At 42.6% G+C, this 42,216-nt stretch carries 41 protein-coding genes, 1 pseudogene and 1 riboswitch; of the genes and pseudogenes, 29 read left to right on the top strand and 13 right to left on the bottom strand.

Annotated features, from left to right (window positions below; genetic code table 11):
• The first annotated feature begins 168 nt into the window (after positions 1 to 168).
• From AB4482_RS01585 to AB4482_RS01485, 21 genes are all read left to right on the top strand, one after another.
• Complete coding sequence (locus AB4482_RS01585; protein ID WP_372180439.1) at positions 169 to 480, top strand: hypothetical protein; 312 nt, start codon at positions 169 to 171, stop codon at positions 478 to 480.
• A complete protein-coding gene (locus AB4482_RS01580) occupies positions 481 to 696 on the top strand; it encodes a hypothetical protein (protein WP_372180437.1) in 216 nt (71 codons plus the stop codon).
• A complete protein-coding gene (locus tag AB4482_RS01575; protein WP_372180435.1) occupies positions 693 to 920 on the top strand; it encodes a hypothetical protein in 228 nt (75 codons plus the stop codon). Before AB4482_RS01580 ends, AB4482_RS01575 begins: the two co-directional genes overlap by 4 nt.
• Before the next feature lie 52 nt (positions 921 to 972).
• Positions 973 to 1,482 carry a hypothetical protein gene (locus tag AB4482_RS01570; RefSeq protein ID WP_372180433.1) on the top strand — a complete coding sequence of 170 codons (510 nt, stop codon included), beginning with the start codon at positions 973 to 975 and terminating at the stop codon, positions 1,480 to 1,482.
• Between the two features lie 171 nt (positions 1,483 to 1,653).
• Positions 1,654 to 2,004, top strand: coding sequence for a hypothetical protein (locus AB4482_RS01565; protein ID WP_372180431.1), 351 nt, complete (start codon positions 1,654 to 1,656; stop codon positions 2,002 to 2,004).
• Positions 2,005 to 2,060: 56 nt separating this feature from the next.
• The gene (locus AB4482_RS01560; protein WP_372180430.1) at positions 2,061 to 2,456 is read left to right on the top strand and encodes a hypothetical protein; all 396 of its coding nucleotides are present in this window, start codon (positions 2,061 to 2,063) and stop codon (positions 2,454 to 2,456) included.
• Between the two features lie 21 nt (positions 2,457 to 2,477).
• Complete coding sequence (locus tag AB4482_RS01555) at positions 2,478 to 2,936, top strand: hypothetical protein (protein ID WP_372180428.1); 459 nt, start codon at positions 2,478 to 2,480, stop codon at positions 2,934 to 2,936.
• 40 nt (positions 2,937 to 2,976) lie between these two features.
• Entirely contained in the window at positions 2,977 to 4,533 is a 1,557-nt protein-coding gene (locus AB4482_RS01550) for a terminase large subunit domain-containing protein (RefSeq protein WP_372180426.1), read from the top strand.
• Positions 4,534 to 4,560: 27 nt separating this feature from the next.
• Positions 4,561 to 6,930 (top strand): hypothetical protein, encoded by a 2,370-nt coding sequence (locus tag AB4482_RS01545; RefSeq protein WP_372180425.1) that lies wholly within the window; start codon positions 4,561 to 4,563, stop codon positions 6,928 to 6,930.
• A 14-nt stretch (positions 6,931 to 6,944) separates the two neighbouring features.
• Positions 6,945 to 7,415: an HNH endonuclease gene (locus AB4482_RS01540; RefSeq protein ID WP_372180424.1), complete on the top strand. Its 471-nt coding sequence runs from the start codon at positions 6,945 to 6,947 to the stop codon at positions 7,413 to 7,415.
• A gap of 2 nt (positions 7,416 to 7,417) precedes the next feature.
• On the top strand, positions 7,418 to 7,630 hold the full coding sequence (locus tag AB4482_RS01535) for a hypothetical protein (protein ID WP_372180422.1): 213 nt from the start codon (positions 7,418 to 7,420) through the stop codon (positions 7,628 to 7,630).
• Positions 7,620 to 8,657, top strand: coding sequence for a hypothetical protein (locus tag AB4482_RS01530; protein WP_372180420.1), 1,038 nt, complete (start codon positions 7,620 to 7,622; stop codon positions 8,655 to 8,657). Before AB4482_RS01535 ends, AB4482_RS01530 begins: the two co-directional genes overlap by 11 nt.
• A gap of 115 nt (positions 8,658 to 8,772) precedes the next feature.
• Positions 8,773 to 9,771 (top strand): tail fiber domain-containing protein, encoded by a 999-nt coding sequence (locus AB4482_RS01525; protein WP_372180418.1) that lies wholly within the window; start codon positions 8,773 to 8,775, stop codon positions 9,769 to 9,771.
• A complete protein-coding gene (locus tag AB4482_RS01520) occupies positions 9,771 to 9,962 on the top strand; it encodes a hypothetical protein (protein ID WP_372180417.1) in 192 nt (63 codons plus the stop codon). The genes AB4482_RS01525 and AB4482_RS01520 overlap by 1 nt, the downstream gene beginning before the upstream one ends.
• An 8-nt stretch (positions 9,963 to 9,970) precedes the next feature.
• Positions 9,971 to 10,300, top strand: a complete 330-nt coding sequence (locus AB4482_RS01515) for a hypothetical protein (protein WP_372180416.1) — start codon at positions 9,971 to 9,973, stop codon at positions 10,298 to 10,300.
• A gap of 11 nt (positions 10,301 to 10,311) precedes the next feature.
• Entirely contained in the window at positions 10,312 to 10,758 is a 447-nt protein-coding gene (locus tag AB4482_RS01510; RefSeq protein ID WP_372180415.1) for a hypothetical protein, read from the top strand.
• A complete protein-coding gene (locus tag AB4482_RS01505) occupies positions 10,758 to 12,314 on the top strand; it encodes a hypothetical protein (protein WP_372180414.1) in 1,557 nt (518 codons plus the stop codon). Before AB4482_RS01510 ends, AB4482_RS01505 begins: the two co-directional genes overlap by 1 nt.
• A 13-nt stretch (positions 12,315 to 12,327) precedes the next feature.
• Complete coding sequence (locus AB4482_RS01500; protein ID WP_372180412.1) at positions 12,328 to 14,316, top strand: hypothetical protein; 1,989 nt, start codon at positions 12,328 to 12,330, stop codon at positions 14,314 to 14,316.
• Positions 14,317 to 14,488: 172 nt separating this feature from the next.
• Positions 14,489 to 15,529: a hypothetical protein gene (locus AB4482_RS01495; RefSeq protein WP_372180411.1), complete on the top strand. Its 1,041-nt coding sequence runs from the start codon at positions 14,489 to 14,491 to the stop codon at positions 15,527 to 15,529.
• Between the two features lies 1 nt (position 15,530).
• Positions 15,531 to 15,944 (top strand): hypothetical protein, encoded by a 414-nt coding sequence (locus tag AB4482_RS01490; protein ID WP_102290564.1) that lies wholly within the window; start codon positions 15,531 to 15,533, stop codon positions 15,942 to 15,944.
• On the top strand, positions 15,889 to 16,785 hold the full coding sequence (locus AB4482_RS01485) for a hypothetical protein (protein ID WP_372180409.1): 897 nt from the start codon (positions 15,889 to 15,891) through the stop codon (positions 16,783 to 16,785). The genes AB4482_RS01490 and AB4482_RS01485 overlap by 56 nt, the downstream gene beginning before the upstream one ends.
• 55 nt (positions 16,786 to 16,840) lie before the next feature.
• Here the strand turns inward: AB4482_RS01485 and AB4482_RS01480 are convergent, their stop codons facing one another.
• The gene (locus AB4482_RS01480) at positions 16,841 to 18,130 is read right to left on the bottom strand and encodes a DUF6538 domain-containing protein (protein ID WP_372180408.1); all 1,290 of its coding nucleotides are present in this window, start codon (positions 18,128 to 18,130) and stop codon (positions 16,841 to 16,843) included.
• Positions 18,131 to 18,217: 87 nt separating this feature from the next.
• Positions 18,218 to 18,345: riboswitch (glycine riboswitch) on the bottom strand.
• 486 nt (positions 18,346 to 18,831) lie between these two features.
• Here AB4482_RS01480 and AB4482_RS01475 point away from each other — a divergent pair.
• Both AB4482_RS01475 and AB4482_RS01470 read left to right on the top strand, forming a co-directional pair.
• A complete protein-coding gene (locus AB4482_RS01475; RefSeq protein WP_017059725.1) occupies positions 18,832 to 19,566 on the top strand; it encodes a chromosome segregation ATPase in 735 nt (244 codons plus the stop codon).
• Between the two features lie 322 nt (positions 19,567 to 19,888).
• The gene (locus AB4482_RS01470; RefSeq protein ID WP_065584878.1) at positions 19,889 to 20,116 is read left to right on the top strand and encodes a hypothetical protein; all 228 of its coding nucleotides are present in this window, start codon (positions 19,889 to 19,891) and stop codon (positions 20,114 to 20,116) included.
• 148 nt (positions 20,117 to 20,264) lie between these two features.
• Here the strand turns inward: AB4482_RS01470 and AB4482_RS01465 are convergent, their stop codons facing one another.
• The 6 genes from AB4482_RS01465 to AB4482_RS01440 form a co-directional block, all read right to left on the bottom strand.
• On the bottom strand, positions 20,265 to 21,806 hold the full coding sequence (locus AB4482_RS01465) for a sodium:alanine symporter family protein (protein ID WP_017059723.1): 1,542 nt from the start codon (positions 21,804 to 21,806) through the stop codon (positions 20,265 to 20,267).
• Between the two features lie 560 nt (positions 21,807 to 22,366).
• Positions 22,367 to 23,539 carry an ABC transporter permease gene (locus AB4482_RS01460; protein ID WP_372180406.1) on the bottom strand — a complete coding sequence of 391 codons (1,173 nt, stop codon included), beginning with the start codon at positions 23,537 to 23,539 and terminating at the stop codon, positions 22,367 to 22,369.
• Entirely contained in the window at positions 23,536 to 24,837 is a 1,302-nt protein-coding gene (locus AB4482_RS01455) for an ABC transporter permease (RefSeq protein WP_017066268.1), read from the bottom strand. Before AB4482_RS01455 ends, AB4482_RS01460 begins: the two co-directional genes overlap by 4 nt.
• Before the next feature lie 7 nt (positions 24,838 to 24,844).
• Entirely contained in the window at positions 24,845 to 25,819 is a 975-nt protein-coding gene (locus AB4482_RS01450) for an HlyD family secretion protein (RefSeq protein WP_372180404.1), read from the bottom strand.
• Between the two features lie 3 nt (positions 25,820 to 25,822).
• The gene (locus tag AB4482_RS01445) at positions 25,823 to 27,259 is read right to left on the bottom strand and encodes a TolC family protein (RefSeq protein ID WP_017059718.1); all 1,437 of its coding nucleotides are present in this window, start codon (positions 27,257 to 27,259) and stop codon (positions 25,823 to 25,825) included.
• A 215-nt stretch (positions 27,260 to 27,474) separates the two neighbouring features.
• Positions 27,475 to 27,702: a hypothetical protein gene (locus AB4482_RS01440; RefSeq protein WP_009846577.1), complete on the bottom strand. Its 228-nt coding sequence runs from the start codon at positions 27,700 to 27,702 to the stop codon at positions 27,475 to 27,477.
• Positions 27,703 to 28,319: 617 nt separating this feature from the next.
• On the opposite strand from AB4482_RS01440, the gene AB4482_RS01435 reads away from it, so the two are divergent.
• From AB4482_RS01435 to gnd, 5 genes are all read left to right on the top strand, one after another.
• On the top strand, positions 28,320 to 29,972 hold the full coding sequence (locus AB4482_RS01435) for an ATP-binding protein (protein WP_372180402.1): 1,653 nt from the start codon (positions 28,320 to 28,322) through the stop codon (positions 29,970 to 29,972).
• A gap of 69 nt (positions 29,973 to 30,041) precedes the next feature.
• Positions 30,042 to 30,737: a response regulator gene (locus AB4482_RS01430; RefSeq protein WP_017063807.1), complete on the top strand. Its 696-nt coding sequence runs from the start codon at positions 30,042 to 30,044 to the stop codon at positions 30,735 to 30,737.
• Positions 30,738 to 31,147: 410 nt separating this feature from the next.
• Complete coding sequence (gene zwf / locus AB4482_RS01425) at positions 31,148 to 32,650, top strand: glucose-6-phosphate dehydrogenase (protein WP_372180442.1); 1,503 nt, start codon at positions 31,148 to 31,150, stop codon at positions 32,648 to 32,650.
• Positions 32,647 to 33,381 (top strand): 6-phosphogluconolactonase, encoded by a 735-nt coding sequence (gene pgl, locus AB4482_RS01420; protein ID WP_372180440.1) that lies wholly within the window; start codon positions 32,647 to 32,649, stop codon positions 33,379 to 33,381. The genes zwf and pgl overlap by 4 nt, the downstream gene beginning before the upstream one ends.
• Positions 33,382 to 33,409: 28 nt before the next feature.
• Positions 33,410 to 34,858 carry a decarboxylating NADP(+)-dependent phosphogluconate dehydrogenase gene (gene gnd / locus AB4482_RS01415; protein WP_017059712.1) on the top strand — a complete coding sequence of 483 codons (1,449 nt, stop codon included), beginning with the start codon at positions 33,410 to 33,412 and terminating at the stop codon, positions 34,856 to 34,858.
• Between the two features lie 132 nt (positions 34,859 to 34,990).
• On the opposite strand, the pseudogene AB4482_RS01410 reads toward gnd, so the two are convergent.
• Positions 34,991 to 36,151, bottom strand: a pseudogene (locus AB4482_RS01410) (HD-GYP domain-containing protein).
• Positions 36,152 to 36,579: 428 nt separating this feature from the next.
• Between AB4482_RS01410 and AB4482_RS01405 the strand changes: the two are divergent.
• Positions 36,580 to 36,993 (top strand): VF530 family DNA-binding protein, encoded by a 414-nt coding sequence (locus AB4482_RS01405; RefSeq protein WP_010438513.1) that lies wholly within the window; start codon positions 36,580 to 36,582, stop codon positions 36,991 to 36,993.
• Between the two features lie 133 nt (positions 36,994 to 37,126).
• Here AB4482_RS01405 and AB4482_RS01400 read toward each other — a convergent pair whose 3' ends face one another.
• The 5 genes from AB4482_RS01400 to AB4482_RS01380 form a co-directional block, all read right to left on the bottom strand.
• Positions 37,127 to 37,318 carry a hypothetical protein gene (locus AB4482_RS01400; RefSeq protein WP_123283324.1) on the bottom strand — a complete coding sequence of 64 codons (192 nt, stop codon included), beginning with the start codon at positions 37,316 to 37,318 and terminating at the stop codon, positions 37,127 to 37,129.
• 225 nt (positions 37,319 to 37,543) lie between these two features.
• Positions 37,544 to 38,302: a sulfite exporter TauE/SafE family protein gene (locus AB4482_RS01395; protein ID WP_372106582.1), complete on the bottom strand. Its 759-nt coding sequence runs from the start codon at positions 38,300 to 38,302 to the stop codon at positions 37,544 to 37,546.
• Between the two features lie 195 nt (positions 38,303 to 38,497).
• The gene (locus AB4482_RS01390; protein ID WP_012603793.1) at positions 38,498 to 40,018 is read right to left on the bottom strand and encodes a tripartite tricarboxylate transporter permease; all 1,521 of its coding nucleotides are present in this window, start codon (positions 40,016 to 40,018) and stop codon (positions 38,498 to 38,500) included.
• Between the two features lie 10 nt (positions 40,019 to 40,028).
• Entirely contained in the window at positions 40,029 to 40,529 is a 501-nt protein-coding gene (locus AB4482_RS01385; protein WP_004733594.1) for a tripartite tricarboxylate transporter TctB family protein, read from the bottom strand.
• Between the two features lie 242 nt (positions 40,530 to 40,771).
• The gene (locus AB4482_RS01380; RefSeq protein ID WP_136974310.1) at positions 40,772 to 41,743 is read right to left on the bottom strand and encodes a tripartite tricarboxylate transporter substrate binding protein; all 972 of its coding nucleotides are present in this window, start codon (positions 41,741 to 41,743) and stop codon (positions 40,772 to 40,774) included.
• Positions 41,744 to 42,216: the final 473 nt, after the last annotated feature.

Genomic DNA, 42,216 nt, shown 5'->3' with positions numbered 1-42,216 from the left:
AATTCAGCGTACCACTACAGATGGTGATCGTTTTCCTATCGGGACTATTCTAGCGGCACAAGATGAGAACGGTGAGATGCTTGATACCCAATTTAAGAAAGTTCACCCTGATTGGTTCGTAGCTTTAGAAGAGTATGTACATGTACCTAATCAAGAAGGAGCTTTGTAATGTCTATCGAAATTATCAACAGTACAGACCTTCAATCACTTGAGCCGCTGTTTACTCGTTACAACAATTTCCATCAATACATGGATGATTTAGAGATTATCTCGGAAGCTTGGGACGTGATGTATGACCTATCAATGGAGATAACGTCAGAGCTAGATGGAGATCGCATACTTGAAATTGAAGATGAGTTCTATGTGGCTAAATCTGATTGGGAATGCCACTGCCACGTCTTACAAAACGAAGACGAAGCCATTCAACAAGCTGTTATAAATCGTCTAGAGCAGGCTATAGAAGCCTTGCTAGGAGAGTAAGTGATTATAATGAGAGAGGTTTTAGAGTACTTGAAAGCTCAAGAAGAGGTTTGGCGTAACTATGCTCGTGGAGAGGTCGAAGGTTATGCGAAGAGTGAAGGTTGGACTATACCCTCAGTTCATTTACAAAAAGCTAGTAATTGGTTGGCTATGGCTGAGGCTTCTAAGTTGCATATAAAATTTATTGAAGACAATTTTATTAAGGGTGATGAATGATAGATTATGAGATTTGCCTTACCAACTCTCTAGATTTCATAGAGTTTGAATATACCTTACAAGATGGTACGACAGAAGACGCCGTTGTAGCTATATGGGATGAATTTCAAGTTGTCTTGAAGTTCACAGACGCTACCCCCAATGGAGCTATAGGGCAGGCTCTTGAATTATGGCTTGAGTTAAATCCCAGACCTTACATTGTAGATGAACTAGCGATTCAATAAGGTTTTATTAAACAAGGTGCAAGGACGCACCTTACCTTACAAGGAGGTATCTATGAAGACTAGTAAACCTATCGTCAGTCATGACGAACTAAAAGAACTATTAACCTATGACCCAGAAACAGGTGAAATTAGAAACAAGGTAAAAAGAGGTGGCAGGGCTATGCGTGATGCCTTAGCTGGCTGTATTAAGAAACAAGGTAATAGCCTTAGGCGAATCATTAAACTCAATGGTGTTGATTACAGCGCCTCTCAGATAGCTATTTATTACATGACAGGTGAATTACCTGATAAATCAGAGTATGTAATTTGGAACAAGAACCGAGACACATTAGATAATAGATACAATAATTTATCTGTAATCCCATTCAGTATTAGATCTCGCAGAAATAACTCTAGAACAGGTATATCTAATCATCGTGGTGTCTACTGGTCATCTCGTGACAATAAATGGATAGCACGTATAAAAGTAGATGGTAAATCTAAGCAGTTAGGTTTATTTTCTGACATAGAAAAGGCTAAGAAGGTCAGATTAGAGGGTGAGCTTCAGCATTGGTACAAATAAATATTAAAACGGTGTCACACTTTTACTGTTTCTTGGGTATATATAATAAAGAACAAGACAAAACAGCATTTCAAGGTTATTAACGTTCCCTTTTCTACTTGTTTATCCTGTTCTTTAATTTAACTTTATCCCCACGTTTGTGGAACAATTTTAATAAACGAGGGTTTGTACATGGAAGAATACCCAATAAAAGGAACAAGGCTAGTCGTAGATGGTTATGGAAATCTATATGACTTAAGCTCTAGGAGCATAATTACAAGTGAATATGTCTCCATTAATAACAAGACCCATAGAACAACTCCACTTATCGTTAATACATATCTTGAATATGGAAGGCATGATCTAATCAAGCAGATAGATAAACCTGTTTACTTAATTACTAGCCCTACAGGTGCTCAAGAGTACAGCGTTAATCTCAGTGAATTTAGTCGTGAACATGGATTAAGTGTAGAGAATCTTTATAAATCAGCCCAGAAGGGCTACACCACAAGAGATAACTGGAAGGTTAAGGTCTTGAACTAATTAACAGAATCCAATAAGCAAAGCTGGTCTTTGCACTAACGCCCAAAGGAGGGCTTATGAAAGAACTAGACAAAGACAAAGTAGCCCGTCTTAAAGAGGCTGCATTTTATGGCATGAACAAGACCGCTATGGCTCGTTATGCTGGTATCTGTAGAACTACATTAAACAACTGGCTCAAAGAGAATGAAGAGTTTAAAGATTTAATCTTAGAGAGTCGTGGTGATGGTGATTTGCAAGTAGCTAAGGCTATACATGAAGAGGCTACAACAGGTCGTAATTCCTCACTTCTTGTCCATCTCAGTACTAAACGACTGAAGAACAGTGAGTTTAATAATGATTGGGATGATGCTCTCAACGCTACAGAAGAGAATGGCAAGGTAACAATTTTGAAGTCAGAACCTGACTCTGAGCTACTAGCCAAGTTTGCGGCACTGACTTCAAAGCAAGGGTAGCAACTTTCCACGGAGGACAATATGAAGAACAATAATTGCCCTCTGTTTGGGCGTGACGTTTTCTACTCAAAACCTAAGCCTAAGAGAAAGGAACGAAAACCTAAGCCAGTTAAGACGAAGTATGTCTATCTTCCAATGAAGCAAGGACAGGTAAAGGTGGCTCTGGTTGGTGTGGAACTTTTAGAAGGAGAAGAGTGGGCTATTATCCCTCAAGCTCCTGATTACATCGTATCTAACTATGGTCGTGTTTATAACATGAAAGTTATGAGACTTATTAAGCATTACATTAGAGCTGGTAGGTCTACACATTACGTTAGACTTCGATCTACTGAGGGTAAACGTCTTACTTTATCTATCCATAAACTTACTTATGAATTGTTTGGCTCTAGTTACATAGCCCATCTAGATGATGATGAGAGATCTATTGATGTAAACATTGGCTATGGAGCTCCCTATATCTCAGACGAAGCACCTTATTAATGCCTGATTACTTACTGTCGTGAGACAGAGAGGAGACAACATGGAAACAAGCACAGCGAAGACTACGTCTTCTGTAACAAAACTAACCTTCTCTGAACGAGAGGAGCTAATTAAGCTAATACAACAGCTTGAGTACAATCAAAAATACAACAAGTTAGCTGGATTCATCCCTTACGACTGGCAGTCTGATTTCATGGCTGCATCTAAACTCTTTAAACAACGTTACCTAAGAGCTGGTAATCGATGTGGTAAGTCACTTACTGAAGCTTATGAGTTTGCTCAACACATTACTGGTCAGTATCAAGATTGGTATGAAGGGGAACGTATCCCTAAGAGTGGTGAGACCTTCTGGTGTATTGGTGTAGATCTAGATTCAACATCTGATGTAATGCAGAAAGAATTATTTGGTACTAAAGATATTCGATTTTTAGATGAGATAGGCACAGGTTCTATTCCTCGTGATTCTATTGATTTTGACTCAATGACTAAAGATGGAAGACGATTAGTACAGTGCCGTATTAAGCACAAAGATGGTGGTTATAACCTCATTCGCTTCTATGGTGCAGCTCAAGGGCAAGACAAGCTCATGGGGCAATCAGTCAAGTATGTATGGATTGATGAAGAAAGCCCTCATAACTCCCAAGAGATTTACTCTCAATGTGTTACCCGTACTTTAGAAACGAAAGGCTTTGTAGTGTTGACTGCAACGCCAGAGCAAGGGCGCACACCTCTCAATATTCAATTTGAAGAGAATAAAAGTAATAACCTCTATTTACAGCAAGTCTCATGGGATGATTGTCCTCATATTGATGATGATATGCGTAAAGAGATGCTTGCTGGTATCCCAGAGTCACAACATCAAATGCGTATGTTAGGTCTACCAGTAATTGGTAAAGGTGCTGTCTTTGACTTCACCGATTCAGCTATTTCTAGTGATAAGCCGATGATCGATAACTGGGATGATGTCCTATTTAGTCTTGATATTGGTGATGTTAATGACCCTACAGTCCTATCTCTGATTGTTGATAAGTCTGCATCCATTAATGATGAAGATGATTTACCTCAATATTACATCTATGACCAGTGGGTATTAGGTGATGAAGATGGTGTTAATAAGAGAAGTCCTGAGTTTGTAGCTGAGATAATCAAATCTCATACCTACTGCAATGCTCCTGTCATTGTCCCTCACGATGCAAAGGGTAAGAGTGAAAAAGCTTATCAAAAGCTATTACGCAACTATGGTGTTAAATCACCAACTAAAGAAGCTCATAACCCTTCAATTACTAATGGTGGCGGGTGGTCTAAAGACGGAATTAAAGTGCATGAGAAGTCTATAGAGGCTGGTCTCTGGTTTATGGAAGATCACTTTAAGAGAGGCAAGCTCAAGGTCGTTAAAACCTGTACAGAATGGTTCAAAGAAAAGAATGGTTACTTTAGAACAGGTAAGAAACCACCTAATGCTTTCTCTGGTGAAGATCATGCTATTGACTCATCTCGTTATGGATTTATCTCTGCTCTAGGTGGCAGAGGACAACGTGCAGGAGACTGTCAGAAACAAGGTGATACCTACGAAGAGGTGGAGTATTACGATTACTAACTCAAAGCCGTGAGGTGAGGAGAAAACATGAATAATTACAATGAGAACATGGTTAAGAAGTTCTCAAAAGAGGGGTTAGAACAACTCTCATTACAAGCTCGTTATTACTACGATGAAGCAGATGATGGTAAGCAAGAGAAGGGTAAGGTTTACCGAGATGCTTATTACTCGTACAAAGCTCTAATTCCTAATAAACGTGACAAAGAAGGTAAGCTTCTTGATGGTCAAGAGCTGTTACCAGTAGAAGGTGTTATCCGTAAAGCTACTAACCAAGTACTAGCTACAGTGAAGAACACGTTACTAAGTGATCAAGTACATAGCTTTATCTATCGCAGTAAGAAATTACATATCCGTGAAGAAGTAGCTAAAGCTATTACCGCTCGTGTTAATGACGTTCTTTTACGTGAGAATGATGGTGACAAGATTTTCACTCAAGCATTCAAAGAGGCAATCATCACTGGTGATAGCTTTGTTAAGTACTTCATTGAAGAAGACGAGACGGTACGAAAAGGTACGATTGCTGAGCCTCTACCCGTGGCACTAGCAGAGTTAATTACTGAAGATGGTAAGACTTACTCACTAGAGCAAGCACTGTCTAAGTTTCCAGATACATTAGAGCATGGTGAAATTAACCTAGAGTTCTCTACTCGTAAGGTTGATTTAGATACAGAGATTGTTATCCCTATTGAGGCTCGTGATGTTGTTGAAGCTATGGCTGAACAGCGTGACATCTCTGTCGAGTTCAATGATGAAAGTACTACTATCTCCCTTGATGTTGTATTTGTTTCTGGTGAGATTGAGCTAGTTAAGATTGAAGAGAATGTAGTGATTGAGTTCATTCCATTCCAAGACATCTATGTAGATCGTTATCTACAAGATACAGACATCACTAAAGCTGATTATGTGTGCCATCGTATCCCTATGGCTCGTCATGAAGCTCATGAGTGTTATGAAGGTGCTGAAGAAGAAGCCCTAGAGTTACTACAGAATATTGATACTAACGTTGATTACCCATACTCAAACTTCAAGATGAACACTCAGAACGCTATGACTGATGGGTATGAACAGACTCGTAGTGCTGCTGATGACATGCTTAACAATGTCTTTGTGTATGAGCATTACTTTAAGTTCAAGTGTCCAGAGACAGGTAAGTATGAGCTATTCCAAGTATGTACAGCTACACATGATGGTAGAGGTGTACTGAGTGTAAATAAGATTAAGTGCATTCCATTTGTCCATTACTCAGCATTTCCTATGAACACTTCATTCTGGTCTGAGTCTATCCATGACTATCTATACGATGAGCAAAAACGACAGACTTACTTACAGCGTGCAATTGTTACTAACGCCGAACGTGCTTCAAAGAATGGTTATATTGCTAGCAAGTCACTTGATTCAAAAGCGAAACGAGCATTACAAGTATCAGCCGAGAAAGCTGGTGTAATCGTTCAAACAGACAATCCGTCTGACATCGTACCTATGCAGTATCATCCATTACCTCAAGCTATCACTGTAGCTCTTGATAATTCTAAGCAATCAGTTCAAGAAGAGTGGTCAAGCTCAGTAGGTCAAGACCTTATTGATCGTGGTTCAAATATGTCTGCGACTGGTGCTGCACTAGCTGTCGGTCAGTATGAAATGAAAGATAAAGCAATCTGTAAGAACCTCTCAGTAGGTCATGTACAACTTGCTATGGGTATCCTCTCTCTACTTGCTGAAGACCAACAAACTATTGAAGTTAAGATGAATTGGTCTGAGTCAGATAAAGCTATTGCTCAACAGAATGGAGAAGAGCTACCAGAGATAATTAATTTCTCTTTAGAAGATTTTGATATCAAGGGTGATTTCATCCCTGATGTGAATACACCAAATGACCTAGCTCAACAAGCACAGACCTTAGTACAAGGTATTCAATTCACAGCTCAATACGCTCCTAATCTATTAACCCCTCATGGTGTTTATAACGCTGTAGACAAGCTCAATGAGGCTGCATGTATCTATAATACTGATGCTTATATCACTGAACCAGAGACTGCTCCTTTAGCTACTAATGAAGAAATTCAAGAGATGATGAATCAGCTAGACGAGCGAGCAACAGCAATGACTCAAGCTACTCATGATTTAACTGTTGCTGATACCCATAAGAAGGGTGCTGAAGCTTCCAAGTTAATCCTAGAGAACCGTCAATATCAGATTGATAAGAAGAATGAAGAAGAGTGGGAGAAAGCTCGTCTAGCTATGGAATCTAAAGAGTTACGAGCTGATTTGATTACCCAAGGTATTGAGACTGCTTTAGAAGTTATCACGACCAAATTTAATATGGACAGAGCTGTAGTAGAAGCTGAATTAACAGCAGAACTGGGGCAGAACGTCAAGCTTGGGAGTTACGCCCAATGATAGAGTTTACTAAGTTGGGAGATTATGAGGGCTATTCAATTAGCCCTTGTGGAAAACTCCGAAATGACAAGACAGGGCAAATCCGTAAAAACAGCTTAAATAGCAGTGGTTACATTCAGCACATGGAAGTAGAAGGCAAGCACCCTCTGTTACATCGACTATTAGCCCAGACTTTCATTCCAAACCCAGAAGACAAGCCTTACATCAACCACCGAAACGGAATCAAAGATGATAACCGTCTGGAGAATTTAGAGTGGTGTACCCCTTCAGAGAATACTCTGCACGCATTAGAAATTGGACTTCAGAAACCAAATCAAGGTGGAGAACATGGATGCGCCAAGTTAACAGATGAAGATGTATTAGCTATCCATTCAGACCCTCGAAAGAGTGGTGTGATTTGCAAGGAGTACGGTATTACTAGAACAACGCTTTACCACATACGACATAAGAAGACGTGGAAGCACTTATGGAACCAAGGAGTGTAATCATGGACAACATTAAACATAAGATGATTCAAATCTCTGATGACTTCTCGTTAGTAGCTGAACATCTAAAAGAACAACTATCTAAGAGTGCTCTGCAAGGAGATGTAGAGCATTTCAACAAGAATAAAATTAAATATGACTACCTAACTGAGCTATCAAACATCATGGCTAATTTGAAGGTAGAAGCTCAAGAAGGATACGAACATGACCAATAACGGTGGCGTAGCAAACGCTGTAGAAACAGAACCAACAATGGATTTCTCACAATTTGATTTCACTAATGAAGTGGATGTACAAGATGAGCCTGAAGTTCAAGAAGATGGTTTGACACTAGATGAAGGTTTCTCTTTTGACGAGATTGATGATGAGAGCATGGGTGATGAAGCCACTGATCCTTCTTTCAACCACAACAAAGAAGAGATTGACCAAGAAGAACTCTTTGATGAAGAAGAAGTTAATGAATTTGAAGCTGAACAAGAGGCAGGGATTCTAGACACAGTAGCTAAGGTTGCTGATAACTGGAACCACATCCCAGAAGATACAATCGTATTTGATGGTATGACAAAGGCAGAAGTCCAAGAAGCAATGTCATCTAAACAAGATAACTCACTTTATAATCAAGAGTTTAATAACTTTAAAGCTCATGTTGATGAGGGTTACAACCGTATCAATGAGATTCTATTTGAAAGCATGAGTGAAGCTGAATCTAAGATGCAGGAGATTAAAACAGCTAAATCTAACCTATCTCCTCATGACCCTGCATATCATCAAAAGCTAGGTCTATTACAAGAATCTGAAGCTAAGGTTAAGCAGTTACAACAACGTAACCGAGGTAATGCAGCTAAGGCAGCTCAAGAGCTAACAGCCCTAAAGGAACACTCTAAGAAACAAGAAATGATTAACTTCGCTCAATCGGCTAAGCGTGAATACGGTGCTCAGTGGGTACAAGAAGTAGATAAGATTTCTGAAGGTTTACCTCAATCTGTCCTTACTACATTGAAAGATAATCCATCGGTAGAGATGTTTAATCTAATTCGTGATGCTAAAGCTCATCGAGCTAAGAAAGTAGCAAATCAGGAAGCAGTTAAGAGTGCTGGTAAGAAGATGAAAACTAGCGCTAAGAGCGTTCGTTCTAATAAGAAAGGCACAGCTCCAACATCAGTTAACAAAGCAAAATTAGAAAAGAAACTACAGAATGGTGGGGTATCAAGTGCTGATGTCTTCGCTGCTCTGGAAGACTAATTTCTCTAGTTTGGACGACTAGTAAAAGGTTTAAAGGAATAGAGGTTTAAAGGAATAAACCAAAAGGGCTAGTAGGACGCTATTAGCCCTTTCTTCTTATATAAGGAAAATAATAATGAATATGACTAAGTGGCAACAGGTTGGTATGGAAGCCAACAAGCCTCAACTTAAATTTGGTATTGGTGGTGGTTCATCATCATCTAGTGGTAGTTCCTCTGGTTCTGGCTCTAGCTCTGGTCAATCTTGGATTTTAGATATCTTAGGTGAAGATCTCGCTGGTGCGATGGGTGGTATGTGGGATGGTCTTCAAGACTTACCTGAGTTCAACACCCCTGATTATGATAGAGCTATGGGTGGCGTAGAGACTATTGGTGCTCACTATTTGGATATGCTCACTGCTGATAGTTCTGAACAAATGGCTAATGTCTTAGCAGCACAAGGACAACAAGCACAAGCTAACCTAGATGCATCACTAGCTGGTGTTAGTGAGAGTGCTAACATGGCTGGTAGTGCTGGTGGCTCTAGACAAGGTATTGCTGAAGGTACTGCTGTTGCACAAGCTAACCAAGACCTCAACGCTCTACAATCACAAACAGCAGCAGCATTCACCCAAGCTGATCGACAAGCCAAGATGCAAGGTGCTCAAGGTTTAGGTTCGACTATCCAAGCTGGTCTCAATCTTCAAAGTGCTCAAGGTCAATCTGACTTCCTTACACAATTACCTCCTGAGGTATTCCAATTGCTCATCGCTCAAGGTGTTGCTGGTGGTATGACTGGTTGGGGTGGTTCTTCTGAATCTGATTGGGTTTCGTCTGGTTCTAGTGATACTTCTGGTCGTGGTTGGTCTCTGTCTGATGAACGAGCTAAAGAGGACATTGTAAAAGTAGATACTCTATCTAACGGTCTATCCCTCTACACCTTTAAATACACTGAAGAAGCTCAAGAAAAGTTATCTGTACCTTCTACTTACCAAGTTGGTGTAATGGCTCAAGAAGTTCTAGAAGTACTCCCTGAAGCTGTCACAGAGCATGAGAGTGGGTTCTATGTTGTTGATTACAAGTTGATTGCTAAAGATGTGTTACGAGCTGCTTTTGAAGCTAAGGCTGGTATCTAATGTGGGGTGCTATCGCTGCTGCTGGTAAACAGATTATCGGCAAAGAAAAAGAAGAGTGGGCTCAACAAGCAGCTCAAGCTGGAAGTATGGCTCAAGGAATGATGGGTAAATCAGAGGGCATGATGCAACAGCAAATGTCTATGGATTACTCACAAATCCCTAGTTACAAAGATTTCACTAACTTCAAATAGGAGGACTTATGGCTACTGATTTTATTAATAACTCAAACCTAGGCATGGGTTTAACTACTGATGAAGAACAAACAGCAGTTAATAAAGCTGCTCGTGACTCTTTCACTGAAAACTCTGTTCAAGGTGGTGCTACAGGTACACCTTCTACGAGTACTTCTGTTGATACATCTTCTACCTTTTGGGGAGATGTACTAGAGATGGGTACAGGGATGATGGGTGGTTCTGGTGCTAGTGTACCTAGTGCTGGTAGTGCTCCATCTGGCAGTGCTCCTCAAGCTTTCCGAGCTTCTAATGGAAACATTGCTCAGATTCTTAAAATGTTCTCACCGTATAAATAAGGAGGGTGAAGATGAACGAAAACAATCAATTAGCCTTTAACCCTTCACAGGTTGATGAGCTAATCCAACAACAAATCCAATACTATGATGATTACGTCAAAGTAAAGGATAGTGATGAGATAGGTGAAGTACCTAATCATCTATTCACGAAATCACCAGAAGAACTATTAGCACTAGCACAAGCTAGTGATGATCCAGTTTCTTTCCTTGAAGAGATTCAAATCCCTCAGACTTTACAAGCTTCTTCAGTTGATAACTTAGAAGACCAAGCAACACTTGATGGAATCTTATCTCAGCTATCTCAGAACCCTGATTTTGATGGGAATCTGACTGCTGTTCATGGAATGGTTGGTGAACTAATTGGACAGGTACAAGCAGGTCTTATTGACCCTGATAATGCTCAAGAGCAACTTGTCTTTAATATCCTTGAGCTGTTTGATACTGAGGAGGGCATGTAATGGATGAAGAAAACAATGTAGGTCTTATTGATTCTAATGTCCGTCCTTTCTGGGATATGGAAGGAGTTTCTGTAGAAACAATCAATCCTACCAACAATAACTATGATTCTCGTTCAGCGATTATGAATGACAATCTACAGGCACGAGATGAGCGTGAATCACAAGCTAAAGCTGATTACTACGCTGCTAAGAAAGCTACAGAAGTACAAAACACTATGTTTGGTGGTACTCAGTTAGCTAATACACCTAATCACAATACTGATAGTGGTGTACGTACATCTACTGCAAAATCACTAGCTACCTTTGGTGTAAGCCTTCTTACTGCTGGTTTAGCCGGTGTCCCTGTTGGTGTAGCCGCTGCTGCTGGTCTTAACCAAGCTGCTAAACAATATGGTCGTGATATGAACCGTTCTTACCGTCTTAATCAGGCATTGAACGGAGATTTAGACCAATACACTGACATCTCTAAAGAGGGCTACATTCTCAACGGCAATCTTGATTCTCTAATCTTCCAAGAAGAAGAGAACTCTCAGATTCGTAAGTTTGGTGAACGCCCAGCTAAAGAGCAGTTTATTGGTAGTGCTGAAGTCTTTGAACAAGTTACAGGGTTACAAGCTACAGAGGCTAATGGCTTCCAAGGTGCTGGTATGTACGACCAAGATTGGAATGGTTTTAGTAATCGTTACGATGCTTGGAAAGCTAAATCTGATCCACGTATTGCAGAGACAGCATTAACTAATGCCCGTAATCGTAATAGTGGTTCTAATGCTAAAGCCTTTGCTGGTGGTGCTACTCAGTTTGAAGATAACAATGGATTACGTACAACTTTGTATCGTATGGATGATGGTACTTTCCGTAATGCTTCTAACCAACCTGTAGACCCTGTACAGATGGGACTAAAGGAAGTAGACCAAGACAGTCTTGATATTGCTAAGAAGATTATGGGTGATACTACAGCTACTCCTAAGCAACGTGATTGGGCTGCTGGTGTACTTCAGCAAGAAGACCTCAAAGCTAATGAACGTGGTCTAATGACCCCTGCTGCTTATGATACTTACGTTGAAGATGTATATCAGACTCAAGTTGATATTGGTGGTCTTGATGCTTCCTTGGAAGTTCTTAAAACACTTTCAGAAAGTGATGCTTCTCGTATTGGACAAGGAACTATTAATACTCTTAATCGCTATCTAGAACCTGTCGGTTTGTCATTAGGCGAGAAAGAACTACGACAGTTCTATCAAGCTTCTGAAGCTGACCGTCTTGAACTTGTAGCTGGTTTAGTACGTGCTTTTGCTCCTGTATCAGATACAGCAATGGACTTAGTACAAGATAGCTTACGTGGTAAGACATTTGAGCAGACATATCAATCAGTTGAAGCTACTCGTCGTCGTCTTGCTCGTCAGTACAATGGTCTTATTGAACGAGGTAATGCAATGAATGTTGGTGGTAATGTTTCAGAACTACAGCCAATTAATACAGTACCTACTTTCGATGAATCAGAAGTAGAAGACACTGTAGGTACTGATACTGTCATCCGTTGGGATACTTTAAACTAGGGAGGAACACAATATGAATGTACAACTCCCTAATGGAGTCATCATTGAAGGAGTCCCTGAAGGGGCTTCTCGTGATGAGATTAAAGATAAAGCGATTCGTAATGGTTTAGCTACTGCTCAAGACTTCCCTGACTATCAAGCTCCTGCTACTGGTCGATGGGCTAATTTAGCTAGTGACCCTGTTGGTAATAATCAAGATTGGGGTGGAGCTCCTGAAGTTGGTTCTATGGAAGCCGCTGTAGGTGAAGGTGTAGCCCAAGGTCTTACATTTGGATTTGCTGATGAAGCCTTGGCTGGTGTGCGTAGTGCGTTTGGTGATGAAACTTATGTAGAAGCTCGTGATGATTTGCGTAATAACATGGCTATTACCCGTGAAGAGAGCCCTTGGGCTTTTGCTAGTGGTGAGTTTTTAGGTGGTGCGTCTGCTGCTGCAAGGTTGCCTTATGCAGTCTGGAAAGGTGGAGCTTCTACGATGTCCAATCTAGCTAAACTAGCTGGTGAAGGTGCTACTTATGGTGGGCTCTATGGAGTCGGAACATCTGAAGGTGAGACCCTTGATGATATTGCTAGTGACGCAACTAAAAGTGCTGCTATCGGTGGTGTTGTTAGTCCAATGTTTGGTAGTGCAATGAAGGGATTAAGTAATGTCTTCACTCCTGATACTAGGACTGTTAATGCGAATAGAGCATTTGGCATAGAATCTACACTATCAGAACGTTATCCATCAGTGGGTAAAGTCCAAGACTTCTTAGATACCACCTCTGGTGGTGCTATGGCTGCTAAACGCCGTTCAGACCAATATGTAGAAGATGCTACTCAGGCTCTAAAGAACTTAGATGATGGATTTGGTGATGCTCATTCAATCGGAACTATTCTTACTTCTGCTAAGAATGACTGGCAGGAAGCTAACCAAATTATATTTAATCAATCTTTCAGTGAGATTCGTAACAGTGTAGATATGAATGGCAAAGTTACTCCTGCTAATACGCTGGGGTTCTTGTCTTCTGAGCGTGCTGCTTATGGAGGTGCTGATGATATTGCTAATATTGTTGAGATTCCATCTATTAAGCGTCTTCGTAAGGCTCTAGAAGGTGGTGAGGATGTATCACTAGATACGTTATGGAAACTACGTCAAGAGTTAGGTGATTCAATCACTACAGGTAAGTTTGGTGTTGATGACATTTCACAAGCTAAGGCTAAGCAACTTTACGCTAAGGTTAGTGAAGATCTCTACAGTGGTGTATTCCGTCATTCTGATGATTTGACTGCTGCTAGGTTTGTTGAACTGAATGAAGAGTACAAGGATTTCCAAAATACCCTTGATGCGATTCGTCCTATCTTCGCTAAATCGAATCGTGAACAACACAGCCCTGAAAAGGTAACTGCTGAACTAGTTAAGCGTTTCCGAGATGAGCCAAGTACGCTTGAGCCATTACGACAGATTACTAGTGAGTTTGGTGGTTCTGAGATGGATGGTGCTGCTGGTGGTATCCTTTATCAGACATCATTGAATCGTGGAGAAGTAGACCCTGCTAAAGCTCTAGAGCGTTACAATATATCTCGTAGTAAAGGTAGGAATACTGATACTGATGAAATCTATGATGATGCTTTTACTATTGGTGGAGCACTACGTAATGAGAGCCCTTCAAGAGTTCTTTCTGATGTGAACATCAATGATTACGAGACAGCAATTCAACTGGCACGTAGAGCTGAGGAGGCAGTTAAAAGGGGTAGGTCAACAGACCCAGCTCAGTTAGTTACTTCTGGTGCGATTCCTGCTTTAGCTGGCTTTGCTGGTGGAGGTGCTGTTGGTGCTGCTGCTACAACAGGTCTATATAATTTAGCGACTTATTACACTCGTAGAGGTCTTTCTAGTGAGCGTGTAGCAGCTAGATTAGAACCATTAATTACAGGATTGAAGGACGGTACTGTTAGTCCTGAAGCCTTACGTATCTTTAATGCAATGATGGCTTCTGATAGTGGTTTATTGAGTGAAATGTAATTAATGAGCTAGCCCTTGAGTCGATCACTGTTTGTATGGTTTATGAGCTATTGGTCTGATTTTAAGGGCTTTTTATATACTTAAATCAAAGGAATTGTGATTAATATTATAGATGGATGATATTGGTTATGCGATAATTTGCACAATTGATAAAACTCTATCGGAATAGTTTATGCCAGCAGCAACAGCGACAGCTCCTAGTGCACCAAGTCGACAAGAAACCCTATTGCTAGGGTTAGAAAATAGCGGAGAGCAATCTTATGCTCGTATCGTAGGAGCTAACTATGGCTTCCGTATTTCTAACCGTTGGGAGAGAACTGTTCGCAATGTTGCGGATGATATTGCTTCAACGAACGCTAAGTATCAGAATTGCACAGTAGATAATTTAGAACGGTTAGTAGATCGAGTAATCATATCAGCGAATCATCATTACTCTGTTTATGAGGTTTCTTCTGCTGATGCTGTAAATATTAGGCAAGCTCTATCGACGCTGGTTAATCAGCAACAGTCTAATATCTACGCTCAGACTTATCCTGCACTAGTAGACTTTGAGTCATACACTGGCTCCCAAGCTGGTCACTATTTGTGTAAAGTTGTAGATATGGGAGATGGCTTTGCTTGTATTTTTGCTTCTGTAGTTAAAGAGGCTGTATCAGGGTATAGAGCATTAGCTAATATGATGATTACGACCCAATTCTTACATACGGTATTTGTTCCAAATGACGAGGATAGAGTTGAAGTACGTATCTCTGACAATGCCCCAGCAAGGCACCATGAAAACCATACAACAGCAATCAAACTTGCGTTTAAAGACTTGCTTGTACAGCAAAATGTTACTTGTAACTACACGCAAGTTAACTTTTTTGATTGCATTAGTTCATACTTTGGTGATGCTACAGTTGGAAGAATCGCACATGCAGTTTTGACTACTGGTCAAGACAGTAAAGATGCCGAGCTAAAGAGCTTACGCGATAAAGATTATTGTGCGAGAACCCAACAGGTTACAGACACACAAAATAACTTTACCTACGTTTGTAGAGCTATCTTGATTAGAAAGCCTTACAGTTCAGGTATTACTAACGAAGTTGATATTAGTTTTTTCCCTCATAAGAACACTTGGGAAGCTGACTCTTGTTGGTCTGTTCAAATCAAGAAACCTCAAACAAGTATGGATTTAAACTCACTGATTACTGACGCAATAGCGAGAAGCTAAGATGAGTATTGAAGGTAGGATTGAAGAATATTCTGCTAGATTGGACTGTATAGCGGAACGGTTAAGAGAGGAGGATTCCTCTAATGTCGAGCTATACAGAACCTTTTTAAGTTTTGTTTCTGAAAATCCAGAGCATACGTACTACCCAATAACTAAGTTGTTTACAGCTGCAAAGTGTAAGACTGTTAATGAAGCTCTAGACGTAGCAAATTACTTTTCATTAGGTCTTAAACCACTTTTGGTAGTTACATTCTGCTACTTCGATTTTGATGGTACTGATATTACTATTGATAGAGAGTGTTTCATCGAAAGCTTAGCTGCTGGAACTATACCGGTATCAGATGATACAGGACGTCCAATTGAGCATTTTGACCCATCAAGACTTGGGTTCTATTGCAACTTGGTTAGTGAGTGATAAAGTGGATATGACTCCCCAACAATTGTTCGCGTTACTGCAAAGTACTGAAGAAGGTCGAGCACAACTTCAACAGTTTGGGCGCTCTTTAGATACCGATGACTACGATGAATTTTTAGGCGTTCTCTATAAAAAGCTTGATGATATTTTCGCTAAGCTAGAATGTTCAAGAGACAAACACTTTTCTCATGACGAAGACGCAATTACAGGCGTAATAGCAGGAAGGCTTGAAGAAGCTGGTTATCGTGCTTCTGAACAAACTAAACAGAACGGTGCTGTAGATTTAACAGTACAACTTGGCGACCATAAATGGATTGCTGAAGCTAAAATAGCTTACTCAAATAGTAAGATTTTAGAGGGACTGATACAGCTGTTAACGCGATACGCCACCAGAGATACGAACGGCGGTCTGTTGGTTTACATGAAAAAACCAAACAGTAAAAAGGTTGTTGTTGATTGGGATAAGTTTCTTAATAGTAAAAAGAAGTTAGCTTCTTATATTTCTAAAAAGAACCCCGAAGTTAGAGATGACCTAGGAAAAGCTCTTGGTGACATTACCACTAATCGACTGAGTAACACCTCATTGGATTCAATGCATACTCTTGTTAGTGGTACACCGATAACTGTTAGGCATTTCTGTGCAGATCTTTACTTCAATCCTGGTGATACTAGCGGTAACTCAGGTAAGAAGCAGAGATTAGATAACGCTATGAATAATCTTACTAACTTGTACTTCGAGCACTTAGAATCTGATGACGAGTTTGATAGTGAGAAATGTTTAGAATATCTAGAACGATTGTTTAGAGATGTTGACCCAGATGATTCTGAACCTGAAGAATAAGTAACGTATATTAGCCCCAGTAAGTTAAATCCTACTGGGGCTTTTTCTTTTGTAGCTACAACTCATCTAGTGATAAATTTAAGCTATCAATTATCGGCTTCAATGTGCTGACACTGTAATCCTTCCCGTACCTGCCGTAAGTCATTGTCTCGTTCGAATGCCCGAGTATGTAAGACGCTGGTGAATACTCAATCCCCATCTGTTTAAATTCATTAGCTACAGTGTGCCTAAATGAATGGAATGTTTTCTTATTCCTTTCTTCCTTATTCAGTGCCTTGTCTCTTTGGATACTGAACCATTTAGACGGATACTTACCATAACCATCTGATGGAAGATACTTGAGGGTAGGGAAGACTAAACCATTGGATAGCCCTTGAACGTACTCAATGAATCCAAGCTCAATTAATTTGTGATGTAAAGGGATCACTCTCCATGAAGACTTACTCTTGAGCTTCTGGTCTGGTTTATCTGCATTAATATCTAGACACCAGATACCATCAACTTTCTTCACATTGTCAGTGTATAGCTGACATAGTTCATTGATACGAGCACCAGTGTACAAACCTAGATAAGGCAGCCAGTAATGCCAAGCGTCCTTACTAGACCTATTGATTGCTTCCACCCTGAAGATTTTAGCTAGGTCATTACGGGTGAATGCTTTACGTTCTTCACTGGCTTTTACGTCTTTCTTAACGTTGAGCTTTGTAAATGAATTCTTCTTAGCTTTCTCATTAAGCACCAACCAATCGAAGAAACCAGATATAACTTTGAATGTATCATTTACGGTGTGTACACCTATGGGAGTGTCACCCATAGCAATGATCTGTTTAATCGATTTATCTTTGTATTTGGGATTGTTATTTATATTAGGTGGGAGTTGTACCAAGGTGCTTTTGAATGATAAGGCATCATCTCTAGTGTAAGAGTTAATATCTTTATCTTTCAGTATGTTAAGAAGAAGCTTGAGTCTTGCTGTATAGCGACCTAGTGTCTTCTCAGCCACGTTATCAAGCTTTTTGGTAGATAGGTATAGGTCAATACAATCAGACAGCTTAGAAGTCCCTGAAGGGACTGTAGGAGCTTTATCTTCTTGTTTTATAAGAGGTTTAGTAAAGGGGAGTAATGATACAGATTCTAATTCTTTATTAATAAGATTTAGGTCTAATTGGTAAAACTCTTTGTCATAACTAGCAGAGTGCTGTCTAGCAAGAACTGTTGCGTGTCTGAGGCTTCGGGTTTTAAGGGAGAATTTAATAGATTGCAGACCACCATAGTGATTGATTAGGTGGGTAGGGATGCGTCTTTGGTAGTAATAAACGTCATTGCGCTTGGTAAGATGTCTCATAGAAATGTAGCTCACTATTGTAGTGCATTTCAATAAAGTGATTAATAATCAATGGGTTATGTGGAGTGTCACATGGCTCCAGAGGTTCCTCCAACGACAGTCCTCACTTTTCTGGATTTCTCCAGCATAAAGCACCTGAAAGATTTACTTCTTCGGCGGGTCAATCTAACTAAATGTTAATGTTTAGTTAAAAACCACTCTCCTGCAGTCTTCATCGGAACAATTACCTAAATAATTAGGTAATCTGTAGGCGTATCCTAGATCATATAAAATGTGATGTCAGCTACAAAATATCTGTTTGCACAAATGTTGTTCAACTAAATGATCAAACAACGACTCTCTGACGTAACTTGCTTATTTAAATGGTATAAAATAGAGAAACAAGGAGGAGTTATGACTCGACTAATAGCGATTGTTTTTTTATTGGCTTTGGCATTTGTACTATTTCGTTACCGGACAAACGAAAAACTGCAAAAATGGGTAGTGATAGTTATCGTTAGCAGTTTCCTCTTGTATACTGCCAGCTTGATGATTTCGGAGTTAACTCGTTAAGCCTGCCTGTAAACAGGTGGGATGAATGTGTTAGTAAAGCTTAAGTGCTTCTGGCTTGAGCGATAGGTTTAACTGAGCCTTCACAATCAGTATTGGCATTCGTGTCAGTGACCGCGTAACGTTAAATAAATTTTTGGGAGTACCCGCTAGTGAACCAGCAATCTGGACAAAGCGAACAAGATGAAGTGGTTGTTATAGAAGAACGCGATAAGCGCAGTCAGCTCTATATCGGCATTGCTGCGGTTATAGGTTTAGCACTGGGTGGCTTAATTGGTTCTACAGTTACGGCTTCTAAGTGGGAGTCCACTTACCAGGTACTCGAAACTCGTTATCAAGAACTGCATGACAGCAGAGCACAGTTGATGACATCCGTTGAAACTAAAGTGGCAAAAGTTGATACCGAAATCGATGCGAAAGTAGAAGCCGCTCTAGTGAAACAAACGGAAGAGCATCAAAAAGAGCTCCAGGAATTAGCGAAGCAGTCTTCGGTTTTAGAGAAGGCGAACTACTCGTTAGAGCAACAGCTAAATGAACAGAAGCAAACGTTAGAGCAAACTCAGCAAGACAACCAGAAACTTAATCGTCAGGCTGACATGCAATCGACTTTGTTTGAGCGTGCGCGTGAAGTTTTCCGAAAAGAATTACAGATTTCTCAAGAACTTGAAAAACTTGAGAAAGAAAGAGATCAACTCGAGCAGAATCTTGGTTCTCTTAAGAAAGCGTGTGATGTTTACTTAGATGGCACATCATGGGATGCGAAATCTGACGCGTGTGAGAAGCAAGATAACGCTAACTCTCGACTGAGTGATATAAGACAAATGATTGAAGTCCACACCATGGACCTCAAACAGATCAAAACTCTCACTGAAGAGATGGGTCTATAAGCCGAAGGCTTTACCAACCTAACGTTAGTTTTGCACTAAATATTGAAACGCCCACATCACACACGTGATGTGGGCGTTTTGCGTTTGTCGAGAGCATAGATCCGGTGCTTTCTCATTATTGATTATTTGCGTGTTTTCATTGTTTGCTTAGATTTTTGTGAATAGTTACGTATATCCACAATGATATGTTACTTGTTGTCTATTAAATGACTTTGCATACATATTTTCAGCTCAGAGTCGCTGCATAATAGTGTTGTTCAGGATGAACACGCAGTCGATTGCTAGCTCGCATTTGGCTGCTTTGACGAAAAGGGATGGAGTGATGCCAGAGTATCTTTGTGAGAACTGCACCATAGCTTATTGTTTCGATGATTGTCGCTCGCCATTAGCGCAAAAAGAGATGATCAAAGTAGAAGAGTTGGTTCGTCGTGTCGATGTTGAACACGATGATGAACAGAGTGAAAAGGGTGAAAAGAGTGAGCAGGGCATTGAAGGTAGTTATTCGCCTAATCGTTCAGACATAAAAAATCCCCACAAGCCAAGCTGGTAGGGATTTTGGATAAGTTGCAGTCCTGTTCTCGCTTTCTCAAGCAAAGGGTCTTACAAAAATTTTTAGAACAGTTTCGTTTTTAGAGCTGTGTCGTTTCTTAGAATGCAGTTAGCTACTAGAGTAGAGCAAAACCTCATTCCACTAAACGTTATTTCTCATACGTTTTGATTTCGCCTGATTTCACACGAGCAACAAACGATTGCAGTTCTTTCTTCACAACTGGCATCAAGAAGTACAGACCAAGAATGTTGAAGATAGACATCGCAAAGATAGCCGCATCAGAGAAGTCGATTACCGCACCAAATTGAATCGTGGCACCAATAACAACAAACACACAGAACATCACTTTGAAAATCAGCTCCGTTGTTTTGCCTTCACCAAATAGGTAAGTCCAAGCTTTAAGACCGTAGTACGACCAAGAGATCATGGTAGAAAACGCAAACATGATTACTGCGAGAGCGAGTGTGTATTTGAATACTTCTGCCGTTTCAGTAAACGATGCAGCAGTCAGCGTTACACCCGTTAAACCAGAGCCATCGAATGGACCTACGTTTAAACCAGCGATAGTGATAACCAATGCGGTCATTGTACAAATGATTACCGTATCAACGAACGGTTCTAATAGTGATACTAGACCTTCGGTGATTGGTTCTTTTGTTTTAACCGCTGAGTGAGCGATAGCTGCTGAACCTACACCTGCTTCGTTCGAGAATGTTGCACGTTTCAAGCCTTGAATTAGCGCACCAATAAATCCACCAACAACACCTTCACCAGTAAATGCACCTGTAAAGATTGCGCTGAACGCAGGGCCAACTTGATCAAGGTTAGAACCGATAACAATCAGAGCCATACCGATATACAGAGCAGCCATCCAAGGAACAACTTTTTCTGTTACCGATGCGATAGAAGGCATACCACCAACAATCACAGAGAAAACTAAAGAGGCAAGTACAAGGCCAGTTATCACACCGTATTCACTTGGTACATCAAATGCGTAAGTTAACATGGCGTGTGCTTGGTTAGCTTGGAACATGTTACCGCCGCCTAATGCGCCTAAAATACACATTAATGCGAAACCAATAGCGAGCACTTTACCTAGTCCGCCTAAACCTCTTTCACCCAGACCTTGGCTTAGGTAGTACATTGGACCACCCGAAACAACACCTGAAGGTAGGATAGTTCGGTATTTCACACCTAAGGTACACTCACAGAACTTAGAAGCCATACCCAGAAGGCCACACAAGATCATCCAGAATGTCGCGCCAGGGCCACCAATCGCAAGTGCAGCACCTACACCGGCAATGTTACCAAGCCCGACAGTACCAGAAAGCGCCGTTGTTAACGCTTGAAAGTGAGAAACCTCGCCGTCCTCTTTAGAGTTAGGATCGGTATACTTACCTTTGATAATGTCTATCGCCATGCCGACACGTTTAAATTGAACAAAGCCAAAATAAACAGTGAAGATGATCGCAGCGAGCAACAGCCAGCCAACAATCACTGGGAAGTTAGCTTCACCAATCGGTACACTTTTAAATATCAGCCCAACGAACCAACCTGTGTATTCGTTGAAAAAACCATCAACACTTTGACTTAAGTTGCTGATAGCTTGGTTAAATGATCCTTCTTCTGCAAATGCACTGGAACTAAACAATAATATAAACCCAAAAAATAATTCACGTATGTTTTTCATGGTTTTCCCTGTCTTTTTAATAAATTATGTTTGTTGCTGTTGTGTTTGTTTTCTATTTGATTTGTATATCTCAGTGGTTTATCTACTTCATTCGACGGCAACATAAACGGCTGTAGCTAGGTCGAAAAACGAAATAAATATAAGTACTGATCTTGCTTTGTATGGATATCCTTTTGGTATGTGCACCAATAAGACTATGGTATTCGGGCTACCAAGTCCTACTGATAATCCTATACATAAAAATAATGCCAACAAAGAAATTTTTACAATAAATTTACAGTTGTTCGGGTTTTGTCATCATTTGGGAATAAGTCGATGCTTTTTATGCTGAGAAAAGCATATGCAGTAGCTGCTATAGAGTCGGGTGAAGGAGAATTCAGAGTGATGGGCTGGAGGGACATAGAGGGCGCGTAGGGGATTTCGAGTATTCGATATGTTTTCGAGGTGTATAAACATTCTAAGGCTGAAAGTGTATTCGGATCTTAGGATATTAAAAAAGCCCTTTATAAGAGCTTTTTTGATGAGCGGAAAGCATGACTACTTTCCGATAGCACATAAAACTAAACGGCTCGATCACTATTGCTATTGCCAACCGTGCTTTTGCTGGATTTGTGGTAGAGCTTAAGTGCCAATAACGAACCCCACAACAAAACTTGTCCCCAGAGTAATGTCCATTGAGATGCCACCTCTTGCCAAGATGCACCCATCTGATCAAGTGCTAAGAAACCTTGGATAGCCGGTGTGCTTGGGAACAGCTGTGATAATAGAACTAACCATTCGGGCATCATTTCAACTGGCCAGATAAAACCTGAAGAGAAGATCAGTGGCATTGAACTGATTAACACTACAACCGCGACTAGCTCTCTTCGTGGCACTAACTCACCAATAAAAATCCCGATCAAACAACTGGCCAGTAAGAAGGGCAGAAGTAAGGTTAAGATCTGTGTTGTTGAGGCGAGCTGGTTTATCCCATACATCGAAAAGCTAGCGCCGAAATAGTACATCGACAACAGGTAATAAATGCCGACTAAGGTACAACAGCGGGCAAGCATCAGTTTCGCTGGAGAGGTCTTACTCCAGTAGCCAAATGTCGATTGAGCGTTTTGGGTTGCACCCACTAAACCAGAAGCCATGGCTAAGGTTTGTTGCAGGATCAACACAAAGACGGCTGGAACTACGTAATCGATGTATCCCATGCGACTATTAAACGTTGGTTTCAGGTTCAAGCTGAATGCACTGTAGCCTTTGGCTGCCGATTCTAAAGGCACACCTTCGACTAACAAATGGCTGACCTTAACTTGCGCAGCTAACGTACCACCGGCCTTGGCAAGCCCTTCAACAATGGTTCCGTAGACCAAAAAGTAAGAAGCATCACCAGCGTAAGAAAGTGTCGGGCTCTTACCGAGCAACAAGTCTTTATAGAAATCTTCTGGAATGACAAGGAATCCGCCAATCTCTTGGTTAAGCACGGCTTGTTTCGCATCGGCGATGGTGGAGTCTCGACGGACCAATTCGATCTGAGAGGTGGCATCCACCATACGCTCTAATTGATAGCTGCTTTGACTATTATCCAAGTTCACAACCGAAGCTTTCAGTTGTTGAGGAACTTGGTTCGCGTAAGGCAATGGATACAAGAAGGAATAGAAGACCACACCACCAAATACCGTAAGAAGCACGACAGGGTTGCGCAATACCGCTAAGAGTTCTTGCTTGAGCAGTTGAGTAAAGCTCATCGTTTTACTCCTTGTTGTGCTGATGCTTCTGGCTGTGTTGACGGCGTTGTTTTTGCAGATATAGCTGCTTTTGTAGATGGATCTGCTTGTGCAGTTAGAGTTGATTGCGCCAAGTGTTTCTTAATTAGCAACATTACCACGAAAGCAGGAACTGCATACCACAACATAGAAGAGAGGCTGATCAAAGACTGTGCTGCGCTCACACCATAACTAGACTGCGCCGTTTGTACTTCGATGTAATGACTCACGGGCAATAAGCTTCTCCAAATTTGAGCAGCTGTATTCATGTCTGTTACTGGAAAGGTAATACCCATGAACGCAAAGCTTGGTGCCGTAAATGCGCCAGCGAAACTCATCGCCCTTGCTGGATCAAGTGTTAAGAAGAAAAACAAACAACCCATAATGATACAACTGATCACGGTTAGCAGTTGGGCAATAGTCAATGCCACAAAGCTGCCGTTAAATGGCCAGTCTAAGAGCACATAGAACCAAAAACTAAACGCGATACCAAACATCAAAAACAAGACAAGGTAGGGCGTTAATGTTGATGCGAGTGACTTCATAGGGGCGTTGGATAACCAAGCGTGAAGCCCACGAGCTCTAACGTTCGCCGTCAAAACCAATATCGTGCCCACCACAATCATGATCTGCCACAGTGCAGGAATAACCGCAGACACCAAGAACTGTGCATAACTGGTGTTCTTGTTGAACAGCGGCGTGATCTGGCTTTGTACCGTTACTGCTTGGCCTAATGCGGATTGCACCGTGGTATCACCGTGTGACAGCTGTTTCACGACTTCAAGTTGCGCGTTAAAAGTCCCTTGAGCCTGCAGCAAGGCAGAGTTCACCAGCTTACCGATTAAGATAAATTGGCTGTTATAGAATACAGACACTTGCGGATTCAAGCCGAGCAGAAGGTCTCGGTCGAAGTGCCTTGGTATCACAACATAACCATAGATATCACGTTCGATCATCGCTTTCGCCGCATCACTCGCAGAGCTGTATTTCTGAGTGACTTGCAGCGTTGGTGACGCATCAACAAGGCGTGTGAACTGTTGCGAGATTTGACTGTGCTCAAGGTCGACAACTGCGACCGGTAAGTCACGAGCGATCCCTTGTGAAAAAATCAGCCAGATACTGGCAGCAAGCAGCAAAGGAATCCAAGTTAGGCAAGACAACAACCATTTGTCTTTGCGGACAATCACCCACTGCCGAAGCAAGGTATTCTTCGCTCTATGATGCTCAGTTGATTGCGAGCCTCTAGATTGCGATCCAGTATATTGAGAGTTAGCAGACATAAGTCACCTAAAGCTCAACCACTAGGCTCATGCCCATACGCAGTGTTTCGCTCGTATCGACAGGGTGTGCTTCTACTTCAAAAGTACGTAAATCGAAGCCTTGTGCTGCGTCTGTTGAGCGCCAAGTTGCGAAATCACCCATTACGGCGATGTGAGTTACTTGGAAAGTTAATGATTTATCCAGAGCCGGTAGGTACGCCTCAAACTGGCTGCCTTTCTCGAAATGCTTAAGCATGTCTTCACGAACATTGAGCACAGCCCAAGCATCCTTGGTGTCGATAACAGTCACAACAGGGAAGCCTTGTGGTGCAAGTTCTCCACTGCTCAATAGAACCTGAGAGACTTCGCCATTAAACCAGCTGTGGATCTGTGTGTCTTTTGCGTAAGCTTCAACTTCCGCTACCGCACCCGCTGCCATTAACGCTTTTTGAGCGGCAGCCACTTTGGTTTCGTCACGCGCACCTTCTTGCGCTAATTGATACATTTGGAATGCAGCGCTTTCGGTGTACTTCGCCGCTTGCCACTGTGTTTTGGCTTCATCACGCTTCTGCTCGGCAACCACACCATCGTTGTAAAGGTTGTTTACACGTTGGTAGGTTTTGTCCATCAGATCGGCAGCTGCTTTGGCTTTCAACCATTGGTCTTTAGCCGCTTGGATCTGTTGAGTACGCGCGCCATTCTCTGCTTCTTGTGCTAATGCACCAGCGGCTTTCTGACCAGCTTTTGCTTGCTCTAGCTTCGCATCAATCTCAGGGCTTAGTAGAGAGAAGATCAATTCGCCTTTTTCAACCGAATCGCCTTTGCGCACGAATATTTCATCAATTCTGCCAGGTACTTTCGATGAGATGCTGTATTGCTGCACATCGATTTGACCTTGAAGCTTAACCGGCTGAGGTTGATAAGCTTGATAGAAACTGTATCCGACCCAGCCAATAACGCCGATACAAACTAAAGATAGAAGAAGGGGCTTAATAGGTTTCATGAATTATCCTTTTGACTGGCTAACGGTGTCTGTTTTTGAGTCGAAATCAGACGGAACAGAGGAGGTTAAGTAACTGGAGTAAGCATTCATTTCGCTGGTTAGCGCTAACAGCTTGTTGAGAGAGATTAGGTATTTGAAGCGAGCAGCAGATTGCTGGGTTTTAATGCTCGCAAGATAAAGCTCGGCATCAACCACTTCTAATGAGTTAGATAACCCTTGTGTGAAGGCTTTTTTACGAAGTAATAGGTTTTCCTGAGCTAAAGACAAGCTCGAGTTTAGGCCTTGAACCTCTTCAATGGCTTGGTTTGCTTCAAGGTAAGTCTTTTGTACCAACACGGTTAAGTCTTGCTTAGCTTGTGACTTAAGGAATTGAACCTGTGATACGGCACTGTGAGCCGCAGCGACTTTGTCGGAACGGCCAGAGGTATCAAGCAGTGGCACATTCACACCAATGCCAACCAACCAATCGGGTTTCATTTCACTGGCTAGAGAGTCATCTTCATACAGGCTGTAATCACCATAAAGGTAAACCTCTGGGTAGTATTTACCTTTCTCGGCTTTAATTAAGCTGCTTGCTTGTTTCTCTTTTGCATCAAGAATCTTAAGGCCGGGGTAGGTCATGAGTGTCTGGTCAATGAACACGTCCATATGAGGCAGGTTCTTATTGATAAACAGTTGTTCAGAGGGTTCTACACTTTCATTTTGACCAAGGATTTGGGTCAACGCCAATTGCGCAATTTTAAGATCGTTCTGAGCTTTCGTGCGCTCTACAATCGCTTTATCTAAAGAAGCATCGGCTTGTAGGCGTTCTACTCGGGCGATTTGTCCTTGCTGTTCAAGCTTGATGGCGAAATCACGATGCTGAGTTAAGCCTGCTTCAACGGCTTGACGCGTTCTCACCACGTCTTCCGCTAAGATCACCGAGAAGTAATACTTACTTAAGTCTTCGTAGCGAGCTTGTTTCTCCATCAACAGTTGGCTTTGCGCTTCTTCGCTTTTACCTTCAGCGGCATTTTGCGCAGCGGTTATTCGACCACCAGTGAAGATAGGCCACACAGCACGAATGGAAGAGCTAAAGATGTCTTGTTCGGTAATGGTAGAGGTGATGCCACCTAACTGAGCTAAGAAGGGAGCAAATGCTGGATTTACGCCGCTTAAGCTGTCACCGAACTGTTCACCATTAATCGTCACATCACTATCAAGGTGCGTGTAGTTAGCCCCTAAGGTAATAGAAGGAAGATTGAGGCTACTTGTTGAGTTCTGAAGGTGTTGATAACGTTCAACGTTGGCTTGTTGAGCCGCAAGAGAGTTGTTGTTCTCTTGGAGAATTTGCCACGCTTCAGAAAAAGTGAGCGGAGCTGCATAGCCTGGCGAAGCCATAGTGCCGAGAAGCATACTGGCGATCGCAAGGTATCGGAATTTTGGTTTGGTCATCTGCATTAAATACCAATTAGAGTATTAGCTCTAATGTTAACAGGGCGATAGTCATTTGTCTTGAATAGATTGTCTCATATGAATAGAAACTCTCATAACTCGTTAATCAAGTGTAAATAAGATTGAGTGATGTGAATATCAAAGATAAATGAAACTTAAAAAGCACGCATAAGCGTGCTCTTTAAGTTCAGTATAGAAGTGTTTTTACAAAATGAAGTGGCTTATTTAAAGCTAGGACAATGGTGATCGGCGCGCCATACCAATTGTCTTGAACCTTGCATTGTTTGTAATAAATCTCTACCTGACATTTGCGGGAATGCTAACAATACCTTGAGATCGAGAGGGGAGGTGCCATCTTTCTCATAGGCTCTTACGTGAGTAAAAGTCGATTGTAAATGTTTGAACAGCATAGTCTTAGTAAGACAAATTCCAAAGTTATCGCGTTTCATTGCCTTGTTTCCTTTTCAACAATGTTTATACGTTATGTTTGTTATCCTGTTTCTATTGGACGTTGCCACTGATCGATACTTCCTGCTCATCAATGTTTTATTATTGGGTGATGCTTTTATCAGTCACCTCTTCGTTGTCTGGCTAGCCGAGTGTGAATTAGCGATGGATGAATAGGGGAGAATACTTAATCCGTTTGTTCATCATTCGTAACGGCGAGCGTGCAACTTTTAGTTATAGATACGTCCAGCGAGCGAAGGGTTGTTGCCATTTTGTTAATCGAAATTTCGATTCAAAGCACGGTCTGAAAATCATGACTTATGGCTTAGCAACAATAAACTTCTTCATATGCAACCATTATAATTGTATTTATTTTAAACAACCTAAAAAACACCTAAAAGCTTAGTGATCTAGCTCAATATTTATTCGTTTATTTTGGTTTTTAAGCTAATCCGTTCTAAAAATGAACGATTAATCGAGATGAACAACGTAAAGGGTTATCAATTAACAATCTGCTCAATTATTTAGTTGAGTAGCAGTCACAAATTCACGTCCCTAGAAAGGTCATGCGATTAACTTGGTGTTAACATTGATCGTCTAACACTAGGGACGGTGGAATATGAAATGGAGCAGTATCAGTTTCCGTAAAAGGTTACTGATTATCATGACGGTCACTGGCCTCGTTGAACTTTTGATTCTTGCAGCGGCTGGTTTTTACTACATCAAACAATCTCAAGAGCAAGAGATGGGTTTGAAAGCGTTAGGTGTTGCTGAATTTCTATCTGAATCGCCGCTTGTCACCAGCATTATTAAAGAAAATGGAACGTTGGACCCTAATGGCGTTCCCTACGTTTTGTCTGAAGAAACCCAAGTTAAGTTTCGTAACCTTACCCAGCTCATTGGCGCGGCGTTTATCGTTGTTGGAGATGATAAAGGTATCCGCCTGATTCACCCTTACGATGACAGGCTCGGTAAACCCATGCGTGGTGGCGATAACCAAAAAGCATTGATATTGGGCGAGTCTTATGTGTCGACCGCCAAGGGATCGCTGGGTTTTTCAGTTCGTGGTAAATCCGCGGTAAAAGACACTCAAGGTACCGTTATTGGGGTGGTGTCAGTTGGTTACTTACTGGATTCTTTACAAGATCGAATCGAACCTTATTTAGCTTTTTTGATTGTGATGGCGTTGCTGGTGGTTGCGGTCAACGCTTTGATTTCGAGTTATGTATCTCGCCGTTTTCAACGCGCTATTTTAGGCTTTGAGCCTGAAGAGATAGGCAGGTTGTATGTTGAGTTAGATGTAACCATGAGTACCGTGAAAGAGGGTATTCTGAGCATTGATAAGCACGGCATTTTACGTTCAATTAATAAGAGTGCCTGCGATATTTTATCGATAGACAGGGATAAAGCACTCAACCAACAGCGCCTTTCTGATGTATTGCCAGGCAGTGATTTAGAACAACTGCTATCAACCGGCGACACTGACCACGATGTTGAATTGTATTTGAACAATAAGCGAATTATTGCCAACCGCAGCCCGATTATAGTGGCTGGTGAGGTGGTCGGGGCGGTATCGAGTTTCCGATTACGCGATGAAATCAACGATTTAACAGACCAGCTCTCACAAACCAAAGAATATGCAGATCTACTGCGTTCACAAACCCATGAGCATCAAAACAAGCTCAACACCATTAGCGGCTTGATCCAGATGGGCGAGTTGGATTCAGTACAGCAACTGATTGGCCAAGAAACCGCGCACTATCAAAGCTTGATCGAGTTCTTGCGTGAAACCGTTAAAGACCCGCTCATTGCAGGTATGCTCCTTGGGAAGACGGAGCGCGCGCGAGAAATTGGTTTAGAGCTTAAAGTTGAAGAAGGCTCAAGGCTTGAAGCTCTGCCTAGCTGGTTAAACGCGGATGACGTTGTCACAATTCTTGGCAACCTGATTGATAACGCCTTTGACGCCACCATGACGGCGATTAAGCAAGAGGGGCAAATTGCGCCAGCGCGTCGGGTTATTGAAGTTTCAATCAGTGATTTTGGTAATGAAATTATCGTAGAAGTAGAAGACAAAGGGTGTGGTTTGCCGAAAGAGTTGGCAACCAAAGCACTTACCGAAAAAGGCGTATCGAGCAAAGCGAAGCAAAATCGTGGTGTGGGTTTGTATCTGATAAAGCAGTTGGCAGACCGATATCAAGGGCAGCTTGAAATGGTCGACAACCACGATTTTGGCACGCGAATGACGGTTTATCTGCCAAAAGAAGAACAATAATAATTAAGCACGAAGCGATCTTGTGAAGATCATCGTGACGGAAAAAGCATGGTTAAAGGAAGAACATAAATGAACGCAATCACGAGAGTCATGGTCATTGAGGATGATATTGCGATTGCAGAGCTACACCATCGTTATTTAGAACAGATGGGTGGCTTTGACGTGGTCGGCATTGCCACCACACAGTCTGAAGCGCTGATGCAACTGGACATCTTAAAACCGGATTTGGTGTTATTGGATGTGTATCTGCCGGACGGTTGTGGGCTCGATATTCTTAATCACGTAAGAGGGAGCAATCAAGGCTGCGATGTTATCTTGATTACTGCTGCTCGAGATGTGGATACGCTGCAGCAAGCAATGCGTGGTGGAGTGGTCGATTATCTATTGAAACCAGTGATGTTCCCTCGCTTGGAAGCGGCACTGAAAAAGTATCAATCTCAACAGCAAGAGTTTGAAAGTGTGTCGGATTTGAATCAAGGTTTGGTTGATAAGATGCTGCAAGCCAATGCCAAAGCGGACTCTGGAAAAGTATCCACCTTACCCAAAGGCATTGATGGCGTAACGTTGGATAAGATCAGAGCCATTTTTCAGCAAGCTGATGCCGTTAATATTACCGCCGATGAAGCCGGAGAACGAATTGGTGCTAGCCGAACCACCGCTAGACGCTATTTAGAATTTTTGATTACCACTGGTGAGTTAGTCGCGGACTTAAATTACGGTACCGTAGGTCGTCCGGAGCGCTGCTACAACAAAGCGCAAAGATAAACACGACACCATCAAAATAAATATAAAGCCAGTTGAATAAGCTGGTTTTACCTTTTTCTCCCTTTCCTATTGCTTACTCCACCGACCAGATACCGTTCTTTCTTGACTACACTGTTTGAGAATGCCGATTTGCATCTCCCTCGGGTCAAATGAACGGAGCTATCGATTAGAATTTGTTCGAAATGAGTCAATATTTAATCGATTGCTTTCACAGTGGTTGATGTAAATCAAATAGTCATAGACAATACTGTCCCGAATAGAGGTGATAGCTTTCACCCTCGTTTACCAAACGCATTCTCAAATTTAATAGGTGCTTACTATTGATGTAATAGTTAAGACCTATTATCTATTTTCGTATGTCGCTGATACCTTTGGCGAATACTAAAAACCTTGTTTTTATAGGAAAGATGATGGTAATACCTGAAAACAGCAGCATCGTTATTTTTGGTGCGTCGGGAGATCTAACTTACCGCAAGTTAATTCCTGCTCTATACCACCTGTATGCTAGCAATCAACTACCAGAATCCTTTGCGATTCTTGGAGTGAGCCGTACTGAGTACAGCGATGAGTCTTACCGTGAGAAACTGAAGAAGTCTCTTCAGGAAATGGAAAAAACTGAACCTGAGACGCTGAATGCATTCATTGAACATCTGCATTACCAAGCGATCAACACTTCAGATGCAGACGACTACGCTCGTTTAGCACAACGTCTAGACAAGCTTGAGCAAGACTACCAATTCGAAAACCATAACACACTGTTCTACTTGGCAACCCCGCCAAGCCTATACGGTGTGATTCCAGCAAACCTTGCTGCGCATGGCCTTAACGATGAATCGAACGGCTGGCGTCGTCTGATCATCGAGAAGCCATTTGGTTACGATCTAGCATCAGCTCAAGCGTTGGATGAAGAGATCCATCATCACTTCCAAGAACACCAGATCTACCGTATCGACCATTACCTGGGTAAAGAGACGGTTCAAAACCTTCTAGTGCTTCGTTTCTCAAACGCGATGTTTGAACCTCTGTGGAACCGTAACTTCATTGAATACGTTGAAATCACAGGTGCTGAGTTCCTTGGCGTTGAAGAGCGTGGCGGATACTACGACGGTTCTGGCGCAGTTCGCGACATGTTCCAAAACCACCTGCTACAAGTGCTAGCGATGGTAGGTATGGAGCCGCCTGCACAAATTAACGCTGATTCTATTCGTGATGAAGTGGTTAAAGTGCTGCAGTGTCTGAAACCATTAGAAGAAGATGATCTGCGTAAAGACTTAGTATTAGGTCAGTACACAGCATCAGATGTTCGTGGTCAGCACCTACTAGGTTACCGTGAAGAGCATGGTGTAGCGGATGATTCTCGTACCGAGACTTACATCGGCTTGAAAGCTCACATCAATAACTGGCGTTGGAATGGTGTTCCTTTCTACGTACGTACAGGTAAACGCTTACCAACACGTGTGACTGAAATCGTGATTCACTTTAAGAACACGCCACACCCAGTATTTGGTCAAGATGCACCAGAGAACAAGCTGATTATCCGCATCCAACCGGATGAAGGTATTCAGATGAGCTTTGGTTTGAAAGAACCAGGCGCAGGCTTCAAAGCAAAAGAAGTGAAAATGAACTTCTCTTACTCTGACTTGCCTGAAACTCAGATGCTGACGGCTTATGAGCGTCTTCTTCTTGATGCACTGAACGGTGATGCGACTCTGTTTGCACGTACCGATGCGGTAGAAGCATGTTGGAAGTACGTTCAACCAATCTTAGACTTCAAGCAAGACCCTCAAGCACTGTTTGGCTATGCTTGTGGTACTTGGGGCCCACAGGAAGCCGATGAGCTTCTGCAACGTGATGGCCGCGCATGGCGTTTCCCATGCAAAAACTTAACAGACACGGATTACTGCGAACTATGATCAATCACAAGATCTTTGCAACGCCTGAACTGGTTGTTGAAAACCTAGCAAATGAAATGAAAGCATACAGCGAGCAGGGCACACCTGTTCACATTTCACTGTCTGGTGGCAGCACGCCAAAAATGCTTTTCAAGCTTTTAGCTGAGGCGCCTTACGCCGAAGGTATTCAATGGAATAACCTTCACTTCTGGTGGGGCGACGAACGTTGCGTTGCACCAGACGACGCTGAAAGCAATTTCGGTGAAGCAAACGCGCTCTTATTTTCAAAACTAAAAGAGTTTACTCAAGTAAACCTTCCTGCTGAAAACATCCACCGCATCCGTGGTGAAGATGAACCAAAAGCAGAAGCAGAGCGTTTCGCAAAAGAGATGGCAGACGTAATCCCAACAGAAAACGGCACGCCAGTTTTCGATTGGATTCTGCTTGGTGTTGGCGCAGACGGCCACACAGCTTCACTATTCCCGGGCGCAACCAACTACCAAGATGAGAACCTATCTGTATTAGCTTCTCACCCTGAGTCTGGTCAAATCCGCGTTTCTAAAACAGCGAAAGTTTTAGAAGCAGCAAAACGAATCAGCTACCTAGTACTGGGTGCAGGTAAAGTTGAGATCGTTAAAGAAATTCATACAACTCCTGCTTCAGAGTTGCCTTACCCGGCAGCGAAAATCCAGTCTAAAACTGGCGAAACAGAGTGGTTCCTAGATTCAAATGCAGCAAGTGCTATCGCATAAGTGCGAATAGCCGCAAGGAGATAAAATAATGAAAGGTGATATCGGTGTAATTGGCCTAGCAGTAATGGGTCAGAACCTTATCCTAAACATGAACGACCACGGCTTCAAAGTTGTGGCTCATAACCGTACTGCTGCTAAAGTAGACGAGTTCCTAGAAGGCCCAGCGAAAGGTACTAACATTGTTGGTGCTTACTCTCTAGAAGAGCTAGTTGAGAAGCTAGAAGCGCCACGTAAAGTGATGCTTATGGTTCGTGCTGGTGACGTTGTAGACACGTTCATCGAAAACCTAATCCCACTTCTAGACGAAGGCGACATCATCATTGATGGTGGTAACACTAACTACCCAGACACTAACCGTCGTGTAGCGCATTGTCGTGAGAAAGGCATCCACTTCATCGGTACTGGTGTATCTGGTGGTGAAGAAGGTGCTCGTTTCGGTCCTTCAATCATGCCAGGCGGCGCGGCTGAAGCTTGGGAAGCGGTTAAGCCAATCTTCCAAGGTATCTCTGCAAAAACTGACGCTGGTGAGCCTTGTTGTGACTGGGTTGGTAACGACGGTGCTGGTCACTTCGTTAAGATGGTACACAACGGCATCGAATACGGTGACATGCAACTTATTACTGAAGCATACCAGTTCATGAAAGATGGCCTAGGTATGTCTGCTGACGAGATGCAAGCAGTATTCGCTGACTGGAACAAGACTGAGCTAGACAGCTACCTAGTTGAAATCACTGCTGACATCCTTGGCTACAAAGATGAAGACGGTGAAGCGCTAGTTGAGAAGATCCTAGACACTGCAGGCCAAAAAGGTACAGGTAAGTGGACGGGTATCAATGCACTAGACCTAGGTATCCCACTGACTCTAATCTCTGAGTCTGTATTCTCTCGTTGCCTGTCTGCTCTTAAAGACCAACGTGTTGAAGCTGAAGCTTTGTTTGAGAAGACAATCACTCCAGTTGAAGGTGACAAGCAAGAGTGGGTTGATGCACTACGTCAAGCTCTACTAGCTTCTAAGATCATCTCTTACGCTCAAGGTTTCATGCTAATGCGTGAAGCGTCGAACGAAAACGGCTGGGACCTAAACTACGGTAACGTAGCGCTAATGTGGCGTGGTGGTTGTATCATCCGTTCTGCATTCCTAGGCAACATCCGTGATGCGTACGAAGCAAACCCAGACATCGCGTTCCTAGGTTCTGACGAGTACTTCAAAAACATCCTACAAGGCAGCCTAGTGGCATGGCGTAAAGTAGCTGCGAAATCTCTAGAGTCTGGTATCCCAATGCCATGTACGATTTCTGCGCTATCTTTCCTAGACGGTTACACAACTGCACGTCTACCAGCGAACCTGCTTCAAGCTCAACGTGACTACTTCGGTGCTCACACTTACGAGCGTACTGACCGTCCACGTGGTGAATTCTTCCACACAAACTGGACTGGTACAGGCGGCGATACTGCTTCTACAACTTACGACGTATAATCGTTAGTTAGAATCAGTTAAGAACCTTGTTGTTCTTATTAGCTGTAAACTAGAAAACAAAAGGATGCCAACTGGCATCCTTTTTTGTTGGTTCTGCAAGAGAGTCACAGACAGCAAATTTAATACAACCCGTTAAGCGAGTGCAGCTTGTGGACTTTGCATATCACTGTATTGCTCTCGTATCGACATGAAGTAATCAAGGTTTTGCTTCAGCGCAGAGACGCACTCTGGATCAAACATCAACCCTGTATGCGCTTCAATGTAGTCCATTACCTTAGATGCTGACCATGCGTGTTTGTAAGCTCGTTTACTCAGTAAAGCATCGAACACATCCGCTAGCGTTACAATTCTTGCCTCCAGTGGAATCGCTTCTCCAACGAGCGCATCTGGCAACCCTGAGCCATCAAACCGTTCATGATGGTGACGTACAATATTCTGGATGAACTGAACTTCTTCGCTACACATTGAGCTGTGGTGGGAAAGGGCAACCACGTCATCAATCATCTCTTCGCCATATATCGTGTGATTGTTCATGATGTTTCTTTCTTCTTCCGAAAAACGCTCAGTACTGAAGAGCACTTTGTCTGGGATTCGGTACTTCCCTATGTCGTGAAACGGGGCATACAAGCGAATGCGGTGAACGAATTGGTGGGTAATCTCATTGTTACTGTGCGAAAGCGTACGTGCGAGCTGTTCGCTGTATTTTCCCATGCGAATCAGATGCTCTTTGGTTTCAGGATCGCGTGCGTGCCTCATGTTTAGGGCGATGGCTAATGAGGACTGAAAATGTCTCTGGCGTTCGAAGAGTTGCACAAACAGGTTCGAAATCGCTTGGGTGAGTTAGGCGATGTCGCTTTGTATTGTCTGCTTAGCAAAAAAGTCAGTGCATGAGGCGTTGATGAAAACGAACCCAAGGTTACTCTCTTGGTAGTGGATTGGAGTGGTATAGCTACTTTGGTGACCAAGCTCGAGTAGATGAGAGATTTGTTTAGTCGGATTCATCAAAGAGAGGTCATCAACAATTCTTGTTTCCAATGATTCAGCCAGACGACTCAACGCAGAGTTGGGTTTGATCTCCTGTTCGATGTAATGATGCTTGGCGTTTTGGCACAGTGAATCCGATACAAAATAATTCGATGCTTTATTTTCACTGCACAGCACCACGGATAGCCGAGATAATATGGGGTAGTGTTCACGAGCTAGCTGGAAGAGAGCATCGACTATGGCGACGATGTCTTTGTCTTGGGCCGCTGCTCTACTGAAATGGGAGTAGTCAAACATGTGGCAAGCCAACCTTTAATTATAATTATGCCACTGTTTAATCGGGTTTTTTACCGTTTCGATATTCAATAAAACCATAGCACTGTGTTATTAAAATGTAATACTGCGTACTGAAAAACTTTAATGTCATCACTAAATATATGGCTTTTGCATACAGTTACCGTAGGTTTTGTTAAGTTAAACCAGTCTCATAATCTTTAAGGGGAAATTTTGTTCACAGAATGTCTTAGTCCGTATAGCGAGCTAAGGTAGGGTGTTAAGTGACCAATTCGAAATTAATTTCAAAGATAAATAGGATAACGAGTATGCTTTATGCCATCATAAAGGCATAAATAAGGGCAATGGATGTAATGCCCAAGTGATTGAGCTAGAAATGGTCAGTGATGACGGTGTTCTAGAGTAAATTCAAGGCCTTTAGTTGCCTTGAAAAAGGTAATGTTATGACTGAAGAAGAAAGAATCGAACTGCAACAAAATAACCCGCTACACGGCTTAAAGCTTGAAACCATGATCACTGAATTAGTGGATCATTATGGTTGGGAAATTTTAGATGCGGCAATGCGTATGAACTGCTTTAACACTAAGCCTACAGTGGCAAGCGCAGTTAAATACCTGAAGAAAACCGAATGGGCTCGTGAGAAGGTTGAAAACTTCTACCTTTACCGTTTCAAGCGCATGCCTAAAGCATCGGACATCGAATACCAGATGCCTCCGCGTTCACGTACATTCCGCCATGGGCTAGAGCCTCGTGAGCCGATGGAACTAACGGTTGAGTCTATCCATGCCTCTCAAGCTAAAGCTGCGTCTGCATTTAAAGAGCGCCGTGGCGGTAACGGTCGTAATTTCCGTCGTTAACAAGAAGACGTCGCTAGAAAGAACCGTCGCTAAATAAGGCGTCGGCGATTAGCACGGCTAATTAGATAAGCGAAAAACACAAAAGGAGCCTATGAGCTCCTTTTTTAATTCGTTCGATTTAAACCGTAAATGGCTAAGCTTCGCGGTTCTTTCTTTGATTCTTCCAAAGATCGGTGACATAAACGATTGCACTGATAAGTAAGAATAGCGCTGACACAGAAAACAGAGCGGGCATTTTTAGGATCCACGCGAATGTGGCAGCAAGAAAAGCGACAAAGCAAATGAGTCGACTTGATGACATGACATGACCGAGTTTAGTGTTCATAACGCCTCCTAATGAAGTCTCACTTTCGACAGGAGAATTATCCCACCTTTGGCAAAATAAAGGCTAAAAAACAGTCTAAATTGTTATCAAATTTGCTAATTGAAGGACTCGTCTCACACATTTTGGCTTGGCTATTTTATAAGCAATAAAATAGCCAAATCGGTATGAGCAGGGTGGAGTCTTTTGGCTTTATCTTTCCAGTTGCAAGCCTTATTGACCGAACGTCTAATTAGCATAGAAAAAGTAAGCGGTGATCAAAAAGCTCGCGATGATCACTGTGGTTCGAACATAGTGTTGAGGGATGCGGCGAGAGATTTTTGCTGAATAATAACCACCAACCAATGTACCCAATAATACAGCCATGCCAGACGGCCAATCAATCGAACCATTGACGATAAAAAATACGATCGCTGCGAGGGAAGCACACGCGGACACGAGCAGTTTGATGCCATTCATCACGTTGATGTTGGTGTAACCAGCCAGCGCCAAATAGCTCAATGTCACAATGCCCAAACCTGCATTAAAATACCCACCGTAGATACAGACAATCAAAAGTAATAAAGCGGAAAAGAATGCGCCTGCGCTAGTGGCGTGCTTATGTTTTGCTGTAGCTTGTTTAAGCCATTTATTGAGCGTGCCGCCAAACGTGAAAAGCAGAGCAGCATACAGCAACAGCCAAGGGACAGATTGAGTGAACAGAGCTTCTGGTGTGTGCAGCAGTAAAAATGCCCCGATACCACCGCCAATCACACATAAAGCTATAGTCAGTTTTAGCTGCTTAGTTCCAGATTGAATTTCGTGGCGCAGAGCGTAGGCTCCGCTAATGTATCCAGCACACGAAGCAAAGGTATTGGTCGCGTTGGCTGCTATTGGTGGAACGCCAGCAAATAACAAAGCAGGGAAAGTGATGAAGCTGCCGCCACCCGCAATGGAGTTAAGCACACCGCCAACCACCCCTGATAAGAATAGAATCAACCAATCCATAGTTTTAGAATCCAATACGTTAACTAACTGGTTACCTTACTTGAATTTGTTATGAATATCAGCGCCATGTGTGTTGTAAAGATAGGTTTGTGAGTTTGCTACCACCTTAGAGCTGTGGTTTTTTGAAATAGCTGGTACGAAAAAAGGAGCCTGAGGCTCCCTTTATTTCGTTTTGTTTTCTAGGCTAAGCCAAGTTTATACTTCAACAGGCTTTGCTCTAAAGCTCTTGAACAGCTTAACCAGAATAGGACTAGATAGAACCAATACCGCTAAAATAGTGAAGGTCATAGTGATAGGGCGTTCCCATAAGAAGTTCAACTCACCATCGCTGATCATCAATGCTCGTCTTAAGTTCTCTTCCATCAAGCCGCCCAATATGAAGCCTAACAGTAATGGTGCCAATGGGAAGTTGGCTAGCCTTAATGCTATCGCAGCCATCGCTACCAGTAGCATCACAAATACGTCCATCGTGTTGAATGACACCAAGTACACGCCAGTGATTGAGAAGAAGATAATCATTGGCAGTAGAACCGTTCTAGGTACCGCTAGCAGTTTAGAGATATATGGGATCAACGGTAGGTTTAAGATAACCAGCACGATGTTGCCAAAGTACATCGAGATAATCACCGACCAAAATACGTCTGGGTGTTCAACGAACAAGCGAGGACCAGGCTGAATACCGTAGGCAATCAATGCACCAAGCATAATCGCAGTTGTACCAGAGCCCGGAATACCCAGCGTTAGTAGCGGAACGAATGAACCACTTGAAGCGGCGTTGTTTGCTGATTCAGGAGCAACAAGACCACGGATACTGCCTTTACCGAACTCTTTCTGCTTGTCTTTTGGCGCGAGGCTACGCTCCATACCGTAGCTTAGGAATGCCGCAATAGTGGCACCTGCGCCCGGTAGAACACCGGTAAAGAAACCGAGAATAGAAGATCGAATTGAAACTGGTGCCACTTCTTTGAACTCTTCTTTGGTGACCTTCATGCTACCAATATCCGACATCTTTTGGCTTTCTTCCGCGCTGGTGTCTTGCTCTGGTTTTAGAATACCCATCAAGGTTTCACCCAGTGCGAATGTTGCCATCGCTAATAATAGGAAGCTAAAGCCATCCATCAGATCCGTAAGGCCAAAAGTGAACCGTTCAACGCCAACACCTTTGTCGATACCTACAGTTGATAGCATCAAACCAAGAATAGTCATCATCCACGCTTTGATTACCTGACCTGGGCCTGCAAACGCCGCTACAGCGGACAAACCTAATAGCATCAACGCAAAGTAGTCTGAAGACTGGAAGCTCAGTGACACGCTTGCTAGAGCCGGTGCGGCAATCAAAAGCATGATTGCTGAAAGCGTACCGCCTGTGAAAGAAGAGTAAGCCGCGAGAGCAAGTGCTTTACCTGCTTGGCCTTTTTGAGCCATCGGGTAGCCGTCAAACGCGGTTACTACCGTTGAAGAACAACCCGGAGCATTGATTAAGATGGATGACGTCGAGCCACCAAATACAGCGCCGTAGTACACACCAGCCATCAAGATTAGGCCAGAAGAAGGATCTAGGCCGTATGTAATCGGGATCATCAACGCGATTGCTGAAATTGGACCGAGTCCCGGTAGCATTCCAATAAAGGTACCAACAAAACAGCCAACAATTACCATCATGATGTTCATTGGCATCACGGCGGTAGAAAGTCCTTGTAAAATTCCGTCTAACATAATGTTATCCCTACCAAAGAGTGAAGATTAAACCAGGCTCTAGGTAGATATCTAAGCCTTGAGTTAATAAAAGAAAGAACGCGATAACGAAAGGAAACGACGCGCCAAATAAGACAGCTTTGCGGCGCTCACCCAGTAGGTAAAAGCCTGCAAGTAAGAAGAAGCTGGTTGCTAAAACAAAGCCAAGATAAGTCAGTCCAACACCGTACAGAGCCATTAACACCAAGAAGCCAATAAGCAGTTTCCAGTTCAGCGGCGTAGTGTCGCATGTAACTTTTTTATCCGGCTGTCCGGTTATAAGCAGGATCAACGAAAGGCCAATGCCGATAAACGTTAGCAGGATAGGTAAGGTTCTTGCTGTGAAGGGTTCGTACTCGTCACCGGGGAACAAAGGAATCAGCGTGGTTTGGTAGCCATAGCATAAACATGCAAGCATAAAGAGCATGGCTCCGATGCGATCCTTCGAAAGCAAAGATTCCTTACTCAGAAATTTGGTTGGTAAGTCCGACATATCCAACTCCATTTGGGGTGGTATAAAAAGTAAAAAAGCCGCACATGAGCGAGTTAATGAAGAATGTCTGGGATCACTAACCAAAGGTGAGCGAATTACATGACTTGGTTAAGCCACTTGCCTCTACAACGAATCAGCAAGCTTTAGCAATACACTACGAATAAACAAAGGAGTTTTAGTTAACTCATGTACGGCGAAACAGGAAAGAGTAAGAGGGCACAAAGACCCTCTCTGGTTGTTGGTTACTTCAAGAAACCAAGCTCACGCATTAGATCGCCCATCTGTTTTTCTTGGTCTTCTAGGAAGGCGTAAAAATCTTTGTCAGCTTTGTAGTTGTCGATCCAACCGTTACGGTCACGAACCACTTGCCACTCATCGGTTTTGTACATTTTGCCAAGAGCTTCGTTCCACTCGTCGATTTTTGCTTGGCTTGTACCCGGTGCCGCAAAGAAACCACGCCAGTTAGCAAATACTGTCTCGTTGCCGTATTCAGTCAGTGTTGGGATGTTAGGCGCAGCGTCAAGACGCTTTGGAGCCGTCACAGCAAGCACTTTTACTTGGCCAGACTTAGACATCTCTAGTACTTCACCAAGGCCCGTTGAAAGCAGCTGTGTTTCGCCAGAAAGCAGTGCCGCCATCGCTTTACCGCCAGCATCGTAGGCAATGTAACGCACTTTCTTCGCATCAAAACCTTCGCCTTTGAACGCTGCCGCAACCACAAGGTGATCCATGCTGCCACGAGCGGAACCGCCAGCAATCTTAACTTTACGTGGGTTAGTTTCGAACTCTTTAACGACGTCTTCCCAAGTGTCGTACTTAGAATCCGCAGGAGCGACGATTGCGCCGTAATCGGCAATGGTTGCTGCTACCGGAGTTAGGTCACGGAAAGATTGAGGGAAGATACCTGTTAGTGAACGAACAACGATAGGCGTTGAGTTCACCATTAGCGTGTCTTCTTGGCGTTGTGCTGTTTCGATTAGGTGAGCAATCGCTTTACCGCCGCCGCCACCAGAAAGGTTTTGGAAAGAGACATTTTCTACGATGTCTGATTTCACCAATACATCACCCGTACCACGAGCCGTCATATCCCAACCGCCACCAGCGCCGCCAGGGATTAGGAAGTGGATTTTTTCTACGTCAGCAGCAAAAGTGTTGAAAGAAAAGGTTGCTGCGATAATAGAAGCCGCAAGAGTAGGTTTCAGTGCCTTGAACATGGTTCACGTTCCTTATGTAGGGGATCTCTTCAATGGAGAGAAACTTATGTTTTATTTCCAGCTACTAAACAGATGAGTAGGATATTGCTTAGCAGATGAAGCTAAAGTTAACGGTGTGTTAATGAAATGTCTGTAATGCGGCGATATTGAGAATAAAGAACATTGGATTAATATTGTTCATAAAGTTCACGGTAACGTGTTTTTGTCCGTGCGACCTGAAGTCGTATGAAGCGTTGTTCACCACGCAGAGTGAACCATCTGTATCACCAGATGACCCTAAGAGCCTGAATAAAGCAGCGGCTCTGACAACGTAACGAAGCTTGGTCGTTGGGCTGAGCGGGAGCAAAATCGTGAGAGGATGTTCCTCCTGATAACCACAAAATCGGGTGAGTGCTAGGGAGTCAATATGATGAATGTAATGTGAATCCATTTAAGGCGCGTTATACGATGAAGCAGCGGAAGTGGTTAATACG

It is taken from the genome of Vibrio sp. 10N.222.55.C7, assembly GCF_041473335.1.
In the GTDB taxonomy this organism is placed as follows: domain Bacteria; phylum Pseudomonadota; class Gammaproteobacteria; order Enterobacterales; family Vibrionaceae; genus Vibrio; species Vibrio crassostreae_C.
This window is presented reverse-complemented; position numbering and strand designations above follow the sequence as displayed.

What these genes read in the sequence shown, in the direction of transcription:
- AB4482_RS01385 (WP_004733594.1), bottom strand. Translation starts at nt 40,529, where the DNA reads ATGTCGGACTTACCAACCAAATTTCTGAGTAAGGAATCTTTGCTTTCG.
- AB4482_RS01450 (WP_372180404.1), bottom strand. Translation starts at nt 25,819, where the DNA reads ATGAAACCTATTAAGCCCCTTCTTCTATCTTTAGTTTGTATCGGCGTT.
- AB4482_RS01405 (WP_010438513.1), top strand. Translation starts at nt 36,580, where the DNA reads ATGACTGAAGAAGAAAGAATCGAACTGCAACAAAATAACCCGCTACAC.
- AB4482_RS01520 (WP_372180417.1), top strand. Translation starts at nt 9,771, where the DNA reads ATGTGGGGTGCTATCGCTGCTGCTGGTAAACAGATTATCGGCAAAGAA.
- AB4482_RS01525 (WP_372180418.1), top strand. Translation starts at nt 8,773, where the DNA reads ATGAATATGACTAAGTGGCAACAGGTTGGTATGGAAGCCAACAAGCCT.
- AB4482_RS01495 (WP_372180411.1), top strand. Translation starts at nt 14,489, where the DNA reads ATGCCAGCAGCAACAGCGACAGCTCCTAGTGCACCAAGTCGACAAGAA.
- AB4482_RS01465 (WP_017059723.1), bottom strand. Translation starts at nt 21,806, where the DNA reads ATGAAAAACATACGTGAATTATTTTTTGGGTTTATATTATTGTTTAGT.
- AB4482_RS01585 (WP_372180439.1), top strand. Translation starts at nt 169, where the DNA reads ATGTCTATCGAAATTATCAACAGTACAGACCTTCAATCACTTGAGCCG.
- AB4482_RS01445 (WP_017059718.1), bottom strand. Translation starts at nt 27,259, where the DNA reads ATGCAGATGACCAAACCAAAATTCCGATACCTTGCGATCGCCAGTATG.
- AB4482_RS01490 (WP_102290564.1), top strand. Translation starts at nt 15,531, where the DNA reads ATGAGTATTGAAGGTAGGATTGAAGAATATTCTGCTAGATTGGACTGT.
- AB4482_RS01535 (WP_372180422.1), top strand. Translation starts at nt 7,418, where the DNA reads ATGGACAACATTAAACATAAGATGATTCAAATCTCTGATGACTTCTCG.
- AB4482_RS01500 (WP_372180412.1), top strand. Translation starts at nt 12,328, where the DNA reads ATGAATGTACAACTCCCTAATGGAGTCATCATTGAAGGAGTCCCTGAA.
- AB4482_RS01515 (WP_372180416.1), top strand. Translation starts at nt 9,971, where the DNA reads ATGGCTACTGATTTTATTAATAACTCAAACCTAGGCATGGGTTTAACT.
- AB4482_RS01435 (WP_372180402.1), top strand. Translation starts at nt 28,320, where the DNA reads ATGAAATGGAGCAGTATCAGTTTCCGTAAAAGGTTACTGATTATCATG.
- zwf (WP_372180442.1), top strand. Translation starts at nt 31,148, where the DNA reads ATGGTAATACCTGAAAACAGCAGCATCGTTATTTTTGGTGCGTCGGGA.
- AB4482_RS01380 (WP_136974310.1), bottom strand. Translation starts at nt 41,743, where the DNA reads ATGTTCAAGGCACTGAAACCTACTCTTGCGGCTTCTATTATCGCAGCA.
- AB4482_RS01390 (WP_012603793.1), bottom strand. Translation starts at nt 40,018, where the DNA reads ATGTTAGACGGAATTTTACAAGGACTTTCTACCGCCGTGATGCCAATG.
- gnd (WP_017059712.1), top strand. Translation starts at nt 33,410, where the DNA reads ATGAAAGGTGATATCGGTGTAATTGGCCTAGCAGTAATGGGTCAGAAC.
- AB4482_RS01505 (WP_372180414.1), top strand. Translation starts at nt 10,758, where the DNA reads ATGGATGAAGAAAACAATGTAGGTCTTATTGATTCTAATGTCCGTCCT.
- AB4482_RS01550 (WP_372180426.1), top strand. Translation starts at nt 2,977, where the DNA reads ATGGAAACAAGCACAGCGAAGACTACGTCTTCTGTAACAAAACTAACC.
- AB4482_RS01430 (WP_017063807.1), top strand. Translation starts at nt 30,042, where the DNA reads ATGAACGCAATCACGAGAGTCATGGTCATTGAGGATGATATTGCGATT.
- AB4482_RS01470 (WP_065584878.1), top strand. Translation starts at nt 19,889, where the DNA reads ATGCCAGAGTATCTTTGTGAGAACTGCACCATAGCTTATTGTTTCGAT.
- AB4482_RS01480 (WP_372180408.1), bottom strand. Translation starts at nt 18,130, where the DNA reads ATGAGACATCTTACCAAGCGCAATGACGTTTATTACTACCAAAGACGC.
- AB4482_RS01565 (WP_372180431.1), top strand. Translation starts at nt 1,654, where the DNA reads ATGGAAGAATACCCAATAAAAGGAACAAGGCTAGTCGTAGATGGTTAT.
- AB4482_RS01530 (WP_372180420.1), top strand. Translation starts at nt 7,620, where the DNA reads ATGACCAATAACGGTGGCGTAGCAAACGCTGTAGAAACAGAACCAACA.
- AB4482_RS01575 (WP_372180435.1), top strand. Translation starts at nt 693, where the DNA reads ATGATAGATTATGAGATTTGCCTTACCAACTCTCTAGATTTCATAGAG.
- AB4482_RS01570 (WP_372180433.1), top strand. Translation starts at nt 973, where the DNA reads ATGAAGACTAGTAAACCTATCGTCAGTCATGACGAACTAAAAGAACTA.
- pgl (WP_372180440.1), top strand. Translation starts at nt 32,647, where the DNA reads ATGATCAATCACAAGATCTTTGCAACGCCTGAACTGGTTGTTGAAAAC.
- AB4482_RS01555 (WP_372180428.1), top strand. Translation starts at nt 2,478, where the DNA reads ATGAAGAACAATAATTGCCCTCTGTTTGGGCGTGACGTTTTCTACTCA.
- AB4482_RS01440 (WP_009846577.1), bottom strand. Translation starts at nt 27,702, where the DNA reads ATGAAACGCGATAACTTTGGAATTTGTCTTACTAAGACTATGCTGTTC.
- AB4482_RS01545 (WP_372180425.1), top strand. Translation starts at nt 4,561, where the DNA reads ATGAATAATTACAATGAGAACATGGTTAAGAAGTTCTCAAAAGAGGGG.
- AB4482_RS01460 (WP_372180406.1), bottom strand. Translation starts at nt 23,539, where the DNA reads ATGAGCTTTACTCAACTGCTCAAGCAAGAACTCTTAGCGGTATTGCGC.
- AB4482_RS01395 (WP_372106582.1), bottom strand. Translation starts at nt 38,302, where the DNA reads ATGGATTGGTTGATTCTATTCTTATCAGGGGTGGTTGGCGGTGTGCTT.
- AB4482_RS01400 (WP_123283324.1), bottom strand. Translation starts at nt 37,318, where the DNA reads ATGAACACTAAACTCGGTCATGTCATGTCATCAAGTCGACTCATTTGC.
- AB4482_RS01455 (WP_017066268.1), bottom strand. Translation starts at nt 24,837, where the DNA reads ATGTCTGCTAACTCTCAATATACTGGATCGCAATCTAGAGGCTCGCAA.
- AB4482_RS01510 (WP_372180415.1), top strand. Translation starts at nt 10,312, where the DNA reads ATGAACGAAAACAATCAATTAGCCTTTAACCCTTCACAGGTTGATGAG.
- AB4482_RS01560 (WP_372180430.1), top strand. Translation starts at nt 2,061, where the DNA reads ATGAAAGAACTAGACAAAGACAAAGTAGCCCGTCTTAAAGAGGCTGCA.